The 57671-nt window shown below is 60.4% G+C and carries 49 protein-coding genes and 1 tRNA gene (1 of these 50 running past the window's edge); 27 read left to right on the top strand and 23 right to left on the bottom strand.

Annotated features, from left to right (window positions below):
• The 6 genes from IG629_RS15280 to IG629_RS15305 all read right to left on the bottom strand — a co-directional run.
• The coding region (locus tag IG629_RS15280) for a TRAP transporter large permease (protein ID WP_226886781.1) at window positions 1-1544 on the bottom strand (1544 nt) is incomplete at its 3' end.
• A gap of 99 nt (window positions 1545-1643) precedes the next feature.
• A complete protein-coding gene (locus IG629_RS15285; protein WP_193172810.1) occupies window positions 1644-2258 on the bottom strand; it encodes a TRAP transporter small permease subunit in 615 nt (204 codons plus the stop codon).
• 150 nt (window positions 2259-2408) lie between these two features.
• A complete protein-coding gene (locus tag IG629_RS15290) occupies window positions 2409-3464 on the bottom strand; it encodes a TRAP transporter substrate-binding protein (RefSeq protein ID WP_193172811.1) in 1056 nt (351 codons plus the stop codon).
• Window positions 3465-3717: 253 nt separating this feature from the next.
• Window positions 3718-4440 carry an HAD family hydrolase gene (locus IG629_RS15295; protein ID WP_193172812.1) on the bottom strand — a complete coding sequence of 241 codons (723 nt, stop codon included), beginning with the start codon at window positions 4438-4440 and terminating at the stop codon, window positions 3718-3720.
• A 104-nt stretch (window positions 4441-4544) separates the two neighbouring features.
• Window positions 4545-5393 carry a transglycosylase SLT domain-containing protein gene (locus IG629_RS15300; RefSeq protein ID WP_193172813.1) on the bottom strand — a complete coding sequence of 283 codons (849 nt, stop codon included), beginning with the start codon at window positions 5391-5393 and terminating at the stop codon, window positions 4545-4547.
• 61 nt (window positions 5394-5454) lie between these two features.
• Entirely contained in the window at window positions 5455-6480 is a 1026-nt protein-coding gene (locus IG629_RS15305) for an N-formylglutamate amidohydrolase (protein ID WP_319025105.1), read from the bottom strand.
• A 236-nt stretch (window positions 6481-6716) separates the two neighbouring features.
• Between IG629_RS15305 and IG629_RS15310 the strand changes: the two genes are divergently transcribed.
• Window positions 6717-6791 (top strand) — tRNA-Val (locus IG629_RS15310).
• Here IG629_RS15310 and IG629_RS23050 read toward each other — a convergent pair.
• Window positions 6770-7492: a hypothetical protein gene (locus tag IG629_RS23050; protein WP_449867054.1), complete on the bottom strand. Its 723-nt coding sequence runs from the start codon at window positions 7490-7492 to the stop codon at window positions 6770-6772. The two genes, IG629_RS15310 and IG629_RS23050, sit on opposite strands and share 22 nt — an antisense overlap.
• Before the next feature lie 74 nt (window positions 7493-7566).
• Here IG629_RS23050 and IG629_RS15320 point away from each other — a divergent pair, with 74 nt between their 5' ends.
• The 7 genes from IG629_RS15320 (at window position 7567) to IG629_RS15350 (ending at window position 18312) form a co-directional block, all read left to right on the top strand.
• The gene (locus IG629_RS15320) at window positions 7567-11145 is read left to right on the top strand and encodes a DUF4347 domain-containing protein (RefSeq protein WP_193172815.1); all 3579 of its coding nucleotides are present in this window, start codon (window positions 7567-7569) and stop codon (window positions 11143-11145) included.
• A 173-nt stretch (window positions 11146-11318) separates the two neighbouring features.
• Window positions 11319-12731, top strand: a complete 1413-nt coding sequence (locus tag IG629_RS15325) for a uracil-xanthine permease family protein (RefSeq protein WP_193172816.1) — start codon at window positions 11319-11321, stop codon at window positions 12729-12731.
• A 261-nt stretch (window positions 12732-12992) separates the two neighbouring features.
• A complete protein-coding gene (locus IG629_RS15330; RefSeq protein ID WP_193172817.1) occupies window positions 12993-14129 on the top strand; it encodes an ABC transporter ATP-binding protein in 1137 nt (378 codons plus the stop codon).
• A gap of 1 nt (window position 14130) precedes the next feature.
• Window positions 14131-15117: a carbohydrate ABC transporter permease gene (locus tag IG629_RS15335; RefSeq protein ID WP_193172818.1), complete on the top strand. Its 987-nt coding sequence runs from the start codon at window positions 14131-14133 to the stop codon at window positions 15115-15117.
• Window positions 15114-16010: a carbohydrate ABC transporter permease gene (locus tag IG629_RS15340; protein ID WP_028467235.1), complete on the top strand. Its 897-nt coding sequence runs from the start codon at window positions 15114-15116 to the stop codon at window positions 16008-16010. Before IG629_RS15335 ends, IG629_RS15340 begins: the two co-directional genes overlap by 4 nt.
• Window positions 16011-16158: 148 nt before the next feature.
• A complete protein-coding gene (locus IG629_RS15345) occupies window positions 16159-17397 on the top strand; it encodes an ABC transporter substrate-binding protein (RefSeq protein WP_028467236.1) in 1239 nt (412 codons plus the stop codon).
• Between the two features lie 117 nt (window positions 17398-17514).
• The gene (locus IG629_RS15350; protein ID WP_193172819.1) at window positions 17515-18312 is read left to right on the top strand and encodes a phosphodiesterase; all 798 of its coding nucleotides are present in this window, start codon (window positions 17515-17517) and stop codon (window positions 18310-18312) included.
• Between the two features lie 53 nt (window positions 18313-18365).
• Here IG629_RS15350 and IG629_RS15355 read toward each other — a convergent pair whose 3' ends face one another.
• Genes IG629_RS15355 through hmgA form a run of 5 tightly spaced genes read right to left on the bottom strand, consistent with a single transcriptional unit; the run spans window position 18366 to window position 23783 of the window.
• Window positions 18366-18563, bottom strand: a complete 198-nt coding sequence (locus IG629_RS15355) for a DUF2783 domain-containing protein (RefSeq protein ID WP_193172820.1) — start codon at window positions 18561-18563, stop codon at window positions 18366-18368.
• Window positions 18560-20176: an FAD-dependent oxidoreductase gene (locus IG629_RS15360; RefSeq protein WP_193172821.1), complete on the bottom strand. Its 1617-nt coding sequence runs from the start codon at window positions 20174-20176 to the stop codon at window positions 18560-18562. Before IG629_RS15360 ends, IG629_RS15355 begins: the two co-directional genes overlap by 4 nt.
• Before the next feature lie 15 nt (window positions 20177-20191).
• Entirely contained in the window at window positions 20192-21142 is a 951-nt protein-coding gene (locus tag IG629_RS15365; protein WP_193172822.1) for an MBL fold metallo-hydrolase, read from the bottom strand.
• 26 nt (window positions 21143-21168) lie between these two features.
• Entirely contained in the window at window positions 21169-22422 is a 1254-nt protein-coding gene (fahA, locus tag IG629_RS15370; RefSeq protein WP_193172823.1) for a fumarylacetoacetase, read from the bottom strand.
• Window positions 22423-22424: 2 nt separating this feature from the next.
• The gene (gene hmgA, locus IG629_RS15375) at window positions 22425-23783 is read right to left on the bottom strand and encodes a homogentisate 1,2-dioxygenase (RefSeq protein ID WP_319025101.1); all 1359 of its coding nucleotides are present in this window, start codon (window positions 23781-23783) and stop codon (window positions 22425-22427) included.
• 106 nt (window positions 23784-23889) lie between these two features.
• Here hmgA and IG629_RS15380 point away from each other — a divergent pair, with 106 nt between their 5' ends.
• On the top strand, window positions 23890-24378 hold the full coding sequence (locus tag IG629_RS15380) for a MarR family winged helix-turn-helix transcriptional regulator (protein ID WP_226886794.1): 489 nt from the start codon (window positions 23890-23892) through the stop codon (window positions 24376-24378).
• A 13-nt stretch (window positions 24379-24391) separates the two neighbouring features.
• Here the strand turns inward: IG629_RS15380 and IG629_RS15385 are convergent, their stop codons facing one another.
• A complete protein-coding gene (locus IG629_RS15385; RefSeq protein ID WP_193172824.1) occupies window positions 24392-24961 on the bottom strand; it encodes a PAS domain-containing protein in 570 nt (189 codons plus the stop codon).
• 393 nt (window positions 24962-25354) lie between these two features.
• Window positions 25355-27481, bottom strand: coding sequence for a TonB-dependent siderophore receptor (locus tag IG629_RS15390; protein ID WP_193172825.1), 2127 nt, complete (start codon window positions 27479-27481; stop codon window positions 25355-25357).
• Window positions 27482-27768: 287 nt separating this feature from the next.
• Here IG629_RS15390 and IG629_RS15395 point away from each other — a divergent pair, with 287 nt between their 5' ends.
• Window positions 27769-28410 (top strand): TetR/AcrR family transcriptional regulator, encoded by a 642-nt coding sequence (locus IG629_RS15395; RefSeq protein WP_193172826.1) that lies wholly within the window; start codon window positions 27769-27771, stop codon window positions 28408-28410.
• 97 nt (window positions 28411-28507) lie between these two features.
• Here the strand turns inward: IG629_RS15395 and IG629_RS15400 are convergent, their stop codons facing one another.
• From IG629_RS15400 to htpG, 3 genes are all read right to left on the bottom strand, one after another.
• On the bottom strand, window positions 28508-31597 hold the full coding sequence (locus IG629_RS15400) for a DUF4347 domain-containing protein (RefSeq protein WP_193172827.1): 3090 nt from the start codon (window positions 31595-31597) through the stop codon (window positions 28508-28510).
• A gap of 982 nt (window positions 31598-32579) precedes the next feature.
• Window positions 32580-33566, bottom strand: a complete 987-nt coding sequence (locus IG629_RS15405; protein WP_193172828.1) for a phosphoribosylaminoimidazolesuccinocarboxamide synthase — start codon at window positions 33564-33566, stop codon at window positions 32580-32582.
• A gap of 240 nt (window positions 33567-33806) precedes the next feature.
• Window positions 33807-35699, bottom strand: a complete 1893-nt coding sequence (htpG, locus tag IG629_RS15410) for a molecular chaperone HtpG (RefSeq protein ID WP_193172829.1) — start codon at window positions 35697-35699, stop codon at window positions 33807-33809.
• 126 nt (window positions 35700-35825) lie between these two features.
• Here htpG and IG629_RS15415 point away from each other — a divergent pair, with 126 nt between their 5' ends.
• The 7 genes from IG629_RS15415 to IG629_RS15445 all read left to right on the top strand — a co-directional run bounded on the left by IG629_RS15415 (window position 35826) and on the right by IG629_RS15445 (window position 42702).
• Entirely contained in the window at window positions 35826-38561 is a 2736-nt protein-coding gene (locus IG629_RS15415) for a helicase-related protein (protein WP_193172830.1), read from the top strand.
• Window positions 38558-38956, top strand: coding sequence for an RNA-binding S4 domain-containing protein (locus IG629_RS15420; RefSeq protein ID WP_193172831.1), 399 nt, complete (start codon window positions 38558-38560; stop codon window positions 38954-38956). Before IG629_RS15415 ends, IG629_RS15420 begins: the two co-directional genes overlap by 4 nt.
• 97 nt (window positions 38957-39053) lie before the next feature.
• The gene (locus IG629_RS15425; protein WP_193172832.1) at window positions 39054-39518 is read left to right on the top strand and encodes a tellurite resistance TerB family protein; all 465 of its coding nucleotides are present in this window, start codon (window positions 39054-39056) and stop codon (window positions 39516-39518) included.
• 52 nt (window positions 39519-39570) lie between these two features.
• Window positions 39571-39909, top strand: a complete 339-nt coding sequence (fdxA, locus tag IG629_RS15430; protein ID WP_193172833.1) for a ferredoxin FdxA — start codon at window positions 39571-39573, stop codon at window positions 39907-39909.
• 265 nt (window positions 39910-40174) lie between these two features.
• Window positions 40175-40672: a CarD family transcriptional regulator gene (locus IG629_RS15435; protein WP_028467251.1), complete on the top strand. Its 498-nt coding sequence runs from the start codon at window positions 40175-40177 to the stop codon at window positions 40670-40672.
• A gap of 143 nt (window positions 40673-40815) precedes the next feature.
• Entirely contained in the window at window positions 40816-41667 is an 852-nt protein-coding gene (locus tag IG629_RS15440) for a hypothetical protein (RefSeq protein ID WP_226886803.1), read from the top strand.
• Between the two features lie 150 nt (window positions 41668-41817).
• Entirely contained in the window at window positions 41818-42702 is an 885-nt protein-coding gene (locus IG629_RS15445) for an RNA polymerase factor sigma-32 (RefSeq protein ID WP_193172834.1), read from the top strand.
• Window positions 42703-42710: 8 nt separating this feature from the next.
• Here the strand turns inward: IG629_RS15445 and IG629_RS15450 are convergent, their stop codons facing one another.
• Window positions 42711-44195, bottom strand: coding sequence for a M48 family metalloprotease (locus tag IG629_RS15450; protein WP_193172835.1), 1485 nt, complete (start codon window positions 44193-44195; stop codon window positions 42711-42713).
• A gap of 73 nt (window positions 44196-44268) precedes the next feature.
• Entirely contained in the window at window positions 44269-45081 is an 813-nt protein-coding gene (locus IG629_RS15455; RefSeq protein ID WP_193172836.1) for a thermonuclease family protein, read from the bottom strand.
• A gap of 275 nt (window positions 45082-45356) precedes the next feature.
• Here IG629_RS15455 and pip point away from each other — a divergent pair, with 275 nt between their 5' ends.
• Together pip and IG629_RS15465 are read left to right on the top strand one after the other, a co-directional pair.
• Window positions 45357-46307, top strand: coding sequence for a prolyl aminopeptidase (gene pip / locus IG629_RS15460; protein WP_193172837.1), 951 nt, complete (start codon window positions 45357-45359; stop codon window positions 46305-46307).
• Window positions 46308-46359: 52 nt separating this feature from the next.
• Window positions 46360-46872 carry an acyloxyacyl hydrolase gene (locus IG629_RS15465; protein ID WP_319025102.1) on the top strand — a complete coding sequence of 171 codons (513 nt, stop codon included), beginning with the start codon at window positions 46360-46362 and terminating at the stop codon, window positions 46870-46872.
• A 12-nt stretch (window positions 46873-46884) separates the two neighbouring features.
• Here the strand turns inward: IG629_RS15465 and IG629_RS15470 are convergent, their stop codons facing one another.
• Entirely contained in the window at window positions 46885-47322 is a 438-nt protein-coding gene (locus IG629_RS15470) for a hypothetical protein (protein ID WP_193172838.1), read from the bottom strand.
• 177 nt (window positions 47323-47499) lie between these two features.
• Between IG629_RS15470 and IG629_RS15475 the strand changes: the two genes are divergently transcribed.
• From IG629_RS15475 to IG629_RS15485, 3 genes are all read left to right on the top strand, one after another.
• A complete protein-coding gene (locus IG629_RS15475; protein WP_193172839.1) occupies window positions 47500-47712 on the top strand; it encodes a hypothetical protein in 213 nt (70 codons plus the stop codon).
• 66 nt (window positions 47713-47778) lie between these two features.
• The gene (locus tag IG629_RS15480; RefSeq protein ID WP_193172840.1) at window positions 47779-48522 is read left to right on the top strand and encodes an SDR family NAD(P)-dependent oxidoreductase; all 744 of its coding nucleotides are present in this window, start codon (window positions 47779-47781) and stop codon (window positions 48520-48522) included.
• A gap of 303 nt (window positions 48523-48825) precedes the next feature.
• On the top strand, window positions 48826-49554 hold the full coding sequence (locus IG629_RS15485) for a hypothetical protein (protein ID WP_193172841.1): 729 nt from the start codon (window positions 48826-48828) through the stop codon (window positions 49552-49554).
• 61 nt (window positions 49555-49615) lie between these two features.
• Here the strand turns inward: IG629_RS15485 and IG629_RS15490 are convergent, their stop codons facing one another.
• The 3 genes from IG629_RS15490 to IG629_RS15500 form a co-directional block, all read right to left on the bottom strand.
• Window positions 49616-49945 carry a hypothetical protein gene (locus IG629_RS15490; RefSeq protein WP_193172842.1) on the bottom strand — a complete coding sequence of 110 codons (330 nt, stop codon included), beginning with the start codon at window positions 49943-49945 and terminating at the stop codon, window positions 49616-49618.
• A 74-nt stretch (window positions 49946-50019) separates the two neighbouring features.
• The gene (locus tag IG629_RS15495) at window positions 50020-51768 is read right to left on the bottom strand and encodes a dihydroxy-acid dehydratase (RefSeq protein WP_193172843.1); all 1749 of its coding nucleotides are present in this window, start codon (window positions 51766-51768) and stop codon (window positions 50020-50022) included.
• A 159-nt stretch (window positions 51769-51927) separates the two neighbouring features.
• Window positions 51928-52347 (bottom strand): CBS domain-containing protein, encoded by a 420-nt coding sequence (locus tag IG629_RS15500; RefSeq protein WP_193172844.1) that lies wholly within the window; start codon window positions 52345-52347, stop codon window positions 51928-51930.
• Window positions 52348-52606: 259 nt separating this feature from the next.
• Between IG629_RS15500 and IG629_RS15505 the strand changes: the two genes are divergently transcribed.
• From IG629_RS15505 to IG629_RS15525, 5 genes are all read left to right on the top strand, one after another.
• Complete coding sequence (locus tag IG629_RS15505; RefSeq protein ID WP_193172845.1) at window positions 52607-53173, top strand: YeeE/YedE thiosulfate transporter family protein; 567 nt, start codon at window positions 52607-52609, stop codon at window positions 53171-53173.
• 1 nt (window position 53174) lies between these two features.
• On the top strand, window positions 53175-53765 hold the full coding sequence (locus IG629_RS15510) for a YeeE/YedE thiosulfate transporter family protein (RefSeq protein WP_193172846.1): 591 nt from the start codon (window positions 53175-53177) through the stop codon (window positions 53763-53765).
• Window positions 53766-53886: 121 nt separating this feature from the next.
• Window positions 53887-54855: an MBL fold metallo-hydrolase gene (locus IG629_RS15515; protein WP_193172847.1), complete on the top strand. Its 969-nt coding sequence runs from the start codon at window positions 53887-53889 to the stop codon at window positions 54853-54855.
• Between the two features lie 78 nt (window positions 54856-54933).
• A complete protein-coding gene (locus tag IG629_RS15520) occupies window positions 54934-56046 on the top strand; it encodes an NAD(P)/FAD-dependent oxidoreductase (RefSeq protein WP_193172848.1) in 1113 nt (370 codons plus the stop codon).
• A gap of 251 nt (window positions 56047-56297) precedes the next feature.
• Window positions 56298-57671: the 5' portion of a sensor histidine kinase gene (locus tag IG629_RS15525; RefSeq protein ID WP_193172849.1), read on the top strand. Its footprint extends 561 nt past the window's final position; the window shows 1374 of its 1935 coding nt (coding positions 1-1374); it begins with the start codon at window positions 56298-56300; the stop codon falls past the right edge of the window.

Raw genomic sequence — 57671 nt, forward strand, 5'->3', positions numbered from 1 at the left:
ACACTGGGTAGCCAGAGCGTGATTTCCGGCCAGGCAACCACAATGGCGAGACCGATCAGCTGCAGGACGACGAAGGGGATGATGCCCTTATAGATTTCCTGCATTGAGACCATCTCCTTGGCAACACCCTTCATATAGAAGAGCGCGAAGCCAAAGGGCGGCGTCAGGAACGATGTCTGCAGATTGATCGCCACAATGATCGCAAACCAGTAGATCACCTGTTGCTGCACAAATTCGAGCTGTGCGTTGTTGGTCGGCGTCTCAAGCCCGAGATGCGGTGCAAAGGCGGGGGCCATGGTCTGGATCACCGGCGCGAAGACCGGGAGGATGATCAGGGTGATCTCCAGCCAGTCGAAGAAGAAGCCGAGAATAAAGACCACGAACATCAGCATGAACAGCAGCGGCCAGGGACCGAGTTGGAGCCATTCGATGAACTCGATGATCAGGTCTTCGCCATAGACGTTCCGGAAAATCGTCGAGAAGGCCGTGGCACCAACGAAGATCAGGAAGATCATCGAGGTGGTCAGGCCGGTGCGGTGCACCACATCCCTTAGCACGTCCCGGGTCAGTGTCCCGTTCGAGACGGCCAGGATCAATGAGCCGAATGCACCGACGCCTGCTGCTTCGGTCGGGGTTGCCCAGCCGGCAAAGATGGAACCGAGCACCAGCGTGATCAGGAAAATCGGCGGCACGAAGCCTTTCAGGACACCGCCCAGATAACTGTCGCCTTCCATCCGGCCGATGATCATCGAGATACCGAAGACCATCAGAAATCCGATCAGGCCCCAGTTGAAGATATCCGCGAGATGGCTCTGCTCCATGAAGTAGCAGAAGCCGATCGCAACCACACTGAAGCCAAAGAACTTGGCGATATTCGCCTTGTTGCTTGGCTCCATCTGGATCGCGTTGTCGGCGATTGCCGGTGCCTTTTCAGGCGAGATGATGCCCATGGTCACGATGTAGGCGACATAAAGACCGGAGAGCACAAGGCCGGGGAAGATCGCGCCGATGAAGAGGTTGCCGACCGAGACTGCGAGCAGGCTGCCCATCAGCACCAGCATGATCGACGGCGGAATGAGAATGCCGAGTGTGGCACTGGCCGCGAGCGTACCGGTGGCGAGCGAACGATCGTACTTTTGCGAGATCATCGTCGGCAATGCCATCAGCGTCATCATGACGACGGATGCGCCGATGATGCCGGTGGTGGCCGCCATGATGGTGCCCATGACCGTCACCGCGAGCGCGAGCGCTCCCGGGACCCGCCGGAAGAGAACCTGCAGAATGTGCAGCAGATCCTCGGCCACCCTCGACCGTTCCAGCATGGTGCCCATGAAGACGAAACAGGGTATGGCGACCAGAATCGGATTCTGGATCGCGCCCGATGCGCCGTCTCCGCCCCAGATCCGTTGGATGACCTGGAAAAAGACCGCGAAATCGAGCACATCAAGCCAGATTCCCAGTGCGCCGAACGCGACGGCAACCCCGCCAAGCGCGAACGCGACGGGAAGCCCTGTGAACAGCATCAGCGCCAGGGCGAGAAACATGTACGCCCCTATGAATTCGTACATGTGGTCGTATAGAGCTTCAAACATCGGTTACCGCGTTGCCCCCCAGGAGATTGCCGGTTTTTCTTTGTTCATTTTTCATTCCGGCCGGTGATGTTCGTAGTTGAAGATTTCGAGCGAATCCCGCGCTTCTTCATGCTCTTCTCGGGACCCGAACAGATAGGCGGCGAGACGGCACAGCGTGGCCACGACGGCCATGCTCAACACAACCACGCCGATGATCATGAAAGACTTGATGACATAGCGCCACGGAATGCCGGTGAGGGATTCCGAGCCTTCGCCCTGGTGAAAAGAAATCGCCATGAGGATCCAGGACTGCCAGCCGACCAGAAAGAGGAAGGGAACGGCCATGATGAACAGGCCGATAAACTCAAGCCAGGCCTGCTTGCGCGGAGGGATATGCTCACGGAACACATCGACGCGGACATGGGCGTTGGCGAGATAGCCGAAACCGAAGGTCAATAGCAGAATGACGCCGTGCAAGTGCCATTCGAAGTCCTGCAGGATAGTGGACACCGAATAACCGTATTCGATGGAGAAATCTGAAAAATAGAGCCTGATGAAGTCGACCTTACGGGTGATCACGTCGAACATGATGACGAAGACGAGCGGCAGTATAAGCCAAGCCCCGGCCTGACCCGCCTTGCGCGAGAAGCGATCCAGAACGCTCGCAATATTCAGTGCGGCTTTCATATCTGAAACCTCGATTTCCTAGAGTGGACCGGAATGAGCGGCTGGGCCTGGTTCGCAGGACGCGGTGAGCCGACGTATCCGCTGCGCCCGGCACGGGCACAAAGAAAGAGACGGGAGACTCCGCCCGGAGTCTCCCGCATGTGTTCTGTCTTATTTCAGGTAACCGCGGTCACCCCAGACTTTGTAGCCAGTGTGGAACTTGGTGAAGCTGTCCCAGAGAACTTTCACGTCCGGGTTGGACGCCAGTTCTTCGGCAAGAACCTCGTTCCAGGCGCCACGCAGCTGGTCGAGGACTGAGTCCGGCCAGGTCATGTTTTTCACGCCGTCTTTCTCGTTGGCGATCATCGCTTCGAACTGGGACGCTTCGCCGTCGGCGATCATGTCCGTAATGTTCTTGTCGCAGGAGATCTCAAGCATCGCCTGCTGGCCGTCGGACAGGGCATTCCACTTGTCCATGTTGATCAGCAATTCGTTGGACGTGGACTGCTGATGCCAGCCGGGGAAGTAGTTGTACTTGGCGATCTGATAGAAGCCGTAGGACCGGTCGATCGCCGGCATGGAGAACTCGGTGGCGTCAATGGTGCCACGCTCCAGAGCCGGGTAGATGTCGCCGCCCGCAAGCTGCTGGGTCGAAACGCCGAACTTCTGCATCACCTTGGCGCCGATACCGAAGAAGCGCATTTTCAGGCCCTTCAGCTGATCGAGGCTCTTGATCTCCTCGCGGAACCAGCCGGAGGTTTCCGGCGGGATCATACCGCAGAGCAGGAACTTGATGTTGTCGCGAGCATAGAGTTCAGTGCCGATCTCCACACCGCCGCCATACTTGAACCAAGCCACGAATTCCGGCGCGGCCGGGCCGAACGGCCAGGTCGACAGGAATGCAAAGGCAGAGTTTTTGCCCTGGTTGGCGCCCGATGTTCCGAAGGCGGAGTCGATCGCGCCCTGGCTTACCGGATCGTAGTAGGCATAACCGCCGGCAAGTGCGCCTGGCTCGAACACCTTGATGTCGAAGTCGCCGTCGGACATACGGTCAATGCCCTTGGAAATGCGGTGCGGCGGCTGGCCAAGAACTTTTACGTTCTGACCGAATGCAGCATGCATTTTCCAGCGTACTTTCTTGGCTTCGGCATCATTTGAGCCGATACCGATGGCGATCGTCGAGGCGATCGCAAGCACACCGAATGATTTCAGAAAACCCGATTTCATGAACTTCCTCCCTTGTTCAATCCGCTTTCGGACCCGGTTATCCGAGCCTCTTTAGCTTCATTCCACAGTGAATTTTTTTCGTCCCGGACGATATCCGAAGCGTCTTGGTCCCGTGGTGCGCGAAGTATTGCCGTGATTTTACACGCCGTCAAAGGCTTCAATTCTGCAAGGGGCTGGGGAGGAGGGGTTTTCCCGTCAGGAGAAAATACGTTTGTGTATACGTTATTTTGCTTGAAATTCTTGTATTTTCAGGTCAGTGCGCCTGAAAAAGCAGGTCCGGGAGATGCCCCGCATCGGGGATGATAAAGTCCGCCAGAGAGGCCAGTTGAGACTCCGGAGTGGCACCTGTGAGGACGCCGATCGTGGCGCGGCATCCCGCTGCCCGGCCGGCTTCCATGTCTGCCCTGCTGTCGCCGACCATGACCGTTTCGGTGGCCTTCATGTCCCCGTCGCGCAGGAAGGCTTCGAGCATGTCCGGTGCCGGCTTCGGTGTGTGCCCGCTGTCATAACCGGCAACGAAATCGACCAAATCCCGCAGGCCCAGAGATTCGACCATGTCCCGCGCGCCACGTTCGGCGTCGTTTGTGACGATCGCGATCCGGACATCCCGTGCGCGCAGCGTTGAGAACAATTGCCGAAGATCGCAGACCGGCGCCAGATTGCGGGCCGCGTGATCGAGCCAGTAGGTGTCGAGCCACGCGGCCGTTTCGTCGATTTCAGGCAGAGCGGGAGCCAGCCCGCACCAGAGTTCCGCCACTTCGATGGCCGTCCCTTGGGCAAGCAGGGTTCCGGGAGCGATCGCTCCCTTCTCGGGGTCGCCTCCGGCGGCGCGGGTCAAGTCATCGACGTCCGTTTTTATGCCATGGGTCTCGACAAGCTGCCGTGCTGCAGAGAGCAGCCCCGGGAGCCAGGTTTTCTCGAAATCGATCAGCGTACCGTCCTTGTCGAACAGTACCCCGCGGACAGGCCCGGGCATTGGCGGCTCCATGGAACTGGATGGTCAGGAAGAGCTAAGCTCGCGCGGCCGGCGCGGATCTGCAAGAGCTGTTTACTGTAGCGCCGGGAGCCCGGCGCGGCCGTTCAGTCCGCCAAGGCGATGATGCCGGATTTGGCCCGTCTCTCGGCCTTCCGTTTTTTCCAGGCGGCCAGCAAACGGGTTTTACGATCTTCGAATTCCTGGCGTAATTCCAGGGCACGCTCCTCGGCGATCTCCCGCTGACGCTCCGCCCGTTCGTCGCGCATGGCCTGTTCGTGGGCCTGCTGTTCCTTGCGGGCCAGCGCTTTTGCGGTCAGGTCGTCGGCACGGTCTGCTGCGGCCGACGCGAGTGTAAGATTGTCGGTGGAGGGATCGGCCATGGTCACGGTTTCGCCCCTGTAGGCTTTCTGCTGTAGCTTGGACACGGCGTCCCGGTAATTTTTACCGCGCACGCTATTGCCGGAATGATAGTGCTCGGTGGCATCCCGCCAGGACCCGTGCCGTTCTTTCAATTCGGTCAGGAAGCGGGCTGCATAGTCGGTGTTCTTCAGGGGATCGAAGGCCTCTGCGAGATCCTCGAAAGCGGTGCCGTGATAACGCAGATTGATCTGCATGCAGCCGACATCGATGTTCGTGGTGCCTGTCGCGAGCAGACGGCGTACTTCGGCCATGGCCGCGAAAACCGTCGGATAATGGCGGCCTTTGCCGCCGGACGTCACCGTCCAGGGCCACGTATAGCTTTCCTTACGCTCATCGTTCCAGCGTCCGGTTTCCTTGAGGGAGATCGCGAATAGCAGGTGCTTTGGCAGCCGGTGCTCTTCCTCGGCGTGACGTGTCGCGTTGGCGCATATCTTGTCCGATGGCCCGAGCGCGTGCGCCCGGGGCGCGGCGAGCAGGCCGAGTGTGGCAATTACAGTCGCGGCAAAAATGATTGGCATCGATAGATAGCGCATGGTCTGACTCCCGTGTCAGGAAGGCAGAAGCAAGGAGCGTGCCGTTTGTTCGGTGAATGGGCTATTCCGCTGCCGCATGGAGGGAGGCTGTTCCGTCCTCGGCCATGCGCCGCGCGGTATCCGACAGCGCGCCCAGGAGAGCTGCCATGTCCTTCTTCAGCGGGTCGATACCGGCCCGTGGCTCGATCCGCCGCTCGTCCATGTAAAGGGCGCGGTTGATCTCGATCTGCAGGACATGGACGCCAACCTCCGGCCGGCCGTAATGCCGGGTTACGAACCCGCCGGCATAAGGGCTGTTGCGCCGAACGGTGTAGTGCCGCTCCCTGAAGAAGTCCTCAGCCCGCTCTATGAAGGCCGGGGCGGCGGTCACGCCATGACAATCGCCAAGGACAATATCGATCGGGCGCCGCTCGCTGCGGACATGGCGCACCGCGCTGGACGGCATGGAATGGCCGTCGACCAGCAGGCAGAAGCCGAATTGTTCGAGCGCTTCGGCGATCAGCCGCTGCAGGGCCCGGTGATAGGGGGCGTAGTAATTGCCGATACGATGTGCAGCATCGTCGAAGGAGAGTTTGTGGCCGTAGACCGGCTCGGAATTGGCGACCACGCGGGCAATGGTCCCGAGCCCGGCCGAGATACGGATGCTGTCGGTGGCGGCGCCGTCGGGCAGAGGGTCGGAGAACATACTCGGGTCGAGCTCGAACGGCTCCCGGTTCACATCCACATAGACGCGCGGGAAGAGAGCCGTCAGCAGCGGCGCTCCCGCCTGGTTGGCGCCTTCCAGCACCTGTTCCATGAAACTGTCTTCGGAAGAGCGGAGATCCAGCTGGGCGAGCCGGGTGGCGTCGAGCAGATCCTGCGGATAGGTACGGCCACTGTGCGGGGAGGCGACAACAAGGGGGCTGCTGGTCTGCGCGGGGCGCTCGATCCGGTAAACCCCGGCAATCTCATCCGGCACCGTCTGGACCGGATTTCCCGCGACATCCCCGGAGCTGAGGAAGCCCGGCTCTATCAGTGCCGTGGCGACATCTTCGAGTCTGTCTCCGGCCGCCGCGTCTCCGCCGGTATTCCCTGTTGTTTTATCCACACTCAAGCGCAGTCTCCCGGACCGGCAAATTTCACTTCACCCTAATATGGAAACCGGAACGGGCAAACCAAGAAGAGAGCTGTATCCTCCGCTTGTTGCCGGGACAGCGGCGGGTGCCGGATTGGCGATGTGAAAGACGGGCGAAAAACCGGAAAATCAGGTCTTGCAAAACCGAATGCCGCTGGCTATACACACGCCTCCTTCGCGGCGCACTTTTCCCGATGCCGCGACATATAGGGCGCGTAGCTCAGCGGGAGAGCACTACGTTGACATCGTAGGGGTCACTGGTTCAATCCCAGTCGCGCCCACCATTACTTCCCAGATGAAATAGGCATTCCGGCTCTGCTCGTCGCTCGACCGATGTGGCGGCACGGAATTTTTTCGCAGCCTGCTGCGGTCGAATATCATTACAGTATTGTCCGTTATAATCGTTGCGACCGTTTGATTTCAGAGGAGGTACGACATGGACCGTTTTACCGGCGGCTGCCTGTGCGGCAATGTCCGGATTGTGGCGTCGGGGCTTCCGTATAGGGTTGGCGTTTGTCACTGTCTGGATTGTCGCAAGCATCATGGCGCCCTTTTCCATGCGTCCGCGATATTCCCTCAGGATGCTGTGACGGTCGAAGGCGAGGTGCGCGAATATGAGGGGCGATTTTTCTGTCCCCACTGCAGCTCGTCTGTTTTCGGACGCAGCGGTGACGAAATCGAAGTGAACCTGGGGGCGCTGGACGAACCCGACCAGCTGAAGCCAACCTATGAGCTCTGGTGTATCCGCCGCGAGTCCTGGTTGCCGTCGTTTCCGAGCATGAAGCGATATGAGCGCGATCGTGACGCCACGGGCCGCTCCGAGGAATAGGCCGGACGAACGGTGCTGCGGCGCTGTTACGGGGGGCGTTTGTCGAGTGTCTGGCGCACTGTCCTGAAGGCGCTGTTCGGGCTGCTCCGCATCCGGCCATGCAGAGAATTTCCAAAATTTCCAAATTGTCATTTTTGGAAATGCCAACTTTTCCAACAGCTATTTTCCGGCTCGCAATTTAAAGCAACCATCGAGTCTCCGCGAAAAAACGATGGCGAATTTAAATTCGGATGGCCGAACGTGTTTCAAAAAGCAAAGCGCCTAACGCAGCGACTTTTGATTCGCGAAGGCCTGGTGATGCGCGTTTCCCGGAACCCATTGACGCACCTTTTGTTCTTTTAGACCGGGGACTTCCTGCTTCCAGCCAACTGATACAGGCGATGACGGGGGCGCCTGATGTTGTCCGGCTTGGCGCCGCCGCCGATGCCCTCCAGGTGCTCGGGGATGCGATCAGGCGGGCCAGCCCGCGGGCTTCCTCGGTGCATCTGTTCAGCCATGGGAGGCCGGGCGTGCTCCTCCTGTCCGCGGGGCAGGTGTCTCTCGATACGCTAACCCGGGACGCATACGGTATCGCTGGTCTCCGGCGCGCGCTCGCCGGACGGCCGCTCGTTCTCTATGGCTGTTCGGTTGGACGCGGCGCGGCGGGGCAGCGGTTCGTCGAGGCGCTTTCCTTCGCGCTGGACGCGCCGGTGCATGCGTCGAGCACGCCGACCGGTGCTGCCGGGCGCGGCGGCGATTGGACGCTGGACGTTGCGGTGGGCATGTCGCCGGGCGATCTGCCGCCTCTCCTCGACGCTGAACGGGCAGCCGCATGGCCCGGCCTGCTCGCCGTGGACGTCACGAGCGATGCCGGCGACGACAGCGCGAATACGCTCCAGGCGGCGGCAGCGGCTGAAGATCAAATCGTGCGTTTCAGCAATCTCGGGGCGGGTGCGACGATCACCCTCGCGGCCTCGCCGGAATTCACGAATCCGGCGGCCACAAATTTCAGTTTCACCGGAACGACAACCTCGCTGACGATCGGCGGTTCGGACATCGTCGCGGCCTCGCATCTCTATTTCTCGATTTCCGCCGGACAGACGCTGACCCTCAATTCCGGGGTTTCTTTCTCCGGTACACCCCGAATTCTTCAGACGGCTGGCGGCGGAACCATCGCACTCAACGGCTCTGTCAGCGGGACGAACAAGATCTGGGTCCTCGGCGGCACGACCGCCGAGATCGGGACGACGACCTCGGCGCCCCTGATCGATATCCTGGGCAACTCGACCGTTCGGTTCACGACCGGTGGATCCTACACCTCGAACATCGAGATCAAGGATACGGCGACCATCGATACCGGCGTCAACAATGTCAGCATATCCGGCAATGTGACCGACGACGGTACGAACGTGCTGGCCAAGACCGGCACCGGCACGCTGACGCTTTCCGGAAGCAACACCGCCACGGGCTCCATGACCGTCAGCCAGGGCACGCTCTCGGTTGCGGCTGACGGCAACCTGAGTGCCGGTGCGCTGACGCTGAACGGCGGCACGCTGGCGGTGACCGGCGCCACGACGATCGACAATGCCATCGCGCTCGGGGCCTCGCATGGAACGCTGAATACCACTGCGGATGTCACCTTCAGCGGTGTCATCTCGGGGACCGGTAATCTCACAAAGACAGGCGCCAATACCGCGACGCTGAGCGGCACGAACACCTATTCCGGGACGACAACGGTCAGCGATGGCACGGTCTCGGTCGCTGCGGACAGCAACCTCGGCACTGGTGCGCTGACGCTGAACGGCGGCACGCTGGCGGTGACCGGCGCGACGACGATCGACAATGCGATTACGCTCGGCGCCTCGCATGGAACGCTGAATACCACTGCGGATGTCACCTTCAGCGGTGTCGTCTCGGGGACCGGTAATCTCACAAAGACAGGCGCCAGTACCGCGACGCTGAGCGGCACGAACACCTATTCCGGAACGACAACGGTCAGCGATGGCACGGTCTCGGTCGCGGCGGACAGCAACCTCGGTACCGGTGCGCTGACGCTGAACGGCGGCACGCTGGCGGTCACCGGCGCGACGACGATCGATAACGCGATTTCCCTCGGCGCCTCGAACGGCACCGTCAATGTGACCGGGGCCACAACGTTGAGCGGAGATATCACCGGGACGGGGAGCCTGACGAAGACCGGCACCAGCACCGTCACGCTGAGCGGCACGAACACCTATTCCGGCGGGACGACGATCAGTGCGGGAACCCTGCAGGTTTCTGGCGGCAACGCCCTTGCCGATGCCGGAGCGGTGACTGTCTCGTCCGGTGCGACGCTCGATCTCAATGACACGAATGAGACCGTCGGTAGTCTCACCGGCAGCGGCACGATCAATATCGGCACCGGGACGCTCACCCTCACGGATTCCGCGTCGACCGATTTCTCCGGTACCATCAGCGGTACCGGCACGATCGCCGGTGGCGGCACCTATACGGTCGCCTCCGGCGCCACTCTCGGCGGCACCAGCACATTTTCGACGGCGGTCACGGTTCAGAGCGGCGGCACGATCGCACCTGGCAACAGCCCGGGGAAGATCTCGACCGGCAACCTGACCCTCGCCTCCGGCTCCACGGCGAGCATGGAAATCAACGGCACGACGGCGGGAACCCTATACGACCAGATCGCGGTCACCGGAACCGTGACCATCTCGAACGCCACCCTGAACGCGACGGTTGGCTACACATCGGCCGTGGGCGACAGCTATATCCTGATCGACAATGACGGGACCGACGCGGTCACCGGGACATTCTCCGGTCTTGCGGAGGGAGCGACGCTTACCATCGGCGGCGCTCGATTTACGATCAGTTATGCGGCCGGAACCGGCAACGACGTGGTCCTGACGCGGGTTGCCACACCCGCCCCTGCTCCAATCGTCGACAACGTGACGTCCGGCTCGGATGGAGCCGATCACCTCATCGGTGGATCAACCGCGGATCATATCAAGGCGTTCGGTGGAGACGACACCGTATCCGCCAATGCGGGGAACGATACGATCTCCGGAGGCGCCGGAGAGGATCTTCTGTCCGGACAGGATGGTGCCGACCTGATCTTCGGGAACGAGGACGACGATACCCTCTGGGGCAATTACGGCGCGGACACGCTTTGGGCCGGCGATGGGAATGATCTGCTTTACGGAAATCAGGACGCCGATAGCCTTAAGGGTGAAGCCGGAGATGACACGGTTTACGGCGGGAAGGACGCGGATCTTCTCGATGGCGGCGCGGGCAACGACTCTCTGTTCGGAAATCTCGGCGCGGATACGCTTTCGGGCGGCGTGGGGGCGGACAGTCTGATCGGCGGGTACGGGAGCGATCTGTTGTCCGGGGGTGATGGTGCCGACCTGATTTACGGGAATCAGGACGCCGATATTCTTTACGGAGATATCGGCCAGGACACGCTCTACGGCGGGAAAGACGCGGATCATCTCGACGGCGGCGCTGGCGACGATTCCCTGTACGGCAATCTCGGCGCGGACACGCTTTCCGGCGGCGCAGGGGCGGACACCCTGGTCGGCGGGGACGGGAATGACCTGTTCCGCTTCGCAGACGGCGACGGTGCGGACGTGATCACGGACTTCGTGGTCGGACAGGACGTGATCGGCGTGAGCACAGATATCAACGGAACCGGCGTCACCAATGCGGATGAGATGCTGGCCCGCATCACATCGGACGGCTCCGGAAACGCGGTGCTTGATCTCGCCGGGGGCAACTCCGTCACCCTGATCGGCGTGGCACCGCCCGAACTCGACGCGGCGAGCTTCCTTATCGGCTGAATGAGAGGTTGCCGGCCTGCAATGGTTGCGCTGTGCCGGATGCTCTTCACCAGAATGTATGATACAGAAAATTCAAGACTTCGCGGTGTGGCGGGGGCCGCACGGACACTCCATGGGGGAACAAGCGAAGCTAAGGGGAAACGCCCTGTCTTGTGAACAGCAGGAGTGCAGGAATGTCTGACAATTCAATTGGGACGCCGGAACAGCTTCGCGACCCGGATTTCACGCCGCCGCCGATGACGGCCATACCGCTCGGGATCCAGCATGTGCTGGCGATGTTCGTCTCTAACGTCACCCCGGCGATCATCGTTGCCGGTGCCGCCGGTTTCGGGTTCGGCTCCAACTCGCCGGACTTTCCCGAACTGCTTTACATGATTCAGATGTCGATGGTGTTCGCTGGTCTTGCGACACTGCTGCAGACTTTCTCCGTCGGACCTGTCGGCGCGAAACTGCCGGTGGTGCAGGGGACGTCCTTCGCCTTCCTGCCGATCATGATCCCGCTGGTCGCGGGCAAGGGGGTGGATGGGCTTGCGGCGCTGTTCACCGGTGTCATTGTTGGCGGCATCTTCCATGCCCTGCTCGGCACCGTCATCGGGCGTATCCGCTTTGCCCTGCCGCCGCTTGTGACCGGGCTTGTGGTCACGCTGATCGGTCTGGCGCTGGTCAAGGTCGGTATTCAATATGCGGCGGGCGGCGTTCCGGCGATGAACTCGCCGGAATACGGATCGTTGCTGAACTGGTCCGCCGCCGGGATCGTCATTCTGGTCACACTCGGTCTGAAGTTCTTCGCCCGGGGCATGCTTTCTGTGTCTGCGGTGCTGATCGGCCTGATCGTCGGATATCTCTATGCCATTGCCATCGGCATGCTACCGCTCGGCGCCATCGGTACTTCGTGGGAGCGGGCGGCTGTCTTCGCCCTGCCGCAGCCGTTCAAGTACGGCATCGAGTTTTCCGGTGCGGCGATCCTTGGTTTCTGCCTGATGGCCTTCGTTTCCGCCGTGGAAACTGTGGGCGACGTTTCCGGCATTACCAAGGGCGGTGCCGGGCGTGAGGCGACGGACAAGGAAATCCGGGGGGCGACCTTCGCCGATGGTATTGGTTCCGCGTTGGCCGGTTTCTTCGGCGGGTTGCCGAATACCTCCTTCAGCCAGAATGTCGGGCTGGTGGCCATGACCGGGGTGATGAGCCGCCATGTCGTGACCTATGGCGCGATCTTCCTGATCGTCTGCGGTCTCGTACCGAAGGTTGGTGCGATTATCCGGACCATCCCGATCGAGGTGCTGGGCGGCGGCGTGATCGTCATGTTCGGCATGGTCGTCGCGGCCGGTATCTCGATGCTGAGCGATGTGCGCTGGAATCGCCGGAACATGGTGATCTTCGCCATTGCTCTCAGCATCGGGCTTGGTCTGCAGATGGAGCCGAAGGCGGTGCAGTATCTGCCGGATACGCTGCGCATTCTGATGACGTCCGGTCTGTTGCCTGCGGCATTCATCGCCATCGTCCTCAACCTCGTGCTTCCGAAGGAGCTGTCGGCGGAGTCGACCGAGGAAGTCGCGGGCGGGCTCGCTGGTAAAGGCGACAGATAGCTGCCGGATGGCGTTATCTCCGGGTTTTTCTTGAAGCTTTTGTGAATGAGACGTGAGCCTCATTCGCAAGGCGAATACCATCTTACCAAATGGGAATCCTGACATTATTCAGGGTTCCCGTTTTCTTTGTGTGGATACTACTGCTGCCGTTGTCCGGCTTCGTCTAGACGAATTTCGCAAGTCGTCCAAAGGCAGCGTCATCTTGATGTCAACGAGCTTTGATACTGATCGCTCCGGTTTGTTTTCGCCGGAGCAAGGCTTATGGCGCGTATCACTCTATCGGGTATCGAGAAAAGCTACGGTACGACACGGGTCCTCAACGGGCTCGATATCGACATAGCCGATGGGGAATTCCTGACCCTTGTCGGGCCGTCCGGGTGCGGCAAGTCGACCTTGCTGCGGATCATCGCCGGGCTTGAGCAGCAGAGCGCCGGAGACGTCGCCATCGGCGGCAGGGTGGTGAACCAGATACGGCCAAGCCGCCGTGACCTGGCAATGGTGTTCCAGTCCTACGCGCTCTACCCGCATCTGACAGTGCAGCAGAACATGGAGACGCCGCTTCGGCTGCGGGACCTGAACGGCTGGGAGCGGATGCCGCTGGTCGGTGCCGCCATGCCGGGGCGCGGGGATAAGCTGGAGACCTTGCGCGGGCTTGTCCGGGAGACGGCCGAAACGCTGAAAATCGAGCATCTTCTAGAGCGCAAGCCGGGGCAGCTCTCCGGCGGGCAGCGCCAGCGTGTCGCGCTCGGCCGGGCCATGGTGCGCAAGCCGGTCGCCTTTCTGATGGACGAGCCGCTGTCAAACCTCGACGCGGCGTTGCGCGTGCATATGCGCTCCGAGCTGGCGGAGCTGCATCACGCACTGAAGACAACCTTCATCTACGTCACCCACGATCAGGCTGAAGCGCTGACCATGTCGGACCGGATGGCGGTGATGATGGAGGGGGACATCCTGCAACTCGGCGCGCCGGACGAGATCTATCTCGACCCGGTCGACCGGCGCGTGGCGGAATTCATCGGCAGTCCCCGGATCAACATGGTCGACGGCGAGGCTGACAGTGCGGGACGGGTAATTGCGCACGGCATTCACCTGAAGCGGACGCTCGGCGGAGCACACAAGGCACTGTCCATCGGTGTTCGTCCGGAGCATCTCGACGTACTGCCGGGAGGCGGGGATGCGGAATCCTGGCCGTTCAGGGTCAGCCACAAGGAAAATCTCGGCTCCGACTATTTCCTGCATGGCCATGTCAATGGCGGCGGCCAGCGGGTGATCGCCCGCGCCGCGCCGGAACTGGCGGCACAAGTGTCTCTCGGGCAGGAAATCCATGTCCGGCCGAGGCCCGGCACAGCCATGGCCTTCGGCGCGGACAACCGGCGCCTGCGGTTTGCGGAGGCCTGAGATGGCGGTTGATGTAGCAGCGAGCTCGGCCCTTCCGGTGGCGGTTCAACCGGCCCGGCGCCGGGCGCTCGCGCCTGCCAGCCTTGCCGGTTATGCGTTCGTCGCCCCGGCGATCCTGTTGATGCTGGTGATCCTGGTGGCTCCGGTGCTGATCGCGGCCGCGCTCTCCTTTACCGATTACAGCCTCGGCAATCCCGGGTTCGACTGGGTTGGAACCGACAATTACGAGAAGATGTTCTCCCGCTCGACCTACACGAAAATGCTGACCGCATCGGCGACCTATGTGCTGGTGGTCGTGCCGGCATCCATCGGCCTCGGGCTTGGTGCGGCGCTGCTGATCAACTCCCTGAAGCGTTTTGGCGACTTCTACAAGACGATCTATTTCCTGCCCGTCATGGCGGCCCTGCTGGCCATGGCCATCGTCTGGGAATTCTCCCTGCACCCGACGGTCGGCATCGTGAACCAAACTCTCGAGTCCGGTTGCGGCACATTTCTGGAGCAGATCTCGGACTGGTACGCGGCCGGATGCGCGCGGAACTTCCCGCTCTGGTTCGGCGACCGGGACTACGCCATCTGGACCATCTGCTTCATCGGTATCTGGCAGGGCTTCGGCTTCAACATGGTGCTGTATCTGGCCGGATTGACCGGTGTGCCGCGAGAGCTGTATCAGGCCGCCGCCATCGACGGCGCCGACAGTGCCTGGGACCGGTTCCGGCTGGTTACCTGGCCGATGCTCGGGCCAACCACGGTCTTCGTGCTCACCATCACCACGATCCGCTCCTTCCAGGTGTTCGACACGGTGGAAGCGATCACCGGGGGCGGTCCTTCCAAGACCACTTACGTGATGATGTTCGCGATCTACGAGAAGGCGATCAAACACAACCTGATCGGCATCGGTGCCGCGATCACCGTCGTCTTCCTCGCCTTCGTTCTGTTCCTGACGTTCCTGCAGCGCTGGCTCGTCGAAAGAAGGGTGCATTACACATGACCGGACATGCCTCGCCTTTCTCGGAAGCCCTGAAGCACGCGGTTCTGATCATCGGCGCTCTGATCGTCATCCTGCCGTTCTATGTGATGGTGAGTTACTCGCTCAAGGCACCGCACGAGATTGAGACCAATACCGGCGGCTTCTTCGGCGCCCAGGAGCAGATGGTCGACGAATATTGCGTCAAGCTGGGCAATGCCCGGGAAGACTGCCTCGAGACGCCTGCGATCTTCAATTATACCCAGGCCTTCAAGAAAGCCCCGCTGCTGCGCTATCTGGCGAACGGCGTGATCGTCACCGCATCGATCTTCCTGATCCAGGCTCTGGTGGCGCTGCCCTGCGCCTATGCGTTGGCCAAGCTCAAATTCTGGGGGCGCGACATGGTCTTCGGCATGGTGCTGGTCTGCCTGCTGATCCCGGTCCACGCGATCGCATTACCGCTCTACATCATGCTGGCCAAGCTCGGGTTGACCAACACATACGCATCCCTTGTCGTGCCCTGGACCATTTCCGTCTTCGGTATCTTCCTGATGCGGCAGTTCTTCAAGACAGTACCGGACGATCTGATCGATGCCGCCCGGATGGACGGGATGAACGAGTTTTCCATCGTCTGGAAGGTGATGCTGCCGACGGCTATCCCGGCCCTTTTGGCCTTCGCGATCTTCTCCGTTGTGGCGCACTGGAACGATTACTTCTGGCCCCGTGTGGTGATCACCGGGGATCGGGATCTCTACACGCCGCCGCTTGGTCTGCGGGAGTTCAGGGGCGGCAGTGACGGGTCCGACTGGGGCGCGATGATGGCGACGGCAATGATCATCGTCACGCCATTGATCGTCGCGTTCCTGATGGCGCAGAAGCGCTTTATCGAAGGCATCACGCTCACCGGCATGAAATGACCGGCCGGTATGATTTGAAGTGAAAGAAATTGGCGGCCCCCACTGCAATGGGGACCGCCGTAATGCCCGGTTAAGGGGCGTGCAATGCGGGCCGCCGCAAGCATTTGGAGCAACGCGGCCGCACGCTGCAACAGTGAGGAGTTACGGTATGAAACGTCTTTTTGCAATGGCCGCTGCCGCGGCGTTTTACGCAGCGCCCGCCGCCGCGGTGGAGATCGAGGTCGGCTACCCCTACAGCCACCTGTTCGATGTCACCTATGAGAAGATCATGGAGAGCTTCAAAAAGGAGCATCCGGAGATCCAGGTGAAGTTCCGTGCCACTTATGAAGGCTACGAGGATGCGACCAACATCATCCTGCGTGAAGCCGTTTCCGGTAATCTGCCGGACGTGACCATGCAGGGCCTCAACCGTCAGGCCATTCTGGTGGAAAAGGGCATCGCCCGTTCGCTTGAACCGTTCATCGCCAAGGAAGCCAATTTCGAAAAGGAAGGCTACCATCAGGCAATGCTCGATCTGTCGACCTTCAATGGCGACGTGCATGGTCTTCCGTTCTCGATCTCCCTGCCGGTCGGCTATTACAACATGGATCTGGTGCGCAAGTCCGGCTCCGACAAGCTGCCGCAGACCTGGGACGAGGTGGTCACGCTCTGCAAGGAAATGCGGGCCAATGGTGTGAAGAACCCGGTTTTCTGGGGCTGGAACATCACCGGCAACTGGTTCATGCAGGCGCTGATGTGGAGCCAGGACGAGCCGATCGTCAAAGGCAACAAGGTGAATTTCGACGGCGAGGCCGGTCTGACCTCCTTCGAGACCATGAAGAAGATCTTCCGGGGTTGCGAGATGCAGAACCTGTCCTGGAAAGACGCGCTGGCGGCTTTCGCTTCCGGTGATGTAGGCATGATGTTCTGGTCCACCTCGGCGCTTGGCGCGGTTGAGCGCTCGAAAGGCGATTTCGAGATGAAGACGGCCGAATTCCCGGGCATCGGTGGCAAGCCGAAGGGCCTTCCTGCCGGCGGTAACGCTGCCCTGCTGGTCTCCCAGTCCGAAGATCCGGAGCGGCTGCAGGCTGCTTGGACCTTCCTGAAATACATCACCTCCGGCACCGGCGCCGCTGCTGTCGCCGAGACCACGGGCTACATGCCGCCGAACAAGGCCGCGAACGAAATCATCCTGAAGGATTTCTACAAGCGGAACCCGAACAAGGAGACCGCTGTGCGTCAGCTCCCGCTGCTGCGCGACTGGCTCGCTTATCCGGGCGACAAGGGCCTCGCGGTTACCCAGGTGATCTATGATGGGATTGAGTCCATCGTCACCGGTGAGGAAGACGACATGAAGGCCCTGCAGAGCGATCTGGTGGCCGAAGTCGGCGACATGCTGCCGAAATAAAACCTTCATCGGGCCGACGGGGTTCCACCCTGTCGGCCCGCTCTTTTAAGTGCTACCTGCGTTTAATCGCTTACCTTCCTGTCGCCGGTATTCGTCCGGCGGAAAGAAATCGGTGTCATGAGCTTCATCCAGATCACAGACCTGCACTTCGTCCCCGGTGACAAGCCGCTCTACGGAACCAGCCCGAAACAGCGTCTCGCCGACGGCGTATCCCTGATCCGCCGCGACCACGGCGATGTCGATTGCGTGCTCGCCACCGGCGACCTCACGCATTACGGCGAGAAGGCAGCCTACGAGACCTTGAAAGAGGTGCTGGCGCCGCTTGAGATGCCCGTGCATCTGATGATGGGCAACCATGACAGCCGGGCACCGTTCAGGGAGGTCTTCCCCGATGCGCCGGAAATAGAAGGTGGCTTCATCCAGTTCACCGTCGATACCGGCGATGCCAACGTGGTGTGTCTCGACAGTCTGGTCGATATTCCGGGCGATCATGCCGGCCGTCTCTGCGAGACCCGTCTGGCATGGCTGGACAAGGAACTCGACGCGCTGCCTGCGGACGTGCCGTTCATGCTCGCGGTCCATCACCCGCCGTTCGATCTCGGTATTCCGCACATGGACGCGATCCGGCTGCTGGACGGAGAGGCGCTATACGAGGTGTTGCAGAAGCGCCTGCCGGACCAGATGATTTTCGGCCACGTGCACCGGCCGATCTCCGGCCACTGGCGCGGTATCCCGTTCTATCTCCAGCGCGGCTTCAATCATCAGGTCTATCTGGACTTCACCAGTGTCGACGATGTCCGTTTCGTCGACGAGGCGCCGGAATTCTCGATCATCAAATCGACCCCGGAGAGCGTCTTTGTCTTTGCCCGCTCTGCCGGTGGCGAGGGTGAGCCTTACGTTCCTCGGGACATCTAGATATCCCTGCACTCATTCGTCATCCCGGTCGGGATGGCGGTGATGAAGGGGGGCTAGCGCCCGGTTTCCCGCGCCTTGCGAAGGGCGTCGAGCAGAATATCCCGGTCGCCGACATGATTTGCCAGCAGCAGGATCAGGCGCGCGTTCAGTGCTGTGCTTTGCTCCGGCGTGAGGCCTTGATGAGCGGCGATCAGGGCCTCGTAAAAGCCGTCGGCATCGGTCAGGTTGGGAGCGGTGATCAGATCCGTCATGACATCCCTCCGGTCGCGGCGGTAAGGGCGGCCGAGATGGCCTTACGGTCATAGGTGGGCCAGCGCGCGGCGATATGTTGGTCCGGGCGGATCAGGTAGACCGCCTGTTCGTTCCTCCCGAGATAACGCTCTCTCAAGGCGCCCAGCCTGTCGTCTCCGGTCTCAATCGTCAGGACAGTCACTGGGAGCGTATCGCCGCCGGACATGTCCGGCAGTGACGTATTGATTCCAAGCAAGACAATATCCGTCCCAAGACTTTCCAGCAGCCATCCGTCGCCCACCGGGGCATCGACGGCGGGGGCGCCCGGACGGGTGCGCTCGGGCCCGCCTGGCAGCGCATCCTCGCCATTCAGGTCAGATCCCGCATGGGTCGCCGGCACGCTGAGCCGTCCGGAGTTCACAAGTGGGCGGGCGAACGGATGGGCTTCGGCAAGATCAAGTACGGCATCACGGAAGACGTGGGAGATATCGGACTTGGGGGTGATGAAATCGGTCGAGCGGGTGGAGTTCAGGATGTTCTCGTCCGCGGCCTGCACTCGCTCCCGGTTATAGCTCTCCATCAGGCTTTCCGGCGCGGTGCCGTCCAGCACAAGCTTCAGCTTCCAGGCGAGGTTATCCGCGTCCTGAATACCGCTGTTGGCGCCGCGTGCGCCGAATGGCGAGACCTGATGGGCGCTGTCCCCTGCAAACAACACCCGGCCATGGGCGAAACGCTCCATCCGGCGGCACTGGAAGGTGTAGATTGAGATCCATTCGAGGCTGAATTTCGCCTCCTCTCCAAGCATCGCCTTCAGGCGCGGGATCACGTTCTCCTCCCGCATCTCAACTTCCCGGTCGATGTCCCAGCCGAGTTGCAGGTCGATACGCCAGACACCATCCGGTTGCTTGTGCAGCAGCGCCGATTGACCCCGGTTGAAGGGCGGGTCGAACCAGAACCAGCGCTCGGTCGGGAAATCGGCCTCCATCTTTACGTCGGCGATCAGGAAATTGTCCTCGAAGACCCGGCCATGGAAATCGAGCCCCATGAACGAACGGATCGGAGACTTGGCGCCGTCGCAGGCGATCAACCAGTCGGCGTCCAGGGTGTAGGGGCCGTCCGGCGTCTCGACGGTCAGTTGGACGCGGCTGTAGTCCCGGGTAACGCCGGTGACCTTGTTGCGGCCGCGAATCTGGACCGGCCGGCCTTCCGCTTGCAATTCCCGCAATCGTTCCAGCAGGACGGCCTCGAAATAGTATTGCTGGAGATTGATGAAGGCAGGCCGTCGATGCCCCGCTTCGGCCAGCAGGTCGAACTCGTAGACCTTCCGCTCGTCGAAGAAGACCTTGCCCTTGTTCCAGGTGACGCCCTTGTCGACCAGCGGCTGACCACAGCCCAGCCGGTCCATGATCTCCAGCGTGCGCTTGGCAAAGCAGATGGCGCGGGAGCCAGTGCTGACCCGGTCATTGTCGTCCAGCAGCAGGACCGGCACGTCCTTCAGTGCAAGATCCAGCGCGGCGGCAAGCCCGACCGGACCGGCACCGACAACGATAACCGGATGGCGCACAGGCGCCGCCGCGTCCTGATCCGGCGACCGCCGGTAGGGATAGAGCGTTTGCTCGAAGATATCGGCCATGGAAAGGCTCCCGCCTTAGCCTTGCAGGGCTTCCCACATCTGCCGGTCGCGTTCGGCGGTCCAGATCCGGGGGGTGTCCATGCCGAGTGCCTCGTCATAGGCGCGGGTCACGTTGAAGGGCAGGCAATGCTCGTAGATCGGCACGTCACTGAACTTCGGATCGCACGCGGCGCGCACCGCGTCCCAGGCTTCCTTCAAGGTTCCGCCGCGCGCGGCGACCGCGGCCGCCGGACGATAGGTGTTCAGCAGGAAGTCACGGGTGAAATCGAGCGCGGCATCGACCATCTCGGTGCCGACAAGCGCATCGCCCCGGCCCGGCGCGATGGCGGTCGGATCGTAATTCTTGATCGCGTCGAGCGTGTTGCCCCAGTCGCTGAAGTGACCGTCGCCACAATAGCAGGCGGCCTTGTATTCGACGATGTCGCCGGTCAGCATGACGCGCTCGTCCGGCACCCAGGCAACGATGTCGCCAGCGGTGTGGGCGCGGCCGAGATGCATCAGGTCGACCCGGCGCTTGCCAAGATAAACTGTCATCTTGTCGGTGAAGGTCATGGTCGGCCAGGTCAGGCCCGGGATCGATTCATGGCCTTGGAACAGGCGCGGGAAACGGCCGAACTCGCTGTCCCAGTCCTCCTGACCGCGCTCCGAGACCATGGCGCGGCATTTCTCGGAGGCGAGGATCTGCTCCGCCCCGTAGGCCGAGGCGCCAAGCACGCGGACGGCGTGATAGTGGGAGAGCACGACATACTTGATCGGCTTGTCGGTGACGGTGCGGATCTTCTCCACCACCTTGTGTGCGAGGCGCGGGGTGGCCTGGGCATCGACGATCATCACGCTGTCGTCGCCGATGATCACACCGGTATTGGGATCGCCCTCCGCAGTGAAGGCCCAGATGTCCCGGCCGATCTCGCTGAAGGTGATCTTCTTTTCCGCCATATCGCCGGCTGATGCGAATTGCTTGGCCATTTGGCCTTCCTCCCGTTTGTTCTTTGTCAGTCTTGTCTAATCGCGGGCAGGACTGTGCCCGTGCAGTCTCCAAATCCAATCCTGTAGCCGTCGCCCGCCGCATGGCCGCGCAGCGTGACCCGGTCACCGTCTTCGAGGAAGCTGCGACTCTCTCCGTTCGGCAGGGTGATCGGAGTCTTGCCGCCCCAGCTCATTTCCAGCAATGAGCCGTAATTGTCCGGCGTGTCTCCGGAGATCGTGCCGGAGCCTAGCAGGTCGCCCGGCCGCATCGGGCAGCCGCTGCTGGTGTGATGGGCAAGCTGCTGGGCAGCGGAATAATACATCGTGCTGTAGTTGGTCCGCGACAGCACCGCTTCCTCGTCTGATCCGGCAGGTGTCAGGCCGACCTCAAGCCCGATGTCGTAGAGCATCGGGCCGGGTTCCGCGAGATATGGCAGCAGCGGTTTCTCCCGCTTCGGCGTCGCTGTCCGGAAAGGCTCCAGCGCCGCCCGCGTCACCACCCAGGGCGAGATCGTCGTGCAGAAGGCCTTACCCTGAAACGGGCCGAGCGGCTGATATTCCCAAGCCTGGATATCTCGCGCCGACCAGTCGTTCAGCAGCACATAGCCGAAGATCATCGCGTCCGCCTCAACCACTGTCACTGGTCTGCCGAGCGGGTTTCCGGTGCCGACTACGGCACCCATCTCCAGTTCGATATCGAGCCGGCGGCTTGCGCCGAAAGTGGGAGCCTCCGCGTCCGGCGCTTTCAACTGGCCATTGGGGCGATGGAAATCCGTGCCGCTGACAACAACGGAGGAGGCCCGCCCGTTATAGCCGATGGGGATATGCAGCCAGTTCGGCGGCAGGGCGTTTTCCGGCCCCCGGAACATGGTGCCGACATTGAAGGCGTGCTGCTTGCCTGCATAGAAATCGGTGTACTCGCTAACCCGGAACGGCAGATGCAGCGTGACGTCTGAAAGCGGGATGAGAAAGGCTTCCGCTTTCTGTTTTAGGGCTGTATCGCCGCCTTCACGCAGAAGGTCCGTCAGGCGTGCTCGCACTCGGTCCCAGGTATCGGGGCCGCGTTCCATGAACGGGTTCAGGGCGCCTTCTGCAAAAACCGAGTCGCCGCCGGTGGATATCAGTCCGTCCCGCTCCAGTGCCGCAAGGTCAAGCACGCGGTCGCCAATGGCGGTACCGCAGCGCGGCGGCTCGCCGTTCCGGGAGAAAACGCCGAAGGGCAGGTTCTGGACCGGAAAATTGCAGTCCCGTGTATTGGCGGCGGGGAGCCAGCTTTTCATTGTCACTTGATGCCCGGCGTTCCATCGAATTTCTTGTCGAGGCCGGTCCAGCAGGTTGCGTAATCGTCCTGAAGCGGCGCTTCGTTGGCGGCGAACTCCGTCAGATGCTGCGGGAACCGGGTCTCGAACATGAAGGCCATGGTCTCTGAAAGCTTGTGCGGCTTCAGCTCGACATTGGAGGCGCCCTCGAAGGCCTGGCTGTCCGGGCCATGCGGCAGCATGCAATTGTGCAGGCTCATGCCCCCGGGCACGAAGCCCTCGGGCTTGGCATCGTAGGAGCCGTAAATATTACCCATGAATTCGGACATGACGTTCCGGTGATACCAGGGCGGCCGGAAGCTGTGTTCGGCGACCAGCCAGCGCTCCGGGAAGATGACGAAGTCGATGTTGGCCGTGCCAGGCACTTCCGAGGGGGCCGTCAGCACGGTGAAGATCGACGGGTCCGGATGGTCGAACAGGATGGCGCCGACCGGGGAGAAGGTGGTGAGGTCGTATTTGAAAGGCGCGTAATTTCCGTGCCAGGCAACGACGTCGAGCGGTGAGTGCCCGATCTCCGTCACGTTGAATGATCCGCACCATTTCACGATCAGCCGGCAGGGCGTCTCTTTCTCTTCATAGGCGGCGACAGGTGTCTTGAAATCGCGCGGGTTGGCGAGGCAGTTGGCGCCGATGGGCCCGCGTCCCGGCAGGGTGAACTTGGCGCCGTAATTCTCGCAGACATATCCGCGTGCTTCACCGTCCAGCAGCGTGACCTTGAAGATCATGCCGCGCGGGACGATGGCAATCTCGCGCGGGGCGAGCGTCATGCGGCCAAGCTCGGTGAAGATTTCTATGCGGCCGAGCTGCGGGACGAGCATCAGTTCGGCGTCGGCGTTCATCATGTAGTCGTCGGTCATGTCCGCGTTACAGGCATAGACATGCACGGACATCCCGGCCTGGGTGTTCACGTCACCCGCACAGGTCATGGTCCGGATGCCGGCCACGAAATCGGTCGGTGCTTCCGGCAGGGGCACCGGGTTCCAGCGGTACTGGCCGAGGGCGAGACCATGCTCCGGTTGATGCGGGGCCGTCTTCCAGCCATCCACGGAGATGCGGGAAAAGCGCCCGGTATGTTTCACCGAAGGGCGGATGCGGTAGAGCCAACTACGCTCGTTCTCGCCGCGTGGCGCCGTGAAGGGGCTGCCTGAGAGCTGTTCGGCATAGAGACCGTAATTGCATTTCTGAGGGCTGTTCTGTCCCTGGGGCAGGGCGCCCGGCAGCGCTTCGGTCTCGAAATCATTGCCGAAACCCGGCATATAACCGTTTGCGGTGCCGGTCAGCGGATTGCTGCGCATGGATGCGGAGTCTGAAACCTTGTTCATGTCTTTCCTCCCGCGGGCAGGGTCTGACAGGCGCGTTTTCTGATTGGTTTTAAGGGCCCGTCTGCCGTAGGATCGCCATGATCGTTACAAATGAAATGATTGTCAATTGCCGAAGAACGACCAAAAAGACCTGCTCGATCTGGACAGTTTCCTGCCCTATCGGCTGGCGGTGATTGCCGCCCGGGTCAGTAAATCCATGTCGGCGCTCTATGCGGCGAAATTCGGGATTTCCATTGCGGAATGGCGGGTGATTGCTCATCTCGCCCGCTCGGAACGGGTCTCGGTCCGGGATATTCATGCCCGCGTCAATCTGGACAAGGTGAAGGTCAGCCGGGCGGTCAGCCGTCTGGAAGAGGCGGGACTGGTTCTGAAGGCGAACAATGCGGCGGACAACCGCCTGCTGGATATCACGCTGTCGGAGCAGGGCTGGTCCGTCTACCGGCAGATCGTGCCGCTGGCGAGTGGGTTCGAGGCGGATCTGCTCTCTGTTCTGGATGATGCGGAGCGCGCCGCGCTGGAGCGGATATTCGAGAAGTTGCACAGCCGTCTTGATGATGATCCGGCTGCACCCCGGCGTTCGCCCCCAGAGGGTTAGGCGGTCGAAAGCATCAGAAGGCGGGAGCTTCCGCGCCGGCAGGCCTCGGGCGCCATTCACCGGGGATTTGGCCTACAAGGAGCCTCGCAATCTTATTGTTTTCATCTTCCAGCGGAAGGATGAGGCGCGTCCAGCTCTCGGTTTCCGACGCATTTTTCGGGTAATGAATGGTCAACAGCGGCGCGCGCCGCTCCATCACGGCCTGATAAGCACCGAGAAAAAAGCTGACGATATATGCCTTGTCGCCGAACTCCCGGATCGTCGTGCCGGTGACATCTCTGCCAAAGCGTTCCGAAATCATCGTGCCATAGAGCCGATAGCGGAAATCGTAGCCATCCTCGAGGACGTCGAGCAGCATGAGATAGCCCAAGACAAATCTCATGTCTGTCGGGTCGATGGATGCGACGGGAGCGGCGGTCTGGTCGCCCGCTTTCTCTTGCCAGTAAGACGAGAGGCGCTGCAGACGTTCGTCCTCAAGCTGGTCGTGCTCTGGATTCCAGACCACAACCGGATTGCGTGCGCCGAACTGCAGAAAATAACGATCGACCGCATCCAGGTCGTCGTTGACGAGGGCATGCCTCATTTTCTCCGCGGATTGAAATTCACTTGTCAATGTTCCGGTCTCTCAATCAGCCGTTGCTGGTGTAGGCCATGGCGCAGCCAATCCGCATTCTCAGAAAGGCCTGATAGACAACCAGCTATTTCAATTCAACATTAAAAAAACGTGAAATTATGAATCTAAATCATTTTAATCGGAAGGCGTTCGAGGGGCGCCGAGCCAAATTTTTAGCTGGAATAACATCAGGAAAGCGCCGGGGGCAGGCTTGCGTCTTTATATCCCCTAAAGCGCGGGGGCACTTCATGTGCATCGTCGGTCGGTCGATATGCCTGACGCAATTGCGGCGCGATGGAGCATCGCGCCGCTTCGTGGGGACTCAGGTTTTCACGCCTGTGTGGGGCTTACCCGGTAGGTTCGTTACCAGGTGTACCGCAGGGTCAGTCGGACCGTGCGCCCGTCACTGTAATAGGCAGTGTTCGCGAAGGTATCGACCTGGGTGATGGAACGCTCGTCGAAGATGTTGCTGGCGTTGAGCTGCAGCGTGGCGTTCTCGATGAACTGGTAGCTGACCGCCGCGTCCATGACGGTGCGCGCGTCGAGTTTGATCGTGTTCGCATTGTCCGCGAAGCTGTCCCCGATATAGCGCATGCCACCGCCGATGCTCAGGTCTCCGAAGGCTCCCTGGCCGGGGATCGTATAGTTCAGCCAGGCTGCGGCGATATGGTTCGGAACCAGTTGCGGCCGGTTGCCGGCATTGCCGTCAGTGCCATCCTCTTCGATCGACGGGTCCCAGTATGAATAGGAAGCGATCGCGTCGAGCCGGTCGGTGAGCGCCATCTTGCCCTCAAGCTCGACACCGGTGACGTTCACCTCGCCGATCTGCTCCTGTACAGTCGGGCTGGTGTTGTAGGGGACGTTGGTCTGCGTCAGGTCGAAAAGCGCGACTGTAAACAGAGCGTTATCGACAAAATCGGGGCTGTACTTCACACCGATCTCATATTGCGTTCCCTCTTTCGGTTTCGGCGAAGTCTGCAGAGCGGTTTCCGCTGAGACCGGCTCGAAGGATTCGGAGTAGTTCGCGTAGACCGACAGATCGTCGCGCACCTTGACGGTCAGGCCCGCGCGCCCGGTCAGGGAATTGTCGGAAGAGCTGTAGGACAGACCGAAGCCCGGATATTCGGAATCGGTGTCGACATGATCGTACCGCCCTCCCAGGGTGAGGATCACCCTGTCGTAGAATGTCATCTCTTCCTGCAGATAGGCGCCGAAAGCAGCCCGGTCCGTCAGCCACTCATAGGCGGGCGGCTGGGTGATGCAGGCGCGGCCGCAATAGACGGGATTGTTGATGTCGATACCGGTGGCGGAGCCAAAGGCGCGCTTTTCGTCCACCTCTTCATAGTAATAATCGACGCCGGCAAGCGTGCGGCTGTCCACGACGCTGATGCGGGTGTCGAACTGTAGCTGGTTGTCGATCGCGAAGCGCTGCGTGCCGCCCTTGACCGCGTAGGAATAGCGGGAGGCGGTCGCATCCGCGCTGGCCCCGTAGACGGTTTCGTAAGTCAGGCTCAGATCGGTGAAGCGCAGGTTCTGCCGGAACTGCAGGCCGTTGCCGAAACTGTGGCGGAGCTGGTAGCCGGCATTCCATTCCTCGGTGTCCATATTGTCGAAGTCCGGCTCGCCCAGGAAGGTATCCGGATCGATGCTGGAGCCGTATGGAATGCCGCTTCCCGGATTGCCGTTGCGCTTGTTGTAATCGGTAAGCAGGGTCAGCTCTGTCGCGTCGGTCGGGCGCCAGGTCAGGGATGGCGCGAAATAGACCCGGTCGTCATTGGAGAAATCCGTGCCGTCTCTGCTGTTCTGACCTTTCATGGTCAGCCGGTAGAAGAACTTGTCCTGACTGTCGACGGCGCCGCCGAAATCGGTGCCGAATTCGACATGTTCGTCGCCGACGGTCGAATAGACTTCGCCGAACGTGAAATCGAGCGGCTTCTTCGAGACGGCGTTCACCAGCCCGCCGGGTGAGTTCAGGCCGAACAGGGAAGAGGTGGAACCCTTCAGGATTTCAACCCGCTCCAGACCATAGGGCTCGATCCGGCTTGCGATAAAGCCCGGAATACGCATCGGCAGGGCATCGCGGTAGGAGCCGAGACCTGTCTGGTAGAAGCCGCGAATGAGATAATGGTCGTAGCGGTTGTCGCTGCCGTAAAGATCGCTGACGACGCCCGAGGTATAGGCCAGCGCTTCATCGAGATTTTCGACCCCGCGCTGTTTCATTTCCTTCTCGGTGACAACGGATACGGAGGCTGGCACATCAAGAATCGGCGTGCCGGTCTTGCTGCCCACGGTCGACTGATCGGCGACGATCGTTTCCCTGTCACCGGCGCTTCTGGCGGCGCGATCGGCCCCCGGCCCGGTGGTTTCTCCATCCGCTTCGACGACGATCTTGTCGAGGCGCTTTGTTGTCTCCGCCGTGCTGTCCTGCGCCACAGCCTCTTGAGCCGAAAGCAGGAGCGTCGCCGTGATCAGACTGGAATATTTCAGCATTCGCGCTTTTCCCCATGGTGCGAAATCCTGGCTACCGGCTTGGATTATCGATAATCCTCGTTTCGATAATGAGAAGCATATTCAAGTGCAATAAAAAACGTAAGTCTGAACTTACATTTTGCGACGCCGATGTCTATACCTGAAGGCAGGCTTGGGATTTGGCGTGCCTGCATGTCAGCGCTTTCGGGGCTGTGCCACGTGCCACGGGGCCGTTAAAATCGAGTGTCGCGTTCCCCAATCAGTCAGGGAAAAGAACAAGAACGCGATCGGAAGAGTGGGAGAGAAAAGTGCAAGCGGTGGAAGGCAGTTCGGTCGTTGTCCGAAAACAGGCCAAGCAACAGCGCTCCAGGGAAAAGGTTCAGCTCATCCTTGATGTGACGCTGGATATGCTCGGCAATATACCGGCCGAAAAAATAACGACGAACGATATTGCCAAAACGGCAGGCGTGAATATCGCGAGCCTCTATCAGTTCTTCCCGAAGAAGGAAGTTGTCTTCTTCGAGCTGTACAGGCAATGGCTGGAGCAAACGCTGGATTTGTTGGACGGGGTAGACGCGCGGTTCGACGGTTCCGAAGGGCTCGAGGCTTATGCTGATGCAGTGTTTGACTGCCTGTCTACCGATGAAAGCGTGAATACACCGGGTCACTGGAAGCTCAGGTTTGCGCTCGGGGATTCCCCGGAGCTGGCGGAACTCAATGCCAGGCATGAGGAAAAGGCGTTTCGCCGCATCATCGCGGCACAGGAAAAATTCTCCCGCAAGGTGACACCCGAACAGGCGCGGGCGCTTGCCCGTCTCCAGCACCATGTCTCGGTGTCCTGTCTCTATGCGGCCGCCGAGGCGGCTGGCCAGCCGGAGCATGGCATTCTGCTGGACTGGTGCCGGAAAACGGTGCGCCTCGTCTACGATGTCGAGAAACTTGACTCTTGATCTTTCTCTGAACGGAACGAGGCAGGAATAGACCCCGGCTCAGGTCTGCAGAGCCGCCAGGCGATAGCCGTCCCGATTTTGACGGCAGGGAGTCCGTTTAAGGCGCGAGATCCCAGGCGATCCCGAATTCCGACTTGGAGATGCCGATCAGGGTGACGGTGCCGCCGTCGGAGAGGGTGAGCAGGGTGTTCCCGCCGCTATCCTCTGCCGTGTAGGTGATGCCGTTATCGAACTGCAAGCTGTCGGTGCCGACCGTGAAATCGCTGACCTGGTCGTCGCCGGTGCTGAAGCCGAAGATGAAGGTATCCGCTCCGTCCCCGCCGATCAGCGTATCGTCGCCCTTGTTGCCGGCGAGCTGGTCCGCTCCGTCTCCGCCATTGACCATATCGTTGCCCTGGCCGCCGAACAGGATGTCGTTGCCCAGATCACCGTTCAGGCTGTCGTCACCCTGATTGCCGTAGACGATGTCGCTGCCCTGGCCGCCATAAAGCAGATCGGAGTCTCCTCCGCCGCTCAGCGTATCCTCGTCTTTGTTGCCATAGAGGATGTCGCTGTCGTTGCCGCCATTGATGCTGTCCTGATCCTGGCCGCCGAAGAGCGTATCCTTGCCTTCGTCGCCGAAGAGGGTGTCGTTGCCCTGGTTGCCATAAAGAATATCGGAGTCTCCTCCTCCGCTCAGCGTATCCTCACCCTTGTTGCCGAAGAGGATGTCACTGCCGTTGCCGCCATTGATACTGTCCTGATCCTGGCCGCCGAAGAGCGTATCCTTGCCGTCGTCGCCGAAGAGGGAGTCGTCGCCCTGATTGCCATAGGCGAGGTCCTCGCCAAAGCCGCCATTGACGGAGTCGGTGCCCGCGCCGGCGGCGACCGTATCGCCAAAACTGCCGAGGGAGATGGTCTGTGCCGAACTGTCGCCGGCGAGATAAATCGGACCGCTCCCGCTGCTGTTCACCGTCACATTGCCGATCACGATGGCGAAGTCGATATCCTTCAGCACCAGCGTGGAACCTGCAGGCAGGCCGGACAAGTCGAAGATGAAGGCCTCGACCCCGGAGCTGGTGGACTGGTCGCTGATCTCGATGGTTTGCGGCGTGGTGATGCCGTCGCCGGAGAAGGTGATGGTGCGGACATCGACGCTCGCCTCGGTCCCGAGGCTGTCGAGGAAGAGGGAGCCCTGCAGGTTGAGGAAGCTTGCATCGGTCGAGCCGGTCCCCTGGACCTGGCCGTCGAGGGTGCTGGTGGCAGCTCCGGGCGCTTCGGAGGAAGCGGGGCCGCTGACCGTGGCGGAGACGCGGCCCGGCAACTGTACGGTAACTTTATTACCGCTGCCGGAGTCTTCGAGCAGGGTCCCGGATAGTGCCGTGCTGCCGGTGTTGGCAAGGGTGAAGGAGGTTTCCGTCCCCGCGACGTCGCCATCCGATCGGTTCGATTTCTGGACCGACGTGGCAACGGGGGGGGATGGGGCCGGGATTGCATTCAGTGTAAAGCCGATGGTCGTGTTGCCGCCACTCTCCGTCGCGCTGAGCGTGGCGGTATAGTTGCCGAGGGAAAGATTGAGCGTGTTGCCGTCGCCAAGATCGATGGAGCTGCTGACGCTGCTGCCGTTCAGGCTGGACAGGTCTTTCGAGAGGACGAGCAGAATGTCATCCGCATCGACCCCGGTCAGGGTGTCGCCGTTCAGGTTCGTCTGCGTTCCCTGGATCGTGTCATTGCCTGCGCCGCCATCAAGCAGGTTGGTTCCGCTGCCCGCGAGCAGGGAATCGTTGCCGGTCCCGCCCAGGAGTGTGTCGTTACCGACTGTGCCGGAGAGCGTGTCGTTGCCGGCATCGCCGTAAAGCACGTTGTCGCCTGAATTGTCCCGGACCAGGTCGTTTCCGTCGCCGCCGTAGAGGGTGTCGTTGCCGCCCTGACCGAAGACATCGTCGTTGCCGTCGTGACCGGACAGAATGTCGGCGCCATTACCGCCGTGGATCACGTCTCTGGCCGTGGTGCCGGTGACCGTGTCGGCGTCGGCGCCGCCGTTAATGGTCTCCACGGACACGGTTGCGCCGGAGAAGCCGAACCTGCCCCCGCCGGTCAGCGAAATGATATCCGAGTTGTTGCCGCCATCGATCGTCTCGGCGCCGCCCGCGACATCGCCGGAGGCGACAAAGAAGGTGTCGAAACCGTCGCCGCCGAGCAGGCTGTCGACGCCGGTGCCACCGGAGATACTGTCGTCACCTTCGCCGCCGTCGATTGTGTCGGCACCGGCGCCGCCGCTGAGCGTGTCGTTACCGTTATGACCTGAGATAATGTCGGCGCCGCCGCCGCCGTCGATCTGGTCCGCGGCCGTGGTGCCGGTGATCGTGTCCGCCCCGGTGCCGCCGGAAATGGTCTCCACGGAAATGGTCGCGCCGGAGAGGTCGAAACTGCCGCCGCCGGTCAGCGAAATGATGTCCGTGCCGGCGCCGCCATCGATCTGCTCGGCGCCACCCGCGACATCGCCGGAGGCGATGAAGAAGGTGTCATCGCCGTTGCCGCCGATCAGGCTGTCGATGCCGGTGCCGCCGGAGATCTGGTCGTTGTCGTCGCCGCCGTCGATTGTGTCGGCGCCGGCAGCACCATAGAGCTCGTCGTTTCCGGCGAGGCCGTTGATCACGTCGTCAGATGCGATCGCAATTATCGTGTCGTCGACTGCGCTTCCGTTAAGGGTGGCCAGACGATGGGCGTAGGTGGCGAGGGCCTTGGCCGAAAAGAGCGCCGCTGCGGCCGGCAGGGCGTGCCAGCCGGCATCTGCGCCGAGTGGCGCGGATGCGGCGTGCACGGGAACGCCGAGCGCGTCTTCCAGGCTGTTGGCAAACTGCGCGCCGGCAGTGCCTGCCCCCGCTGCGCAAGCCACCAGAGTGACTTCCGCATCGGGCGCGAGCGCGGCTTTGATCCGGAGCAGATGCGGTGTCGCTTCGCTCAGCGCTGTCAGGTCCACAACGCGCCCGGCAAGGTGCAATTGGCCGGGAGCGCCGTGACTCAGGATCGAGAGGTTTTGGACGCCGGTCAGACCGGCAAGCACATCCGAAATCTGTCCAATCGGATCGCCTGCTGGCGATAGCGGGATGATTTTGGTGCGCGGATCGACGCCTGCCAGAAGGATTTCGCGATCAGGAACGGCGCTATCGACGAACAGAATGGATGGGTGTCTGGAATGGCTCATCCACAATGCTCTTTCGCTATAGAAGTCTGGGCGACTGGAATTAGCGTGCGTTCCCTTTAATGCGGCATATGGCATCAGCTCTGAATGACGCAGTTCCTGCTGGGAAACAGTCGGGTCGATGAAAGCGACAGATGAACCGGAACGCATGGCAAGCCCTTAAACTCGAAGTTACTCCGTATCGCGTGCGCAATTCGAGTTCTGCGCCCGCCTCCAAGTGCTACAATAAAAATTGAGCAAAAGAAGGTGTCTTCTTGGGAATTTTTGGAAAAGACTTTGGAAAAATTGGAAATTGTACAGCAATATATACGGGTAAATTTCGATAAAATTTCATCAATGCAATATTAGTGTTAACTAATACAAATGAGTGTTAATATTTTCTGGGGTTATAGTTTTTATTATTAGTTTTGTGATCTTTTCCAACAACAAACGCAGAGTTTTTTCTGTAGGGACTTGGCGTCAGTATTCATTTATGTTTAGTGATCAGTTGTGTTTTCGTGGGTGATTTAATGGGGATTATACCTCAGCCCGAGTTTCTTAATTCAGGGATTTGTCTATCATCGCGCACTTACTTGCGAGGCAAGCGCATATGGCTGGAAACTATTGGTTGTGTTGGTGTCCGTGGAAAGTAATTTTTTAAGCCTGAATTAGTATAAAATTGACGCAATATATATAATTAAATCAAGGAAGTTTGGGGGTGCAATATGTTGGGGTGGTCAAAAGTTGGGGTCTGTCGGCAGCATCGTCAGGGTTGAGGTGGGCTTGTTTGTTTGAGGCAGGGCAGGCGGCAGTCAGATTTTCACCCGATCGATCTGGATCTCGTGACCGAAGCGCTAGCGCGTCGGGTCGCTCTCGGGCTGACCGCGCCGGGCGGAGATGGGGCCGCGGAAGGCATGTCTGAGCGACGCGCCGAATTGGGGCGTGTGTCGCCTATTATCTCTGTGGAGATCGTCACCCTGGCCGCAGAGCCGGAAAGCCGATCCGCTTAGAAATACTCGGGCAGCGCCGCGACCAGTGCCTTTCGGATACGGTCGCGCACGGGAACTGCCGGGTCGGGCCGCTCGAAATCCAGACCGGTCAGCTGCTCGAACAGGGAGACATACTTGTTGCTGAAGGCGATCAGGGTCTCGGCGGGGATTTCCGGGATGGGGTCATTGTAGGGATCGCACTGACCGGCAATCCAGAGCCGCAGGAATTCCTTGTCCAGACTGTCCGGCTCCGCGCCGGCCGCGAATTTTTGCTCGTAGCTGTCGGCGCGCCAGTAGCGGCTTGAATCCGGGGTGTGAATTTCATCGGCGATGGTGATGGTGCCGGTCTCGTCGATGCCGAACTCGTATTTTGTATCGACCAGAATAAGCCCCTGTTTGGCGGCGAGTTCCTGCCCGCGTGCGAACAGCGCCAGACTTTTCTCCGCCAGCTCCCGCCATTGTTCATGCGTCACGAGCCCGGTTTCGAGAATTTCCGCTTCCGTGATCGGCGCGTCATGCCCGCCGCCGGTGGGTTTCGTCGTCGGCGTGATGATGGTTTTGGAGAGTTTCTGGTTCTTCTTCATGCCGTCGGGGAAGGGATGGCCATAGATGACCCGCTCGCCCCGGTCATACATCGTCCAGGCGCTGGTATTGGTGGAGCCGGTGAGATAGGCCCGCACCACGATCTCGATCGGCACCATCTCGAGATCCTTGCACAGGACGACGTTCGGGTCCGGGTAGGAGATCACATGGTTCGGGCAGATATCGCCAGTGTGATCGAACCAGTAGCGCGCCGTTTGGGTCAGCACCTGGCCTTTGAAGGGCACGGCCGCCAGAACCTGATCGAACGCGGACTGCCGGTCCGTCGCGATCAACAGCCGCCGCCGGTTCGGCAATTTGTACGCATCCCGCACCTTGCCACGGACGAAACCCGGCAATTCCGGGAATTCCGCGTCGGTAAGACAATTGTCGAGAAGCTGTGAGGTGGCCGTCTGCGGCGCCATGGAGCGATATCCTGTGAACGGTAATCTGGATCGGGCGACACGATAGCGCCTTCACGTGGGACTGCAACGGTACCTTCTGCAATCGTGGGCTGGAGACGCTTTCTTGCTGCCGGGGTGGGCTTGGAGCATGCGGAGCTGATCCGAGGACATGGGCGAGTCTAGATCATCACTAAGTGAAAAGAGCGGATGACGAGAGTCACCCGCTCTTCTTGAGTTTGCATCGGAGAGGTGGAACGGGTTTTAACCCGTCAGCCCCCGCTCCATCGATATCGCCAACCGCCGTGCAAAGGCTTTCGGGTCGGGGATAGCTTCGCCTTCCATGATCCGGGCCTGGTCGAGCAGCAGGTGGGCGGCGTCGTCCAGTTCCTGGCCGGTCTTGCCGTCCTTCACCCGCTTGGCCAGAGCCTTGATCACCGCGTGCTTGGTGTTGACTTCCAGAATGCGCGGATTGGATTTGTCGATCTGCTTGTGCTGGCGCAGCAGGCGTTCGAGGTTGATGTCCATGTCGCCGTCATCGGCGATCAGGCAGACGGGGCTGTCGGTCAGGCGGGTGGATTCCCGCACGTCCTTCACTTCCTCGCCGAGGGCCAGCTTGATGGAGGCGAGCAGCGGCGCGATATCGGCGGAGGCTTTTTCCTCGTCCTTCTTGTCCTCGTCTGTCTTGTCGTCATCGCCCTTGACGGCATCGAGATCGGCGGAGCCGCGGGTGATGGACTTGAGGGGGCTGCCTTCATAGCCCTCGAACATGGCCTGGATCCAGAAATCGTCGATCGGATCCGAAAGCAGCAGAACTTCCACGCCCTTGGCCTTGAAGCCTTCGATATGGGGTGAGTTCAGCAGCGCTTCCTTGCTTTCGCCGATGATGTAGTAGATCGCCTCCTGGCCTTCCTTCATCCGCTTTTTGTAGTCGGCGAGGCTGACCAGCGTGTCGCTTTCCGTCGTATCGAAGCGGGCGAGAGAAATCAGGGTGTCCTTGTGCTCGCCGTTCTCGGAATAGAGGCCTTCCTTCATCACCGGGCCGTAAGCGTCCCAGAAAATCGCATATGCCTCGGGGTCCTTCTCAGCCTTCTTGCTGAGCTCGGTGAGCACCCGTTTGGTGACGGCGGAGGAGATCTTCTGTAGCACCGGATTGCGTTGCAGAAGCTCGCGGCTGACATTCAGCGGCAGGTCCTCGCAATCGATCACGCCGCGCAGGAAGCGCAGATAGTCGGGCACCAGCCCTTCGCAATCGTCAGTGATGAAGACCCGCTTCACATAGAGTTTCACCCGGCTCTTGCGCTCCGGATGGAACAGGTCGAACGGGCGCTGGGTCGGCACGTAGAGCAGGGAGCTGTATTCGATCACACCCTCCGCCTTCCAGTGCATGGTCAGCCAGGGTTCGTCGAAAGCATGGGCGACGTGCTTGTAGAATTCGCCGTACTGCTCCGTCGTGATGTCGCTCTTGGAGCGGGTCCAGAGGGCGGATGCCTCGTTCAGCGGGCGCTCTTCGACCTCCCCGTCCTTGGTTTCCACAAACAGGATCGGCACCGGGATATGGTCGGAATAGCGCTTCACGATGTGCTGCAGGCGCTGCTCCTCGAGAAACTCGAGCGCGTCGTCCTTCAGATGCATGGTGATGATGGTGCCGCGATTGGCCTTCTCGGCATCCGCGACGGTGTATTCGCCAAGACCGTCCGAGCTCCAGAGATGCGCCTTGCTCTCGCCGGCGCGCCGGGTCAGGACCTCGACCTTGTCGGCGATCATGAAGGCCGAATAGAAACCGACACCGAACTGGCCGATCAGGCCACTATCCTTTTTCTCGTCACCGGACAGGTTGGAGACGAAGGCTTCCGTGCCGGAACGCGCGATGGTGCCGAGATTGTCGTTCAGCTCATCGGCGGTCATGCCGATACCGTTATCCGACAGGGTCAGGGTCTTGGCATCCTTGTCCGCCGCGATCCTGATCTTGAAATCGCCGTCGCCGGTGGTCAGCTCTGGTTGGGTGAGCGCCAAGTAGCGCAGCTTGTCGCAGGCATCGGATGCGTTGGAGATCAATTCGCGCAGGAATACTTCACGCTCACTATAGAGCGAATTGGCGACGATCTTCAGGAGTTTGCTGACCTCGGCCTGGAACGTCCGCTTTTCCGCAGTCATCTTTGTGATCACCTCTTGCCTAGAATGACATCGTTATGATTGATGGAGCTTGATATGTGGGAAGTTGGCACTAATCGCAAGACCCCAGCGCTTCCTATCTGAGCCGAGAGCGGATCCGAATTTCCCATGAACAGCGTTTTCGAGGACGGTCGGATCACCGCAATGCTGGGGCCGACCAACACCGGCAAGACCTACTTCGCCATTGAGCGGATGCTTGGTCATGCCTCGGGTATGATCGGTTTTCCGCTGCGTTTGCTGGCCCGGGAGAATTACGAGCGCGTCGTTTCCCTGAAGGGCAAGAACGCTGTCGCCCTGATCACCGGCGAGGAAAAAATCCTTCCGCCGCACGCCCGTTATTTTATCTGCACAGTGGAGTCCATGCCGGTCGACCGGGTGGTTGATTTCCTGGCCATCGACGAGATTCAGCTCTGCGGCGACCGGGAGCGCGGCCATGTCTTCACGGACAGGCTGCTGCATGCGCGCGGCCGTCAGGAAACCATGTTTCTCGGCTCCGACATCATCCGCCCGCTGATAAGGAAGCTGGTGCCGAAGGCGGAGATCGTCGGCCGGCAACGGATGTCGCGGCTGACCTATACCGGCCCGCGCAAGCTGACACGGCTGCCGCGCAGAACGGCCATTGTCGCCTTTTCCGCCGCGGACGTTTATGTGCTGGCCGAAATTGTCCGGCGTCAGCGCGGCGGCGCCGCTGTTGTGCTGGGCGCGCTGTCGCCCCGGGCCCGCAATGCGCAAGTGGCGATGTATCAGGAGGGCGAGGTCGATTACCTGATCGCGACGGACGCGATCGGTATGGGGCTCAACATGGATGTCGATCATGTCGCCTTCGCCGAGGACATGAAATTCGATGGCCGCGCGCCACGCCGCCTGACGCCGCCGGAGATGGCACAGATTGCCGGCCGGGCCGGGCGTCACATGAACGACGGCACGTTCGGGGTCACGGGAGACTGCCCGCCGCTGGACGAGGAGATGGTCGAGGCGCTGGAGAGCCACAGGTTCGATCCGCTCCGCCATGTCTACTGGCGCAACAGCCGGATGTCGTTCCGCAGCCTCGGCGATCTGCAGCGCTCACTCGAGCTGCGTACTGACCAGCCACACATGATTCGGAAGCGGGACGGCGAGGACCAACGGACGCTTGAGTCGCTGGCGCGGATGGAAGCCGTGGTCGAGCGGGCAACTGGACCGGACCGTGTAAGGCTGCTCTGGGACATTTGCCAGATCCCGGATTTCCGCAAGACCATGAGCGAATCCCACGCGAATCTGCTGGCAAAGATCTTTTTCGATCTGACGGATGGGCCAGAGTGTCTGGAGACAGATTGGGTCGCCAATCAGGTCAGCCGTTTCGACCGGACGGACGGTGATATAGACACGCTGGTAAACCGTATCGCACATATTCGCACTTGGACGTATATTACGCACCGTGCAGACTGGGTATCCGACCCTGTTCATTGGCAGGCCCAGACGAGGGCTGTCGAAGATCGGCTTTCGGATGCTTTGCATGACAAGCTTACCCAGCGTTTTGTCGACAAGCGCGCGGCATTGTTCTTGCGCAAGTTGAAGGACGGGGGGAACTTGGCGGCGGCAGTAAAACCTGACAGCACAGTGGTCGTGGAGGGCCATGCCGTCGGTCACATGGAAGGATTGAAGTTCGTGCCTGATGTAGTGGATAGCACCAACGCAAAGCCCGTGCTGGCGGCTGCGCGTAAGGTCCTGCCGGAAGAACTGGCCCGGCGCACGGGCCAAATCGAATCCGCCGACAATGCAGCCTTTTCGATCGGCCCTAAGGGGACGGTGATCTGGCTAGGGGCGGAAATCGCATCGCTGGAAGCGGGTGCCGATATTCTGTCGCCGCAGATCCGCGTCGTGAACGAGGAGATGATCGACGGCGAGATGCGCAAGCGGATCGAGACCCGTTTGCGCACCTGGCTGACGGGGGAGATGGAAGAACGGCTCGGCCCGTTGCTGGCGATCAAGACGGCTGAACTCGAGGGCGCCGCGCGCGGTATCGGGTTCCAGGTGCTCGAAGGCATCGGCGGCGTATCTGCCGATCAGATCGGCGGGTTGCGCCGGGATCTCGATGACGAGCAGCGCAAGTCGCTCGCCCGTCTCGGCATTCGCTTCGGCACCGAGACCGTCTTCCTGCCGGTGTTGCTGAAGCCGAAGGCGGTGGAGTTCCGGGCCATGCTCTGGAGCGTATTCTCCGGCCAGTTCCCCGAAGGAGGCCCGCCGCCGGCAGGCCGAGTGATGATCACGCGCGCGGAAGATGCGAGCGACGCCTTCTACCTGGCGATCGGATACAAGCGGGTCGGCGGTCACGCTGTTCGGGCGGATATGCTTGAACGCGTCGCCCAGATGGTGCGTCAGGCGGCCCGCGAGGGCGCATTCGCCATCTCGGCGGACATGCTGTCGCTTGCCGGTGTCGGCCATGAAGCCATGGCCGAGATCCTGAAGGATCTCGGATATCGCCGTGGCGAGGATGTCGAGGAGCAGCCTCGTTTCATCGCCCGGCGGCGTCAGGAACAGAAACGCCGGCCGGAAGGCGAGCGTAAGGCGGACCAGAACAGCAAGTCCGAAGGTGACGGCAAAGCAGAGCGCGGAGACAAGCCGGAGCGTGGCAGGAAGCCGGGTAACTCCGGCAAGGCGGCGCAGGACGGCTCCGGCGACAAGCGGGGTCGCAATGCTGGCCCCAAGGGCGGACAAAAGGGCGGGCCGCGTAAGCCGAAGCGCCAGGATGATCGGCCGAAACGCCAAAATAGTGGACCAAAGGTGATCAGCTCGAACGGGCCGGCCATGCGTCCCGAGGATTCCCCCTTCGCCGTATTGCAGCAGCTCAAACTGGCAAAATGAGTGAAGACGAGACACAGCGTCTCGACAAGTGGCTCTGGTGCGCGCGGTTCTTCAAGAGCCGCGGGCTTGCCAACAAGATGGTCGGGGCGGGACGGTTGCGTCTGTCCGGCAAGGTGGTGGCGAAAGCGCACCAGCTTGTCCGCCCGGGCGATGTGCTGACCTTTCCGCAAGGCCCCCATATCCGCGTCGTGAAGGTGTTGTTCCTGGCGGAGCGGCGAGGGCCTGCTCCAGAAGCCCAGACGCTATTCGAGGACCTTGCCCCCATCGAGGCGGGCGCGGACAAAAGCGATCGGCCCAAGGCCGATCCTGCTCCGGCGCAGCGCGATCCCGGTGCCGGGAGGCCGACCAAACGTGACCGGCGTTTGATAGATCATTTGCGGTCGGCCGATGAATAGGCGCTCTGCGAACAGCCCGTCCGGCTGAAACATGCTTGCGAAATCGGGCCGAGACCTTAGATAAAAGACTGAATTTCAACCAACTCCGGGAAATGCCATGCTCGGCTCCCTCAAAGTGTTCTTCGATGCGGTTCGTTCCGGCGGGTCAATCGAAGCCTCAAAGGTCGACGAATCCGAAGATGCCGTTGCCGCGCTGCTGGTGAAGGCGGCAACGCTTGATGGCGACTTCGGTGCGGATGAACGTCATGCCATTGAAGCGCTGCTCGCTGCCCGTTTTGCCTGTTCGGCGGATGAGGCGGCGCAGAAGGTCAATGAGGCGGTGAAAGACCTGGAAAGCAGCATCGATTTCTACAGTTTTACCAAGATTATCCGCGATGAATTCGATCACGATCAGCGCGTCGAGCTTATGGAGATGCTGTGGGAAGTCGCCTACGCCGATGGCGTGTTGCATGATTACGAAGCGAGCCTGATGCGTCGGGTCACGGGCCTGATTTACGTGACGGATCAGGAGAGTGGCGCTGCGCGCAAGCGTGTCATGCAGAAACTCGGACTTGCCGAGTAGAGGTTTTTTCATTAACGAAGCCATCGAGTGAAGCCGGACCCGGAGCCTGCCGATGACGTATATCGTCAACGACCTGTGCATTAAGTGCAAATACACCGACTGCGTCGAAGTCTGTCCGGTTGACTGCTTCTATGAAGGCGAAAACATGCTCGTCATTCATCCGGACGAGTGCATCGATTGCGGTGTGTGCGAGCCTGAATGCCCGGCTGAGGCGATTCTCCCGGACACGGAACCGGAAGCTGAGGCCTGGCTGGAGATGAATCGGAAATACTCCGAGGAATGGCCGAACATCACCCGGAAGATCGACGCCATGCCTGGAGCTGACGATTTGCAGCAGGTCCAGGGCAAGTTCGAGAAGTTTTTTTCGCCTGCTCCGGGCAAGGGAGACTGAGGCTGACCGTCACAAAACGGTAAGCCATGCGTCAAACGAAGGCAGGCCATGCGCCCGCAGACTCCCACTTTTGTCGGATTTGTGATAAGGTCTATCAATTCGGTGAGGCAAAACGTCTCGCCTCGCCGCCGTTTCCGAGAGGGTTTCGGACCATTCCGAGCGGTATACGCTAAGACGGGCTGAAGTCCGCGATCGAGCGGTGCCGACGGTTCCTTGCGCTTTAACGCGTTTCACATGGTCCTGACAAGTGAGAGAGACCAAACGAATGACAAAAAAAGTGGAGTTCAAGGCTGGGGATTTTGTGGTCTATCCGACTCACGGTGTCGGGAAGATCATTGGCACCGAGTCTCAGCAGATCGCGGGTACTGAGCTCGATCTTCTGGTGATCACCTTTGAGCAGGATCGCATGACGCTGCGTATCCCTGTCGGAAAAGCCAACGATTCCGGTCTGCGCCGGCTCAGCACGCGCAAGCAGATGGATGTTGCGCTGACGAAGCTGAAAGGCCGTGCACGTGTGCGCCGCACCATGTGGTCCCGCCGCGCACAAGAATATGAAGCGAAAATCAATTCCGGCGATCCGGTATCCATCGCCGAAGTCGTGCGCGACCTGCGCCGCAACACCGGACAGGCCGATCAGTCCTACAGCGAACGCCAGATGTATCAGGCAGCGCTTGATCGTCTTGCCCGTGAGTTCGCAGCGATTGAAAAAATCGACGAAGACGCGGCCACGGACCGGCTCGAAAAAATCATGGCAGCGGCCTGACCGGCTACTGAAATACCATTGTTTCATGATTGCAGGCGGTACCTCCGGTACCGCCTGTTTCGTTTTCCGCGAAACCTGAGGTCAACCACAAGCGTTGGCGGCTGACGCTGAAATTGCTATCTGAGAGTGGGAGCACATCAGCAATGTCAGATGCGGCACAAAACGTGACCCAAACCATCAGCCTTCCGCCTGAAACGGACAAGCGCTTCGCGATATTGCGCAAATGCCGGAGAATCTGGGCCATCGCCTCGATTCACGGCGATGTGGAACGACTTGCTGCCCTGCACAATGGGCTGACCGACCGCTATGAGGCGGGTGACCGTTTCGTCTATCTCGGAAATTATTACGGGCATGGCCAAGCCGTTCTGGAGACGGTTGACGAACTGCTGCGGTTCAGGCGCATTTTACTGGCCCAGCCGCCTTATACGCATCTCGAAGATATCGTCTATCTGCGCGGGCGCCAGGAAGAGATGTGGCGCAAGATGCTTCAGCTCCAGTTTGCCGGTGATTGCCAGGAAATCCTGGACTGGATGCTGGAGCGCGGTGCGGACACAACCCTTGCCGCTTATGGCGGTCGTGCGGCCGACGCCCGCGCCGCCATCATGGAGGGGTTGCTCGCCGTCAGCCGGTGGACGGGGACGCTGCGGCAGGCCATCCGTGGCCATGCGGGGCATCATGATTTCATGACCGGGTTTCGACGGGCCGCTTATACGGATGACGGTGCACTTCTGTTCGTCAGTGCCGGGCTGGACCCGTCAAGAGACCTGACCGAACAGGAAGACGGGTTCTGGTGGAACAGCCAGGACTTTGCTGAGATCGCCGCGTCCGGCTACCGGGACTTCACAAGACTGGTCCGCGGGTACGACCCGGCTCGGGAGGGCATCGTCGAGCATGAGATGGCGCTGAGCATCGATGGCGGTGCAGGATTTGGCGGACCGTTGAATGCTGTCTGCCTCGATGCTGCCGGCCATATTGTCGATCAGATCAGCGCATAGGGTCGAAGCTTGAATAACCTCCATATCTGGTAGGCTCTCGGTTTTGTGATTCGATAGGAGTCGCCAAGACCGGGCCGAAGTGATCCGATTTCCATGAGGGAGCGTATCCGTTTGTGAGAAGACACAATGGTGCGGTCTGGAGGTGGAGCCATGGCACATATCGACGATCCCGAAACCCGGCGCGCCAACGTCTCTTATATCAAGTCGAGTATGAACGAGCCGCTGCTTGAGCGAGAGGTCGAATTCGAGCTTGCGAGAGCCTGGCGCGAAGACAGCTGCGAGAAATCCCTGCATCTCCTTGTCCGTTCCTACACAAGGCTGGTGGTCAGTTCTGCTTCACGCTACCGCAATTATGGTTTGCCGATTGGGGATCTGATCCAGGAAGGCAATGTCGGTCTGATGCAGGCGGCCGCCCGGTTCGAGCCGGAGCGCGAGATCCGCTTCTCGACCTATGCAAATTGGTGGATACGTTCGGCCATTCAGGACTACGTATTGCGGAACTGGTCCATCGTGCGGACCGGGACCACGGCCGCCCAGAAATCCCTCTTCTTCAACCTGCGGCGTCTGCGCGCGAAAATCCAGCAGGCTTCCGAAACCCTATCGCCTGAGGAGCAGCGCGAACGCATTGCCACCGAACTTGGCGTGCCGCTGAAGGATGTCGAGGCGATGGAGCAGCGCATGTCCGGCGCTGACCAGTCCCTGAACGCCACGATCGGGGAAAAGGGCGAGGATGAGTGGATGGAGATGTTGTCGGACGAGCGTCCGACCCCCGAAACCATTGTCACCGGGATGCGGGATGCGGAGACGCGTTCGAAATGGCTGAAGGAAGCGCTCTCTGAATTGAGCCCGCGCGAGCAGACCATTATTGAGCGCCGCCGGCTTGTCGATGACGGAGCAACGCTTGAAGAACTCGGCGTTGTGCTCGGGGTCAGCAAGGAGCGCGTGCGGCAGCTTGAGCATCGCGCACTGCTCAAGCTGAAGCAGCATATCAGCCGTAATGTGGACCGCAGCTCTGACCTCTATTCCGAGGTGTAATACAGCCGTTAATCCGGGCGAATTGTCTTCACACGTGATCCGGACGGCGGTTGTTGACCGTTTTCAAGGCCGTTGATCACTCTGAAGTATCGGAGTTCATATCCCGGGAACGGGATGCTCCCTGCGAGCGATTGTTCCGAGACCGTTCCATCAAAGCGCATCACTTTTACACGGTAGGGACGGATATCTGCTTGTTCGTCCGCGGAAAGCCTGCGGAAGCTGTAAGTCGTTCGCCGCATGCCCTCGTTCAGGGCATCTGCATTCCAGCTCGGGATGAGAAACTGCATCCGGTAGAGCGTGTCTGCGTTATACCGGATGGCCACCAGCCGTAGCATGTAGGTCGTGCGGTTGTTGGCTGTAATCGCCAGCCAGCCGGTGGCCGCGTTCATGCCGTTGATCGTGATGCTTTCAAGATCTCGCACCGCATGGCCTTTTGCCCAGCTATCCCGGATATAGCGTGCCGGGATCTGTCCGGAAGCTTTCGGTGCTGCGTCAAAGATGAACCGGGCGCCGTTCTGGTCTGCGGCCAGGACCCGGTCCGGCTGATTGTAGATTCGGAAGTTCGGCGGCACTTCGAACCGGAAATTGAGGTCTTTGTGCAGGAAGACCCGGTCACGAATCATCCCTTCTTTCGGATCGCTTCCGAAGAGAACGCCATCGACTTTGTCCAGGAACGGGTCACGGCCGACTATGGGGTTGGATACCGGCCGTACGCTGGCCGCGACGAGGGCCTTTTGAACGCGGTCGACTGTCCGGGGGTGCGTCGCCATGAGGTCGACAGCATCGGGGTCGTGGTTTCCGCCGGCGATTTCCGCCTGAAGCCGGCTGGCGCTACCCAGTTTTTTAAGGAAACTTGCCATTGCACCTGTCTCGTATCCGGCACGGCTGAGATAGCGTATTCCGAGGGTATCTGCCTGGAATTCCTGATCCCGAGAGTAGCTTTTCAGATAGAGCTGAGATCCCAGATTGGCGAGGTCGGCTATTGCCTGGTTTTCCGACAGGACGCCAAGGATAGCGGCCCCAAGTCCGATTACCGTGCCTCGGCTGTAGCGCTCTGCGCTGTGGCGGGCTGTGACATGGCCGATTTCATGCGCGATCACGCCGGCCAGCTCGGCCTCGTTCTCCGCCAGGGCGACCAGGCCGCGCGTGATATAGACATAACCGCCCGGCAAGGCGAAGGCATTGACGTCGGGTGTGTTGAGCACCGTGAATCTGAAGTCGAGATCCGGCATCTCGGATGTGGCGGCGAGTTTATTGCCGATCCGGGTGACATAGGCTGCCAGCTCCGCATCGTCATAGGCGCCACCGAACTCCTGTTTGATCAGGGGGTCCTGTTCGCGCCCAACCTGCCGTTCCTGTTCCGGAGACATGAAGGCCGTGAAGCTCTGCTCTCCGGTTGCCGGATTGGTGCTGCAGCCGCTAAGGAGCGGCGCGGCAGTTGCGACAGCAAGCAGTATGGCGGCAGCCAGGCTGCGCCGAGATGTGGCATGCATCGGCCAGATCGAGTTAAGCAAAAGGCTCTCCATCGGTCGGTCAGATCACGGTTCCCGTGGTCGTCATCTTTACCTATTCGCCGAGGAGTTCAAGTTGTTCCGGGTGCGTGATTTCAATTAGCGGGCCGTTTTGTGGCTTGATCCAGCCGCGCCCACGGATCGCTCTCCCGGAAAATGACAGTGGATCAATACCGGCGCGTTCGAACAGCCGGAGCGCGCGGCGATCAATCCGGAAGGTGAAGTCGGTCCGCCAGTCCGGGCCGAAATTAAGATAGACCACATTGCGGACCCGGGCGGCGTCGACCACCCGTCCCTCGACGATCTGGAAGCTGTCGATATCGTCCCAGGTCTCGGCCGGATTGCGGATGCGATAGTAGGGCAAGGCCCAGATGCCGCGCCGGTTCTGCCGGGCGGTCCGTTCGAGCGCAAGCATTTCGCCGATCAGTTTCCGGTTGTCCTTGAAGCTGTAGACCCGCGCCATGCCCTTGGCCAACAATTCTCCCTGGATCCAGGTGCCATCGGGCAATGTGAGGTGGGCGAGATAACGCCGGTAACGATCTTCCCGTCGCCCGACGAAATGAAGCGAGACGGTATGGCTTCCGATCAGCGTCTGTAGAGCGGAACGGGATTCTCCGGCGAGTGGCCAGGTTTTGAAGCCTGCTCGGCCGAGGGGCAGTTTCGGTGCCTGTATACCGACGAGGCGGACCTCTTTGCCGGAGGCCAGCTCCACTGTGTCGCCGTCGACAGTTTCTGTCACAGTCTGGTTCTTGATTGTCGCGGCTGGCGCGGTTTGCGGCCATTCGATGGCCTGCGCGGTATTGGTGCCGCAGAAAAGTAGGCCAACAAAAAGCGCGAGGGAGCGTATCAGGGGGCGGCAAATGTTCATGGCCTATCCGATCACGCCCACCGCACTGCCTCAAGAGCAAGTAGGGCTCAAGAGCAAGAAGGGGATGCAGGCATGCCGGCGACCAATTGGTTCGATTGATTGTTTCTTCGTCGGTGATGTAGGTTTTCGGTGAATGTTTCTTCCTACGTGATCTCGACTGTGTCGATTCACTCGCCAAACAGACAAATTCAGGCAAGCTGCTTTCCCGCGCGGACATTTGCCGGTGGGGATAATGATGCCTGAGTCTTGTTGTATTTTAACCTGCGGGAGTTGACGTGTCGGATCGAGTTCTTTTCCCTCGGGTTGACGCCCGCCGCAGCGGTTATCTGACAGTCGACGCGCCGCACCGGCTTTATTGGGAGCAGGTGGGTAATCCGGAAGGCATTCCGGTGGTGTTCCTGCATGGAGGCCCCGGATCCGGAATTTCGGAGGCGCATCGAAGGTTTTTCGATCCGGAGCATTTCAACGTCCTGTTGTTCGATCAGCGGGGGACCGGGCGGTCGACACCCCTGGCGGAGCTGACGGGCAACACAACGCAGGATCTTGTCGCGGATATCGAGCGCTTTCGGGGGATGCTCGGGGTGGAGCGCTGGATTGTGTTCGGCGGGTCCTGGGGCAGCACCCTTGCGCTGGCTTATGGCGAGGCACACCCGGAACGCTGCCTCGGCTTCATCTTGCGGGGCATTTTTCTGGGCTCGGATGCTGAACTCGACTGGTTCATGCATGGCATGGGCAAGTTCTTTCCGGAAGCGGCTCGTCGGTTTGAGCAATTCCTGCCGGAGAGCGAACGGAGCAACCTGCTGCACGCCTATCACCGTCGCTTGATCGATACGGATCCCGCCGTTCATCTGCCGGCGGCGGAAGTCTGGGCCAGCTATGAGGGAGCATGTTCGACGCTACTACCGTTGCCTGCTGTCGGGCAGGACGATCCGGCACGCGCGCTTTCCCTGGCGCGCCTCGAGGCTCATTATTTCGTGAACCGGGTTTTCCTCGAGTCGGGTCAATTACTCGACCGTATTGACCGCATCGCGCATTTACCCGCCACTATAATTCAAGGGCGGTATGACGTGATTTGCCCGGTCGAAACGGCGGTAACACTCGCGTCCGCATGGCCCGGTTCGATCCTTGAGGTGGTGACGGACGCCGGGCATTCGGCCATGGAGCCCGGTATCGCCAGGGGGCTTGTCGCGGCGATGGATCGCTTGCGGAGATTTATCGAGACTTGATGCGCGCGCAGGGCCGGTTATCATGCCCGCGTTCCAAGTGGGGGGGATCACTGTGCGTCAATATTTGAGCTTCGCGATTGCGGCGATTGCAGCCTTTATCGCGATGGAAAACGTCGCGCGGGCGGAGGAGCCGGCATTCCTTTCCGTCGGTGCGGGCATCTATGATGTGAACGATAGCGAGACGACCGCGGAAGGGCGTCTCGAGTACCGTTTCTCGGAAGCGAACAAGCTCTGGCATTTCTCACCGTTCGTCGGGTTGATGGCGACTGCCGAGGGCGGGACTTATGGCTATGGCGGGGTCGGGTTCGATATTTTCTTCGATGATCGCTGGGTTCTGACGCCGAATTTCGCAGTCGGTCTTTACGGCAACGGAGACGGCAAGGATCTTGGCCACGCTGTTGAATTTCGATCCGGGGTGGAACTTTCCTACCGGTTCGATGACCGTTCCCGTCTTGGCCTGACCTTCCATCACATCTCGAACGCAGGGCTGGACGAGCAGAACCCGGGAACGGAATCGGTGCTTCTGGTGTACTCGATCCCGTTCGACAAACTGTTCAGCGACTAAGAGAAGCTCTGGTCAGGTTTCCAGACCAGATTCGCGACACCAGGCTTTGAAGTTCTCGATACCCTTTTCATCCTCCGCATAGAGGACCTGGTCGCGGTATTCGAGATCGGAAGCATAGTCGATCTCGCCGAGAGGCTTGTTGGTTGCCGGATCAAGCTCGTTGCGGATCAGGATGTCGGCCCGAAAACTGATTTCCCAGCCGTCCGCGCCGGGCTTGATGAAGGAACCTCGCCGGATTTCGTGAATGACGGTTTGCAGTCCATCGATGCTGGTCTCCTGTTTAACCAGTTCCTCGAATGCGGGGTCGAAGAACAGTGCCTGATAGCCCATCAGCGCGATGGAAAAACCGTAGCCGTCCGCCTGGCGCGCATGGACGATCTGACCGATTGCATCGATGAAGTTTGGATCGGTAAGTCTCGGATAGTCTGCGCTGGTCCAACTAATACCCATTATCGTCCGTCCGAATGCTGTTTGCGGCTATCGTTCGCGTAACCCGGTATACCTTGTTCCGGATATAATGAGAATGGAGCAAGAAGTATGCCGCTGGCTTCTGGCGCTGCGTGAGAAGTTCTGATATTATCCATTAGATAGCATTTGCGACAAAAGCGTTGCGAGTTAGGAGGCAAAATGCGTCCATACACCAGATTATTTGGCCTTTTGGCCATCCTTGTTGGTCTTTCTGGCTGTGCTGCAGCAGTTGTTGGCGGTGCAGCAGGTGCAACATGGATTGGCACGGAAGCGTATGCCGACAAAAATCCGTTCGAATACATGGCCGGTTTTTTTGAGCGCGATTGCGCGAATTTGTCGATCTACGATCAGCCGCCGCGCTGCCGCCGTTAATATTCCCGCCTTTTACCTCTGGGTTTTAGCCGCTATCCTTCCGTCAAAAATCGGAGGACGGCTTTCGTGGCATCGGCAAATAAAACGGCATTCATCAGTGGCTCTGCGCGGAATATTGGGCGGGCCATCGCGCTCCGCCTGGCGCGGGACGGCTTCAATATCATCGTGAACGGGAGCCGCGACCGCGACGCTTGCGAGCGTGTTGCGGCCGAAGTCAGGGATGCCGGCGTTGATGCCATGGTCGTCATGGGCAATGTCGGCAGCAGCGCCGATGTACGCGCGATGGCCAGCGAGGCTCTTGAGAAGTTCGGACGGGTCGACGTTCTTGTGAACAATGCCGCGATCCGGCCCCAGAAAAAGCTGCTGGAAATGTCGGACGACGACTGGGACCAGGTCATTTCCGTTGATTTAAACGGTGCCTTCTATCTCGCCCGCGCCTTTCTGCCCGGGATGGTGGACGCGGGCTGGGGCCGCATCGTGAATATGGCGGGAATGAACGCTATTCACGGCTATGCCGGTCGCGCGCCGGTGTCGGCGGCCAAACACGGGGTCTGGGGCCTGACAAAGGCGTTGGGCAAGGAATTCGCCCCGGCAGGAATTACCACGAACGTGATCTCGCCCGGCCCCATACGGCCCGAAGAGACGGATTCAGAACATGCCGAACATATCCGGTCCCAGCTATCGCGCATCCCGGTTGGGCGGCTGGGAGAGGCAAGCGAGATCGCAGCCATGGTCTCCATGTTGTGCAGCGATGAAGGTGGTTTCGTCTGCAGTCAGATGATTGCGGTCAACGGCGGTACTGAGACCTGATTCGGACGAGAAATCGAACGAGTAAGCCCGCGAGAGTTGTTCCTAAATAAAGGTTGTTCAATTTTATGAATAAACCGTAAACGAATCTGCGTCTGATTTACATCCAAGTCGTGTATAATTGCACTCAGGCGGATGTTCCTTCGCGACGGCAAAGGGTAAAACTGTATTCCGCTGTTCAGGTTGGGGAACTTGCAGTTGAAACTGCGGGTCCATTATTTGGCTGGCGGCAGAACGCCGTGTGCATGTGATCGGCGGCGCTGGGAAATTGGCAATGCCGTTGAATTCAAGGCGGGGTTATCAATTATGGATTACTCATCTTCGGCTCTGGTACCGCGTTGCCGGCGGGTCTTTTCAAGCTACCTCGAAAATTTCGGATACACGCTGGAAAGCGGAACGGACATGGAATTCTGGTGCGATGAAATCCGCCGGCACTCCGAATTCGTAAATCCGCAATTCATGCCGGAAAACCTCGATCAGTCTGCGAGCCGCTACGTCTCTATTCGCAAGGAGACGGGCGAGCTGGCCTGCACGATTGCCTTCCGTTTCTTCGAGACGGATGACTTTATGGACGATTTCGAGGAAGGCCGCTTTTTCTACGACCGGCCTGAGGAGCATAACTGGCGCCACCATCAGTCCGGCTTGCGCGGTAAGGTCCAGTTGAGCGGGAACATCTGCTCACGCGGCGGATTGCACAGCTATGACCGCGGCAATAGCATCAGCTGGTATATTACGACGGTTGCTTATACGTATGCGATTGAGGCTGGTGCCGCTGCGACAGTGGGTAACACGCTGCCGAAGATTACGGCGGCCCAGTTGGCCCCCCGTCTCTACGGCTATCGTCATTCGCAGATGGCGGAGCCGCATGCTTTCCCTTTCGCCGAGGGAGAGGTACCGCTTGCTCTGGTCTGGATCACGGGAGAAGAAATGCGGGAAGAAGTGCGGATGCGCACCCAGTTTCTCGAAACCGCGCCCGGTCACAGCATGCGGACGACTGTCGACAGCTTCAATGGTATCTTGATGGCTGCGGAGTAATATCCAGAAACACCCCGTTTCCGCCTTTCCGTCGCTTCCCGTCAAGCGTCGGAAAGGGGGGCTAGTGGGTAACGCGGCCCAACTGCCGAACGTTATGGCCTGTAGTATTTCGTTCCCGCCCAGCCTCCGGCCGGATCATGTGGTCAGGTGAAAGCCTCGAGCGGATCGAGTTCAGCCGGTTTTCAAGCAGGGTACGGCGTCCCTGTTCTTCCTGTGCCAGATAGCCGGCGGAATCTTCCATGATCACCGTCAGGCGCATGACCATATTCCGCACCAGATCCTGATCATCGCCGGTTTTTTCCGGCCGCTCGTCTATAAGCGCTTCTGTCGCTTTGATCAGGCGTTCTACGGTGCCGAAAAAATTCCAGTTCGGCGGAGTATTTTGATCCATCGCGATGTCACCCGTGCCAGTGATGTGAGTACCATAGCGTGTTCGCAATGGTGTCGCAACAGTCTATGCCCTAGTTATTTTGAGATCTTCACCATTGACTGCAACATGCTGAAATCACAGCCTTGGTCGGCTTGGAGAACTTGCTCGGCATAGAGCCGGTCATATCCGCGCAAGGTTTGGGGATCGCGCTCTGTGGTTACCAGATCCGCACGCCGACGGTTTAGTTCATCTTCGTCCACCAGCAGGTCCAGGCGTTTCTCCTTCACCGACAATGCGATCCTGTCGCCGTTCCTCACCAGGGCGAGCGGACCGCCGATCGCGGCTTCCGGTGTGACATGCAGCACGATGGTTCCGAAGGCGGTCCCGGACATGCGCGCGTCTGAAATCCGCACCATGTCCTTCACGCCTTTCGAAGAGAGTTTCTTCGGGATCGGCAGGTAACCGGCCTCCGGCATGCCGGACGGGCTGCGCGGACCGGCATTTTGCAACACGAGTATATCGTCCGCAGTGACATCGAGATCGGGATCGTCGATCCGGGCCGACAGGTCTTCCAGCGAGTTGAAGACGACGGCGCGGCCTTCCTTCTCCAGCAAGGCCGGGTCGGCGGCGGAGCGCTTCAGGATGGCGCCGCCGGGTGCCAGGCTGCCAAACAGGGCGACCAATCCGCCCTTGGGCTCCAGCGGATCGCTGGCTGGAGACACCACGTCCCGGTTCACCGGGCCGCTCTCAGCCGCGAGCCGTTCGCCCAGAGTCTCACCGGTCACGGTCATGCAGTCGAGATTGAGCAGCGGTTTCAGCTCACGAAGGACTGCGCCAAGGCCGCCCGCGGCGAACAGGTCTTCCATGTAATGACTGCCGACGGGCTTCAGGTTCACCAGCACCGGCGTTGTTTCCGAAAGCTCGTTGAACCAGTCGAGCGGGATATCGATGCCTGCCCGCCCGGCGATGGCGGCGAGATGGATGACGGCGTTGGTCGAGCCGCCAAGGGCGAGCAGGACGCGCAGCGCGTTCTCGACGGATTTGCGGGTGACGATCTCGGTCGGTTTGATTGGCCGCCCGATCATCCGCACGGCCGCGGCGCCGGTTGCTTCGGCCGCACGCAGCCGGTCGGCATGGACAGCGGGAATGGCGGCGGTGCCGGGCAGAGCCATGCCGAGGGCTTCGGCGATGCAGGCCATGGTCGAGGCGGTGCCCATCACGGCGCAGCTGCCGGCGGTGGTCGCCAGACGGCGCTCGATGTCCCTGATCTCCACGTCGTCCACTCTACCGGCACGATATTGCGCCCAGAACCGGCGGCAGTCGGTGCAGGCGCCGAGCCGTTCCTCGTCCCCGGCCGCGGTCGTGTAGCGGGAGGTCATCATTGGCCCGCCGATGAGCTGAATGGTCGGCAGGTCGGCGGAGACCGCGCCCATCAACTGGGCCGGCACGGTCTTGTCGCAGCCGCCCATCAGCACCACCGCATCCATCGGCTGGGCACGGATCATCTCCTCGGTATCCATGCTCATCAGGTTGCGGAATTTCAGGCTGGTCGGGTTGAGGTAGACCTCGCCAAGGGAGATGGTCGGGAAGTCGATGGGCAGGGCGCCGGCCATCAGCACGCCGCGCTTCACCGCTTCCAGCAGCTCCGGGAAATGACGGTGGCAGTTGTTGAAGCCAGAGCCGGTATAGGCGATGCCGACAATCGGTTTTTCCATGGTTTCCGGCAGATAGCCCATGGAGGCGGCGAATGAGCGGCGCAGATAGAGAGAGAAATCGAAATCGCCGTAATTGGTCAGGCCCCGGGCGAAACCATGCGCCTCTGTCGGATTCTTTGTATCTGCCATCTCTCTCGCTCCCTGATTTTGGGCGAGAGTGTGTACGCCATTGCACCACTCCGTCCAGACCGGAGGGATGGTGAAATCCGCAGTGTGAAAAAGGCACGGGGGAGGTGGCTTGGCGGCCGGTCAGGCATCCGGGCTTTTACGTCGCGATGCGCCCGATCTCTACATTTCTTCCCAGAGCTTTTCTTCCAGATCGATCTCGTCTTCTTCCTCGCGGATGAAGTCGCGCCGGGAGAGAACGGCAACGAGCTTGCTGTTCTGAACGACGGGAAGATGGCGGAAGCCGCCTTCCTGCATCATCCGAAGCGCTTCGATTGCGGGCCGGTCCGGTGCGATGGTCTCGAGGCTGGTGCTCATGACCTCGGCAAGAACAGTTGCCTGTGGTCCTTTCCCGACAGCGATCACCCGTTCGATGAGGTCGGTACCGGTAAAGACACCAACCAACTTGTCTGAATCGACCACCAGAACAGAGCGAACATGACGCTCTGCCATGCACATCGCGGCCTGCTCGACCGTGGCGGTCTTTGGCAGGGTCAGGAGGTCCTGGTTGGAAACAACGTCCGGGACCACGCGTCGCATCATGGCGATTCCTCCCATGGTCTGTTTTTCATTATGTTTTCACTCTACGCCGAAAACGCAAGCGAAGCGTGCGCCTTTCTCCCCGAATAAGCGCAATCACCCGATATTCCAGGTGCGACAAAGCGTCCGTTTTCATTGGGTTGTGGCAGAAAAGTTTGTTATATTCAAAATTATGAATATGTATGATGAGTGAGTGTGCGCAATTTCTTTTAAGGTGCGTATGCAATGGTTAGTCGTAACAACAGATAAAGGAAGTCGTGCCATGAAAGCTCCCCTGTCCTGGAAAACGGGCGGACTTTTGCTTGGGGTCGTGTTTTTTGCAGCGGTCCTGCTGGTAAAGCCGATCGGTGTTTCGACCCAGTTTGTGATCCTTGACGGCATCCTTTGGGACACTGTCGACAGTTCTGTTGTGACCGAATCGACCGAAGCCAAAAGCGGTTACACCAGCAGCAATGCCTATCTCGCCAAGAGTGGCGGGAGTTATGCAAAGTCGGTTGAAAATCCGCTGAACTACAGCTTTGTCTTTGTTCTGGCCCTGATGGCCGGAGCTGCCCTCTCGGCCCGACTGCGCGGTGGTGTGGAAAAGGCCGAAAAGTCGATGCCCGCAGTCTGGCGCGTAAATTTCGGCGATGAGCCGTGGAAGCGCTATCTCGCGACCTTCCTCGCCGGTTTCGTCGTGCTCTACGGCGCCCGTCTGGCTGGTGGCTGCACATCGGGCCACATGATGAGCGGAATGATGCAGACCGCCGTCTCCGGTTTCATTTTCGCGGGAGGCGTCTTCGCGGCTGGAATCCCGACGGCCCTCATTCTGTTCCGGAAGGAGAATTAAGATGAGCAGCATTATTCTTGCCATCGTCATCGGCGGCGCTTTCGGCTTCACGCTTGACCGGATCGGCGCGACCAACCCAAACTTCATCATCCGGATGCTGAACCTCACCAACCTGCATCTGATGCGGGCCATCCTCCTGGGCATCGGCGTCGCCGCGGTGCTGGCCTTCGGCGGTCTGCTGACCGGCCTGGTCGATCCCGGCCATCTGTCGGTGAAAACCGCCTATATCGGCGTCTTTGTCGGCGGTTTGCTGCTCGGGCTTGGTTTCGCGGTTGCGGGTTACTGCCCCGGCACCGGTCTCGCGGCAGCGGCCTCCGGCCGGTATGACGCCATCGTCTTCGCCCTTGGCGGCCTACTCGGCGCTTTCGCCTACATGGTGACCTACGCCGATATCGCGTCCATGGGCCTTCTGGCAGAGATCGCCGGCGGCAAGACAACCCTCGGCACCATTGCAGGCACGAACTATCCGGCTTTGTTCGATCTTTCGGGTGAGCTGATCGGCTTGGTCATGGGGGCGGCTTTTATCGCCGTTGCCTGGCTGCTGCCGGAACGGATCCTGGGATCCAAGAAGCACGAGGCTCCGGCGGAATAGACCTGCTTCTTCTCCACCCCCGGCACGGCATCGTGCCGGGGTTTTTTGTCCGGAGGTCCGGGTAATCAATCAAGGGGCCGAACGCCCCAAAGACAATTCGTGACGGGAGGAACCTCACTAGATGATCAGGATCGTGAAAGGCGTCGCTCTGGCAGCATGCGCGCTGTCTTGGGGGGTCGCCGGGGATGCCCGGGCCAGCCAGGACATCCCCGACCAGTACCCCGCATCGGTGCTATATTCGAAGCCGGTCGAGTTCATTCCGGGTGTGTTTTCGGCGATCGGGGCCACCGCGCCGCCGACCTACGAGAATAGCGGCCACAACAACAATCTCAGCTTCATCGTAACCGGCGACGGTGTCGTCGTCGTCAATGGCGGCGCGTCCTGGCAACTGGCAGCGGCGCTGCATGAAGAAATCAAGGCGGTTACCGATCAACCGGTTCGCCTCATCGTCAATGAAAACGGCCAGGGCCATGCCATGCTGGGGAACAGCTACTGGCACGCGCTGGGCGTGAAAATCGTGGCGAGCGAGGAGGCGGCGGAGGAATTCGAGGAGACGGGCTACGACAGCCTGGAGGCGGCCCGCCGCCTGCAGAAGGAGAAGGCAGAGAAGACCACGGTCGTCATGCCCGACGAGACCTTCGCCGAGCGTTACGTCGTCGAGTTCGGCGAATTCCCGATAGAGGTTCTCAATCTGGGACCGGCGCATGCTCCGGGGGACGTTTCCGTCTGGCTGCCCCGGCAAAGTCTGGTGATTGCCGGCGACATGGCCTTTCACGAGCGTATGCTGCCGATTTTCGAGGAAACCGACACGGCGGCCTGGCTGGAAAGCTGGGATGAGGGCTTCGAGCCGCTGAAGGCGACGTATGTCATTCCCGGCCACGGCCACCCGACCAACATGGATCAGGTGCGACGTTACACGAAGGATTACCTGGTTTATCTCCGGGCGCAGATCCGGGAGCATCTCGACAAGGGCGGCACCCTCGCGGATGCTTACTATGTCGACCAGTCTCCCTATAGGCATCTGGACACGTTCGAAGAACTGGCGACCAAGAATGCCGGGCGGGTCTTCGCGCAGATGGAATTCGAATAAGTCATTTTGTCCGGTGTCGCTTCGCAGAGAGCCCGTCTTCGCCTATAGGAGAAGGGCAATCCTGTTCTGGAGTGGCTCATGTCCAAACATCTCATTGTCGGCGGCGGCGTCTATGGCGCGGCCGTCGCCTGGTATCTCGCTAACAGCGGCGAGGCGGTCGAACTGATCGAGGCCGGAAAGCTCGCCACCGGTGCTTCCGGCGGGCCAGGCAGGCGCGGCGTGCGGGCAAACGGGCGCGATGTCAGGGAAATCCCGCTGATGGTCCGGGCCCGGGCACTCTGGCCGACGCTGCACGAGACCCTCGGCACCGAGCCGCTTTTCGAGACGACCGGCCAGTTGCAGCTTATCGAGCGGGAGATCGACATCGCCCCGGCACAGGCCCGGGCGGCCCTGCAGACCCGGCTCGGCATTCCGTCCCGCGTCCTGTCTTCGGATGAAGTCCGGGAGCTTGAGCCGGATGTGTCCCCGGCGATCCGCGGAGGCCTGTTCTGTCCGGATGACGGCGTTGCCTTTCACGAGAAAACCACGTTGGCCTATGCCGCCCTTGCGAAGGAAGCGGGTGCGGTGCTGCGCGAAGGCGTCGAGGCGGAACAGCTGCTGGAGCGGAACGGAAAAGCGCTCGGTATTCTCACCACGGAAGGCGAGGAAATCCTGGTGGACGGCAAGGTTCTGTTGTTCTGCAATGCCGGTGTGAAGGAGCTTGTTTCCCCTTGGATCGACCTACCGGTCTGGAGCCGGACCTTCCTCGTTGCCGTCTCCAAACCGCTGGAAAACAATCCGGTGCGCCACCTCGTCGGCCATGCCAGCCGCACGCTCTCGCTCAAGCGGGAGCCGGATGGAAGTCTGATGATCTCCGGCGGCCGCCCCGGTGTGTGGGACCCTGCCACGCGCACGGGAACGCCGATCCAGAAAGAAGTCGATCTCAATGTCGCCGACGCGGTGGCGACATACCCGTCACTTGAAGGCATGCAGATCGAGACTGCCGATACCAACCATCTCGAGGCCGAAAGCATCGACCATATCCCGATCATCGACAGCCTGCCCGGCAACGCAAACGTGCTCTACGCCGTCGGCTGGACCGGCCACGGCTGGGCCATCGCCCCCGCGGTCGCGGAGATGATGGCGGATTGGGTGCTGAAGGGGCAGAAGCCGAAGCTGCTGGAGCCGTTCGCGTTCGCGCGGTTCGGGTGAGGGTTGGATGGTCGCTCCGATCCCGGCGGATCGCGGTCGAGCGTACTAAAGCGCCGGGGATGCAGGCGCACACCACCGTCGCAGCGTCGCACACTGTGTTTGCGTCATGGCGTTTTCGCCAGCGCGGGCCGACGGATAGTTGGCAAAAAGACTCCTGCGTTTTCGTTCCTGCGTTTACGATCTGGCAATCACTCATTCATTAAGCTCAGTCTGGAAGCTTCTTTGCTTGGGGGAAATCTGAGAGTGGACCGATGACAAGAGCCCGCGCCCTGGTCGACCGCCGACCGCTGCGGACGGTTCCAGCTCGAGAATTCGCCGAAGGGAGCCGTCTTTCGGTCCGCCTCGTCGCGTTGTCAGCGATTCTGGCTTTCTTCGCTATCGCCGTGAACTCCGTTCCGTCCCGCGGCGAGGATGGCGCAATAACACCGTCCATCCTCATCCTGAATTCCTGGTTTCCGGAGCAGCCCTGGCAGGCGGCAGTTGAGAAAGGGATCCGGGACGGGCTTCACGAAGCGGGTCTGAAGGCGCAGGTCTACGTGGAATATCTTGACGCGGGACGCTTCCCGGAGAAGCAGGTCGAGGACGCCCATCGGAAGCTTTTTGACATAAAGTTCTCCGGTGCCTCCCTGGATCTGGTCATTTCGGAAAGCCTCCCCGCCGGACGGTTTCTCGCCCTTAATCCGGACCTGTTCCCGGGGGCCGCGCGCCTCTACCTCCGGGCCGGCTCCGTGGCTCCCGCCGATGCTTCCCGGGTTGATTACAATGCGAACGTGGAACAGGCGTTCGCCGAGATGCTCCGGGTCGCCGATCCGCGCCACATCTTCGTCGTGGCGGACACGACGGGGGCAATCGGCAAGACTCGTGTCGGCGCGGCGGAGGCCGCGGTGGCGCGACTGGAACCGGACGCCGATGTCGAATATCTGGTGGACCTGTCCATGGCCGAGATCCAGGAACGGGTCGCTGATCTGCCTCCTGATAGCGCGATCTTTTTCCTGCCGGTCTTCGTGGACGGTGCGGGAGAACGTTTCATTCCCTATGAGGCTGTGCGCCGCATTGCAGCCAGTGCCAATGCCCCGGTCTTTTCCGCTTGGGACACCTTGTTGGGCAGCGGTATCGTGGGCGGTCGCCTGCTATCCGGCGAAGCGGTCGGGCGGGTCGCGGCGGAGCACATCAGCGCGATCATACATGGCACGGTGCCGGTATTGACCGACCGGACCAACATGCGGTCCATCTATGATAACCGGCAACTGAAGAAATGGAATATCTCCACCGGTCGGTTGCCCCCCAATGCCGAGATCCGCTTCGCTGATCTGTCAGTCTGGGATCAGTACCGCTGGATAATTCTCTCCACGATAGCGCTGATCGTTCTGCTGTCCGGTTTCTCTGTCGCCATGTTCATCCTCAACAGGCGTCTCAAACATGTCACCTCCCTTTTGGAAGAGGAGCGCTCGCAGCTTGAGGAGCGGGTCAGTGAGCGGACCAACCAGCTCAAGGAGTCGAACGAGGAACTTCAGCAGTTCGCCCATGCCATTTCCCACGATCTTAACAACCCGCTCGGCGCGGCGAAGGGCTACATCTCTCTCCTGCTGCACTCTGTCAGGGACGAGCTGGGAAAGGATGACGTT

The organism is Nisaea nitritireducens (assembly GCF_014904795.1).
Taxonomy (GTDB): Bacteria; Pseudomonadota; Alphaproteobacteria; order Thalassobaculales; family Thalassobaculaceae; genus Nisaea; species Nisaea nitritireducens.

Excerpts from the sequence above, each read along its gene's own strand:
- IG629_RS15445 (WP_193172834.1), top strand. The coding sequence starts at position 41,818 with ATGGCACATATCGACGATCCCGAAACCCGGCGCGCCAACGTCTCTTAT.
- htpG (WP_193172829.1), bottom strand. The coding sequence starts at position 35,699 with ATGACTGCGGAAAAGCGGACGTTCCAGGCCGAGGTCAGCAAACTCCTG.
- IG629_RS15320 (WP_193172815.1), top strand. The coding sequence starts at position 7,567 with ATGGCCGAACGTGTTTCAAAAAGCAAAGCGCCTAACGCAGCGACTTTT.
- IG629_RS15360 (WP_193172821.1), bottom strand. The coding sequence starts at position 20,176 with ATGGCCGATATCTTCGAGCAAACGCTCTATCCCTACCGGCGGTCGCCG.
- IG629_RS15300 (WP_193172813.1), bottom strand. The coding sequence starts at position 5,393 with ATGCGCTATCTATCGATGCCAATCATTTTTGCCGCGACTGTAATTGCC.
- IG629_RS15340 (WP_028467235.1), top strand. The coding sequence starts at position 15,114 with ATGACCGGACATGCCTCGCCTTTCTCGGAAGCCCTGAAGCACGCGGTT.
- IG629_RS15385 (WP_193172824.1), bottom strand. The coding sequence starts at position 24,961 with ATGAGGCATGCCCTCGTCAACGACGACCTGGATGCGGTCGATCGTTAT.
- hmgA (WP_319025101.1), bottom strand. The coding sequence starts at position 23,783 with ATGAACAAGGTTTCAGACTCCGCATCCATGCGCAGCAATCCGCTGACC.
- IG629_RS15285 (WP_193172810.1), bottom strand. The coding sequence starts at position 2,258 with ATGAAAGCCGCACTGAATATTGCGAGCGTTCTGGATCGCTTCTCGCGC.
- IG629_RS15515 (WP_193172847.1), top strand. The coding sequence starts at position 53,887 with ATGATCAGGATCGTGAAAGGCGTCGCTCTGGCAGCATGCGCGCTGTCT.
- IG629_RS15290 (WP_193172811.1), bottom strand. The coding sequence starts at position 3,464 with ATGAAATCGGGTTTTCTGAAATCATTCGGTGTGCTTGCGATCGCCTCG.
- fdxA (WP_193172833.1), top strand. The coding sequence starts at position 39,571 with ATGACGTATATCGTCAACGACCTGTGCATTAAGTGCAAATACACCGAC.
- IG629_RS15495 (WP_193172843.1), bottom strand. The coding sequence starts at position 51,768 with ATGGCAGATACAAAGAATCCGACAGAGGCGCATGGTTTCGCCCGGGGC.
- IG629_RS15345 (WP_028467236.1), top strand. The coding sequence starts at position 16,159 with ATGAAACGTCTTTTTGCAATGGCCGCTGCCGCGGCGTTTTACGCAGCG.
- IG629_RS15390 (WP_193172825.1), bottom strand. The coding sequence starts at position 27,481 with ATGCTGAAATATTCCAGTCTGATCACGGCGACGCTCCTGCTTTCGGCT.
- IG629_RS15400 (WP_193172827.1), bottom strand. The coding sequence starts at position 31,597 with ATGAGCCATTCCAGACACCCATCCATTCTGTTCGTCGATAGCGCCGTT.
- IG629_RS15405 (WP_193172828.1), bottom strand. The coding sequence starts at position 33,566 with ATGGCGCCGCAGACGGCCACCTCACAGCTTCTCGACAATTGTCTTACC.
- fahA (WP_193172823.1), bottom strand. The coding sequence starts at position 22,422 with ATGAAAAGCTGGCTCCCCGCCGCCAATACACGGGACTGCAATTTTCCG.
- IG629_RS15475 (WP_193172839.1), top strand. The coding sequence starts at position 47,500 with ATGCGTCCATACACCAGATTATTTGGCCTTTTGGCCATCCTTGTTGGT.
- IG629_RS15335 (WP_193172818.1), top strand. The coding sequence starts at position 14,131 with ATGGCGGTTGATGTAGCAGCGAGCTCGGCCCTTCCGGTGGCGGTTCAA.
- IG629_RS15520 (WP_193172848.1), top strand. The coding sequence starts at position 54,934 with ATGTCCAAACATCTCATTGTCGGCGGCGGCGTCTATGGCGCGGCCGTC.
- IG629_RS15420 (WP_193172831.1), top strand. The coding sequence starts at position 38,558 with ATGAGTGAAGACGAGACACAGCGTCTCGACAAGTGGCTCTGGTGCGCG.
- IG629_RS15425 (WP_193172832.1), top strand. The coding sequence starts at position 39,054 with ATGCTCGGCTCCCTCAAAGTGTTCTTCGATGCGGTTCGTTCCGGCGGG.
- IG629_RS15325 (WP_193172816.1), top strand. The coding sequence starts at position 11,319 with ATGTCTGACAATTCAATTGGGACGCCGGAACAGCTTCGCGACCCGGAT.
- IG629_RS15450 (WP_193172835.1), bottom strand. The coding sequence starts at position 44,195 with ATGCATGCCACATCTCGGCGCAGCCTGGCTGCCGCCATACTGCTTGCT.
- IG629_RS15365 (WP_193172822.1), bottom strand. The coding sequence starts at position 21,142 with ATGGCCAAGCAATTCGCATCAGCCGGCGATATGGCGGAAAAGAAGATC.
- IG629_RS15350 (WP_193172819.1), top strand. The coding sequence starts at position 17,515 with ATGAGCTTCATCCAGATCACAGACCTGCACTTCGTCCCCGGTGACAAG.
- IG629_RS15490 (WP_193172842.1), bottom strand. The coding sequence starts at position 49,945 with ATGGATCAAAATACTCCGCCGAACTGGAATTTTTTCGGCACCGTAGAA.
- IG629_RS15295 (WP_193172812.1), bottom strand. The coding sequence starts at position 4,440 with ATGCCCGGGCCTGTCCGCGGGGTACTGTTCGACAAGGACGGTACGCTG.
- IG629_RS15510 (WP_193172846.1), top strand. The coding sequence starts at position 53,175 with ATGAGCAGCATTATTCTTGCCATCGTCATCGGCGGCGCTTTCGGCTTC.
- IG629_RS15415 (WP_193172830.1), top strand. The coding sequence starts at position 35,826 with ATGAACAGCGTTTTCGAGGACGGTCGGATCACCGCAATGCTGGGGCCG.
- IG629_RS15440 (WP_226886803.1), top strand. The coding sequence starts at position 40,816 with ATGTCAGATGCGGCACAAAACGTGACCCAAACCATCAGCCTTCCGCCT.
- IG629_RS15330 (WP_193172817.1), top strand. The coding sequence starts at position 12,993 with ATGGCGCGTATCACTCTATCGGGTATCGAGAAAAGCTACGGTACGACA.
- IG629_RS15505 (WP_193172845.1), top strand. The coding sequence starts at position 52,607 with ATGAAAGCTCCCCTGTCCTGGAAAACGGGCGGACTTTTGCTTGGGGTC.
- IG629_RS15435 (WP_028467251.1), top strand. The coding sequence starts at position 40,175 with ATGACAAAAAAAGTGGAGTTCAAGGCTGGGGATTTTGTGGTCTATCCG.
- IG629_RS15485 (WP_193172841.1), top strand. The coding sequence starts at position 48,826 with ATGGATTACTCATCTTCGGCTCTGGTACCGCGTTGCCGGCGGGTCTTT.
- IG629_RS15455 (WP_193172836.1), bottom strand. The coding sequence starts at position 45,081 with ATGAACATTTGCCGCCCCCTGATACGCTCCCTCGCGCTTTTTGTTGGC.
- IG629_RS15355 (WP_193172820.1), bottom strand. The coding sequence starts at position 18,563 with ATGACGGATCTGATCACCGCTCCCAACCTGACCGATGCCGACGGCTTT.
- IG629_RS15470 (WP_193172838.1), bottom strand. The coding sequence starts at position 47,322 with ATGGGTATTAGTTGGACCAGCGCAGACTATCCGAGACTTACCGATCCA.
- IG629_RS15500 (WP_193172844.1), bottom strand. The coding sequence starts at position 52,347 with ATGATGCGACGCGTGGTCCCGGACGTTGTTTCCAACCAGGACCTCCTG.